Annotated in this window: 46 protein-coding genes and 1 pseudogene (1 of these 47 cut by a window edge); 26 read left to right on the top strand and 21 right to left on the bottom strand. The window is 72.1% G+C overall.

Features of this window, described 5'->3' with window-relative positions:
- Positions 1 to 91: 91 nt before the first annotated feature.
- Positions 92 to 1705 carry an MFS transporter gene (locus KV205_RS15865; protein WP_265865001.1) on the bottom strand — a complete coding sequence of 538 codons (1614 nt, stop codon included), beginning with the start codon at positions 1703 to 1705 and terminating at the stop codon, positions 92 to 94.
- A gap of 322 nt (positions 1706 to 2027) precedes the next feature.
- Here KV205_RS15865 and KV205_RS15870 point away from each other — a divergent pair, with 322 nt between their 5' ends.
- Positions 2028 to 2453, top strand: a complete 426-nt coding sequence (locus KV205_RS15870) for an LmeA family phospholipid-binding protein (RefSeq protein WP_265865002.1) — start codon at positions 2028 to 2030, stop codon at positions 2451 to 2453.
- Positions 2454 to 2464: 11 nt separating this feature from the next.
- Here KV205_RS15870 and KV205_RS15875 read toward each other — a convergent pair whose 3' ends face one another.
- The gene (locus tag KV205_RS15875; RefSeq protein WP_265865003.1) at positions 2465 to 3100 is read right to left on the bottom strand and encodes a TetR/AcrR family transcriptional regulator; all 636 of its coding nucleotides are present in this window, start codon (positions 3098 to 3100) and stop codon (positions 2465 to 2467) included.
- Positions 3101 to 3235: 135 nt separating this feature from the next.
- On the opposite strand from KV205_RS15875, the gene KV205_RS15880 reads away from it, so the two are divergent.
- The 5 genes from KV205_RS15880 to KV205_RS15900 are packed head-to-tail and all read left to right on the top strand — an operon-like array spanning position 3236 to position 9289.
- Complete coding sequence (locus KV205_RS15880; protein WP_265865004.1) at positions 3236 to 4381, top strand: VOC family protein; 1146 nt, start codon at positions 3236 to 3238, stop codon at positions 4379 to 4381.
- Positions 4382 to 4410: 29 nt separating this feature from the next.
- The gene (locus KV205_RS15885) at positions 4411 to 5388 is read left to right on the top strand and encodes a fumarylacetoacetate hydrolase family protein (RefSeq protein ID WP_265865005.1); all 978 of its coding nucleotides are present in this window, start codon (positions 4411 to 4413) and stop codon (positions 5386 to 5388) included.
- Between the two features lie 9 nt (positions 5389 to 5397).
- Positions 5398 to 6975: a bifunctional 3-(3-hydroxy-phenyl)propionate/3-hydroxycinnamic acid hydroxylase gene (locus KV205_RS15890; protein WP_265865006.1), complete on the top strand. Its 1578-nt coding sequence runs from the start codon at positions 5398 to 5400 to the stop codon at positions 6973 to 6975.
- Positions 6972 to 8939 (top strand): acetoacetate--CoA ligase, encoded by a 1968-nt coding sequence (locus tag KV205_RS15895; protein ID WP_265865007.1) that lies wholly within the window; start codon positions 6972 to 6974, stop codon positions 8937 to 8939. The genes KV205_RS15890 and KV205_RS15895 overlap by 4 nt, the downstream gene beginning before the upstream one ends.
- Positions 8936 to 9289, top strand: coding sequence for a DoxX family protein (locus KV205_RS15900; protein ID WP_265865008.1), 354 nt, complete (start codon positions 8936 to 8938; stop codon positions 9287 to 9289). The genes KV205_RS15895 and KV205_RS15900 overlap by 4 nt, the downstream gene beginning before the upstream one ends.
- 152 nt (positions 9290 to 9441) lie before the next feature.
- Here the strand turns inward: KV205_RS15900 and KV205_RS15905 are convergent, their stop codons facing one another.
- Positions 9442 to 10347, bottom strand: a complete 906-nt coding sequence (locus KV205_RS15905; protein ID WP_265865009.1) for a diiron oxygenase — start codon at positions 10345 to 10347, stop codon at positions 9442 to 9444.
- A 215-nt stretch (positions 10348 to 10562) separates the two neighbouring features.
- Between KV205_RS15905 and KV205_RS15910 the strand changes: the two genes are divergently transcribed.
- Positions 10563 to 11459 carry an SDR family oxidoreductase gene (locus tag KV205_RS15910; RefSeq protein ID WP_265865010.1) on the top strand — a complete coding sequence of 299 codons (897 nt, stop codon included), beginning with the start codon at positions 10563 to 10565 and terminating at the stop codon, positions 11457 to 11459.
- Positions 11460 to 11502: 43 nt separating this feature from the next.
- Here the strand turns inward: KV205_RS15910 and KV205_RS15915 are convergent, their stop codons facing one another.
- Positions 11503 to 12405: a diiron oxygenase gene (locus tag KV205_RS15915; protein WP_265865011.1), complete on the bottom strand. Its 903-nt coding sequence runs from the start codon at positions 12403 to 12405 to the stop codon at positions 11503 to 11505.
- 310 nt (positions 12406 to 12715) lie between these two features.
- Here KV205_RS15915 and KV205_RS15920 point away from each other — a divergent pair, with 310 nt between their 5' ends.
- The 5 genes from KV205_RS15920 to KV205_RS15940 all read left to right on the top strand — a co-directional run bounded on the left by KV205_RS15920 (position 12716) and on the right by KV205_RS15940 (position 20200).
- Complete coding sequence (locus KV205_RS15920; protein WP_265865012.1) at positions 12716 to 13756, top strand: 3-oxoacyl-[acyl-carrier-protein] synthase III C-terminal domain-containing protein; 1041 nt, start codon at positions 12716 to 12718, stop codon at positions 13754 to 13756.
- A gap of 40 nt (positions 13757 to 13796) precedes the next feature.
- Positions 13797 to 14084 (top strand): acyl carrier protein, encoded by a 288-nt coding sequence (locus tag KV205_RS15925; protein ID WP_265865013.1) that lies wholly within the window; start codon positions 13797 to 13799, stop codon positions 14082 to 14084.
- Positions 14081 to 15304, top strand: a complete 1224-nt coding sequence (locus tag KV205_RS15930) for a beta-ketoacyl synthase (protein ID WP_265865014.1) — start codon at positions 14081 to 14083, stop codon at positions 15302 to 15304. The genes KV205_RS15925 and KV205_RS15930 overlap by 4 nt, the downstream gene beginning before the upstream one ends.
- A gap of 222 nt (positions 15305 to 15526) precedes the next feature.
- Positions 15527 to 18175, top strand: a complete 2649-nt coding sequence (locus tag KV205_RS15935; protein WP_265865015.1) for an aminotransferase class III-fold pyridoxal phosphate-dependent enzyme — start codon at positions 15527 to 15529, stop codon at positions 18173 to 18175.
- A 237-nt stretch (positions 18176 to 18412) separates the two neighbouring features.
- Positions 18413 to 20200 (top strand): ABC transporter ATP-binding protein, encoded by a 1788-nt coding sequence (locus KV205_RS15940; RefSeq protein ID WP_265865016.1) that lies wholly within the window; start codon positions 18413 to 18415, stop codon positions 20198 to 20200.
- A gap of 95 nt (positions 20201 to 20295) precedes the next feature.
- Here the strand turns inward: KV205_RS15940 and KV205_RS15945 are convergent, their stop codons facing one another.
- The gene (locus KV205_RS15945; protein ID WP_265865017.1) at positions 20296 to 21447 is read right to left on the bottom strand and encodes a DUF418 domain-containing protein; all 1152 of its coding nucleotides are present in this window, start codon (positions 21445 to 21447) and stop codon (positions 20296 to 20298) included.
- Between the two features lie 627 nt (positions 21448 to 22074).
- On the opposite strand from KV205_RS15945, the gene KV205_RS15950 reads away from it, so the two are divergent.
- Both KV205_RS15950 and KV205_RS15955 read left to right on the top strand, forming a co-directional pair.
- Entirely contained in the window at positions 22075 to 22755 is a 681-nt protein-coding gene (locus KV205_RS15950; RefSeq protein WP_265865018.1) for a response regulator transcription factor, read from the top strand.
- Positions 22752 to 23876, top strand: a complete 1125-nt coding sequence (locus KV205_RS15955) for a sensor histidine kinase (RefSeq protein WP_265865019.1) — start codon at positions 22752 to 22754, stop codon at positions 23874 to 23876. The genes KV205_RS15950 and KV205_RS15955 overlap by 4 nt, the downstream gene beginning before the upstream one ends.
- Here the strand turns inward: KV205_RS15955 and KV205_RS15960 are convergent.
- From KV205_RS15960 to KV205_RS15985, 6 genes are all read right to left on the bottom strand, one after another.
- Positions 23837 to 26167, bottom strand: coding sequence for an FAD/NAD(P)-binding protein (locus KV205_RS15960; protein WP_265865020.1), 2331 nt, complete (start codon positions 26165 to 26167; stop codon positions 23837 to 23839). The two genes, KV205_RS15955 and KV205_RS15960, sit on opposite strands and share 40 nt — an antisense overlap.
- Entirely contained in the window at positions 26164 to 27321 is a 1158-nt protein-coding gene (locus KV205_RS15965) for a 2-aminoethylphosphonate aminotransferase (protein WP_265865021.1), read from the bottom strand. Before KV205_RS15965 ends, KV205_RS15960 begins: the two co-directional genes overlap by 4 nt.
- Complete coding sequence (aepY, locus tag KV205_RS15970) at positions 27318 to 28484, bottom strand: phosphonopyruvate decarboxylase (protein ID WP_265865022.1); 1167 nt, start codon at positions 28482 to 28484, stop codon at positions 27318 to 27320. The genes KV205_RS15965 and aepY overlap by 4 nt, the downstream gene beginning before the upstream one ends.
- A complete protein-coding gene (locus KV205_RS15975; protein ID WP_265865023.1) occupies positions 28481 to 29410 on the bottom strand; it encodes an isocitrate lyase/phosphoenolpyruvate mutase family protein in 930 nt (309 codons plus the stop codon). The genes aepY and KV205_RS15975 overlap by 4 nt, the downstream gene beginning before the upstream one ends.
- A 111-nt stretch (positions 29411 to 29521) precedes the next feature.
- Positions 29522 to 30421 (bottom strand): sterol desaturase family protein, encoded by a 900-nt coding sequence (locus KV205_RS15980; protein WP_265865024.1) that lies wholly within the window; start codon positions 30419 to 30421, stop codon positions 29522 to 29524.
- A gap of 28 nt (positions 30422 to 30449) precedes the next feature.
- On the bottom strand, positions 30450 to 31100 hold the full coding sequence (locus KV205_RS15985; RefSeq protein WP_265865025.1) for a 1-acyl-sn-glycerol-3-phosphate acyltransferase: 651 nt from the start codon (positions 31098 to 31100) through the stop codon (positions 30450 to 30452).
- Positions 31101 to 31319: 219 nt separating this feature from the next.
- Between KV205_RS15985 and KV205_RS15990 the strand changes: the two genes are divergently transcribed.
- Together KV205_RS15990 and KV205_RS15995 are read left to right on the top strand one after the other, a co-directional pair.
- Positions 31320 to 32585 carry a cytochrome P450 gene (locus tag KV205_RS15990; protein WP_265865026.1) on the top strand — a complete coding sequence of 422 codons (1266 nt, stop codon included), beginning with the start codon at positions 31320 to 31322 and terminating at the stop codon, positions 32583 to 32585.
- A 497-nt stretch (positions 32586 to 33082) separates the two neighbouring features.
- Complete coding sequence (locus tag KV205_RS15995; RefSeq protein WP_265865027.1) at positions 33083 to 33889, top strand: AfsR/SARP family transcriptional regulator; 807 nt, start codon at positions 33083 to 33085, stop codon at positions 33887 to 33889.
- 7 nt (positions 33890 to 33896) lie between these two features.
- Here the strand turns inward: KV205_RS15995 and KV205_RS16000 are convergent, their stop codons facing one another.
- The 3 genes from KV205_RS16000 to KV205_RS16010 are packed head-to-tail and all read right to left on the bottom strand — an operon-like array spanning position 33897 to position 35937.
- A complete protein-coding gene (locus KV205_RS16000; protein WP_265865028.1) occupies positions 33897 to 34583 on the bottom strand; it encodes a FadR/GntR family transcriptional regulator in 687 nt (228 codons plus the stop codon).
- Entirely contained in the window at positions 34580 to 35344 is a 765-nt protein-coding gene (locus KV205_RS16005; protein ID WP_265865029.1) for a thioesterase II family protein, read from the bottom strand. Before KV205_RS16005 ends, KV205_RS16000 begins: the two co-directional genes overlap by 4 nt.
- Positions 35345 to 35379: 35 nt before the next feature.
- Entirely contained in the window at positions 35380 to 35937 is a 558-nt protein-coding gene (locus KV205_RS16010) for a TIGR00730 family Rossman fold protein (RefSeq protein ID WP_265865030.1), read from the bottom strand.
- A gap of 219 nt (positions 35938 to 36156) precedes the next feature.
- On the opposite strand from KV205_RS16010, the pseudogene KV205_RS16015 reads away from it, so the two are divergent.
- Positions 36157 to 36588 (top strand): annotated as a pseudogene (locus KV205_RS16015) (4'-phosphopantetheinyl transferase superfamily protein); the annotation flags it as partial.
- A 152-nt stretch (positions 36589 to 36740) separates the two neighbouring features.
- Here KV205_RS16015 and KV205_RS16020 read toward each other — a convergent pair.
- The gene (locus KV205_RS16020; protein ID WP_265865031.1) at positions 36741 to 38495 is read right to left on the bottom strand and encodes a (2,3-dihydroxybenzoyl)adenylate synthase; all 1755 of its coding nucleotides are present in this window, start codon (positions 38493 to 38495) and stop codon (positions 36741 to 36743) included.
- Complete coding sequence (locus KV205_RS16025) at positions 38492 to 38782, bottom strand: acyl carrier protein (protein WP_265865032.1); 291 nt, start codon at positions 38780 to 38782, stop codon at positions 38492 to 38494. The genes KV205_RS16020 and KV205_RS16025 overlap by 4 nt, the downstream gene beginning before the upstream one ends.
- A 283-nt stretch (positions 38783 to 39065) precedes the next feature.
- Between KV205_RS16025 and nadA the strand changes: the two genes are divergently transcribed.
- From nadA to KV205_RS16075, 9 genes are all read left to right on the top strand, one after another.
- Positions 39066 to 40091 carry a quinolinate synthase NadA gene (gene nadA / locus KV205_RS16030; protein WP_265865033.1) on the top strand — a complete coding sequence of 342 codons (1026 nt, stop codon included), beginning with the start codon at positions 39066 to 39068 and terminating at the stop codon, positions 40089 to 40091.
- Positions 40088 to 41713, top strand: coding sequence for an L-aspartate oxidase (locus KV205_RS16035; protein ID WP_265865034.1), 1626 nt, complete (start codon positions 40088 to 40090; stop codon positions 41711 to 41713). Before nadA ends, KV205_RS16035 begins: the two co-directional genes overlap by 4 nt.
- Positions 41710 to 42636 carry a carboxylating nicotinate-nucleotide diphosphorylase gene (gene nadC / locus KV205_RS16040; protein WP_265865035.1) on the top strand — a complete coding sequence of 309 codons (927 nt, stop codon included), beginning with the start codon at positions 41710 to 41712 and terminating at the stop codon, positions 42634 to 42636. The genes KV205_RS16035 and nadC overlap by 4 nt, the downstream gene beginning before the upstream one ends.
- Positions 42633 to 48305: a type I polyketide synthase gene (locus KV205_RS16045; RefSeq protein WP_274710480.1), complete on the top strand. Its 5673-nt coding sequence runs from the start codon at positions 42633 to 42635 to the stop codon at positions 48303 to 48305. The genes nadC and KV205_RS16045 overlap by 4 nt, the downstream gene beginning before the upstream one ends.
- Positions 48302 to 49240: a 3-hydroxyacyl-CoA dehydrogenase family protein gene (locus KV205_RS16055; protein WP_265865036.1), complete on the top strand. Its 939-nt coding sequence runs from the start codon at positions 48302 to 48304 to the stop codon at positions 49238 to 49240. The genes KV205_RS16045 and KV205_RS16055 overlap by 4 nt, the downstream gene beginning before the upstream one ends.
- 74 nt (positions 49241 to 49314) lie before the next feature.
- Positions 49315 to 49569 carry a phosphopantetheine-binding protein gene (locus tag KV205_RS16060; RefSeq protein WP_265865037.1) on the top strand — a complete coding sequence of 85 codons (255 nt, stop codon included), beginning with the start codon at positions 49315 to 49317 and terminating at the stop codon, positions 49567 to 49569.
- 18 nt (positions 49570 to 49587) lie between these two features.
- Positions 49588 to 50724 (top strand): acyl-CoA dehydrogenase family protein, encoded by a 1137-nt coding sequence (locus tag KV205_RS16065; protein WP_265865038.1) that lies wholly within the window; start codon positions 49588 to 49590, stop codon positions 50722 to 50724.
- Positions 50721 to 51821: an HAD family hydrolase gene (locus KV205_RS16070; RefSeq protein ID WP_265865039.1), complete on the top strand. Its 1101-nt coding sequence runs from the start codon at positions 50721 to 50723 to the stop codon at positions 51819 to 51821. The genes KV205_RS16065 and KV205_RS16070 overlap by 4 nt, the downstream gene beginning before the upstream one ends.
- A gap of 142 nt (positions 51822 to 51963) precedes the next feature.
- Positions 51964 to 52704 (top strand): SDR family oxidoreductase, encoded by a 741-nt coding sequence (locus KV205_RS16075; RefSeq protein ID WP_265865040.1) that lies wholly within the window; start codon positions 51964 to 51966, stop codon positions 52702 to 52704.
- Between the two features lie 75 nt (positions 52705 to 52779).
- On the opposite strand, the gene KV205_RS16080 is transcribed toward KV205_RS16075, so the two are convergent.
- The 5 genes from KV205_RS16080 to KV205_RS16100 form a co-directional block, all read right to left on the bottom strand.
- On the bottom strand, positions 52780 to 53814 hold the full coding sequence (locus tag KV205_RS16080; RefSeq protein ID WP_265865041.1) for a hypothetical protein: 1035 nt from the start codon (positions 53812 to 53814) through the stop codon (positions 52780 to 52782).
- Positions 53802 to 54479 carry a DUF5819 family protein gene (locus tag KV205_RS16085; protein ID WP_265865042.1) on the bottom strand — a complete coding sequence of 226 codons (678 nt, stop codon included), beginning with the start codon at positions 54477 to 54479 and terminating at the stop codon, positions 53802 to 53804. The genes KV205_RS16080 and KV205_RS16085 overlap by 13 nt, the downstream gene beginning before the upstream one ends.
- A complete protein-coding gene (locus tag KV205_RS16090) occupies positions 54476 to 54706 on the bottom strand; it encodes a tautomerase family protein (RefSeq protein ID WP_265865043.1) in 231 nt (76 codons plus the stop codon). Before KV205_RS16090 ends, KV205_RS16085 begins: the two co-directional genes overlap by 4 nt.
- Positions 54707 to 54721: 15 nt before the next feature.
- On the bottom strand, positions 54722 to 55987 hold the full coding sequence (locus KV205_RS16095) for a DegT/DnrJ/EryC1/StrS aminotransferase family protein (RefSeq protein ID WP_265865044.1): 1266 nt from the start codon (positions 55985 to 55987) through the stop codon (positions 54722 to 54724).
- Positions 55988 to 56143: 156 nt separating this feature from the next.
- On the bottom strand, positions 56144 to 57671 hold the 3' portion of the coding sequence (locus KV205_RS16100) for a (2,3-dihydroxybenzoyl)adenylate synthase (protein WP_265865045.1). 104 nt of this gene lie beyond the right edge of the window; only the last 1528 of its 1632 coding nucleotides appear in the window; its start codon lies beyond the right edge, outside the window — the gene reads right to left on this strand; the stop codon is at positions 56144 to 56146.

Consider the following 57671-nt stretch of genomic DNA (forward strand, 5'->3'; position numbering starts at 1 on the left):
CCGCTCAGGCACGGCCCGTCCTTGGTGGAGGAGGCCGGAACGCTGTCCGGCCTCCGGTCGGCGGCCATGGGCCGCGGTCATGCCCTGGGGTTCAGGCGGCGCCCACGGTCTCGGTCTGCCTCGCCGTCCCGTCCGTCTGCTCCTGACGGTGCTTCGCGACGCGCTTGCGGCCGGGCAGGACGGCGATGACGATCAGCGTGCCGGCGGCCATGATGACGCCGCCGATGAGGCTGGTGTGGGCGATGGAGTGGGCGAAGGACTCGTGCACCGCGCCGAGCAGGGCCTGGGCCTGTTGGGCGCCGCCCTGGGGGTTCAGGGCGACCTGTTCGGCGACCGCGATGCCACCGCCCACCGAGTCCTTGGCGGTGTCCATCGCGGCGGCCGGGAGGTGGCCGCCGACGAGCTCGGTCAGCTTGTCCTTGTAGGACGTGGCCAGCAGCGAGCCGAGGACGGCGATGCCCAGGGCGCAGCCGAGCTCCAGCGCGGTGTCGTTGGCACCGCCGCCGACGCCGAGCTCCGATTCGGGGAAGGCGCCCATGATGGTGTCGGTGGCGGGGGACAGGCTCAGGCCGATCGCGAAGCCGAGCAGGAGCAGGGGCGTCAGGAAGTCTGAGTAGGTCGAGCCCGACTCGATCTGTGTGAGCAGGAGGACGCCTGCCGTTCCGATGGCCATGCCGGTGCCGACCATCAGCTTCACGCCCAGCTTCGGGGCCAGCTTGCCGGTCACCGCGGCACCGACGAAGACGGCTCCGGCGAGCGGCAGCAGTCGTATGCCGGTCTCCAGCGCGTCGTAGCCGAGGACGAACTGCAGGAACTGGGTGGAGTAGTAGATCGAGCCGAAGGTTCCGAAGAAGAAGAACAGCACCGCGAGCATCGAGCCGCTGAAGGGGCGCTCCTTGAACTTCCGCACGTTCAGCATGGGGTTGGGGTGGCGCAGCTCCCAGACGACGAAGGCCGCCAGACTCAGGCCGGCGAGCCCGGCGGCGGTGATCGGGCCGGTGCCCCAGCCGAAGTGCGGGCCTTCGATGGTGGCGTAGACGAGGCTGCCGACCGAGACGATCGACAGCAGACCGCCGCCGTAGTCGATGCGGCCCATGCCCTGCGCCTTGGACGGCGGCACCAGTACCAGCGCCCCGACGACGCCGAGGACGGCGATGGGCACGTTCATGAGGAAGGTGGAGCCCCAGGCGTGGTCCTGCAGCAGCCAGCCGGCGGCCAGCGGCCCGGCGGCGATGGCGAGGCCGGAGGTGGCGCTCCAGGCCGTGATGGCCTTGGCGCGCTCTGCCCTCGGGAAGATCGCGACCAGCAGGGAGAGGGTGGCCGGCATGACCACGGCGGCGCCGACGCCCATGATCGCGCGGGCGGTGATCACCAGGCCGGTCTCGTCGACCAGGCCGCCCATGACCGAACCGGCCGCGAAGATCAGCAGGCCCAGGACCAGCGCGCCGCGGCGGCTGTACTTGTCGCCGATCGCTCCCAGTACCAGCATCAGCGCCGCGTACGGGACGGTGTAGCCGTCGATGACCCACTGCAGGTCGCTGCTGGAGAGTCCCAGGTCCTGCGTCAGGTCCGGCGCGGCCACGACGAGCGACGTGTTGGCCATCACGACGATCAGCAGGCTGAGACAGAGCACGAGCAGGGCCCACCAGCGGCGTGGGTAGGGCTCGGTCATCTTCTCGGCGGGTGTGTTGGCAAAGAGCGGCATCGGGAGCTCCTCGGCGGGGGTGAAGCGGATGCTTCGGTGCGGGGGATCGGTGAGGGGGATCGGTGCGGGCGGGGCCGTCGGGGCCGTCGGGGCCTGCGAGGCGCGACCGGCAGTTAATTGCCCATCCATGTGCAGGTTAGTTAGTTGCTCATAGATGTGCAACTATTGACGTGCCGGCCCGCTGGAGGGGTGTCCGCTGGGCCTCCGGGAGTGCGGGAACGCCGGGACCCGGCCCCGAGGGGGCGGCGCCTGATCGTCGTCGCCGCTTCTATGGCGGCATTGCTGACCGGTGGCGTCGCGGTCGACCGGATCGCGGCGGCCCGTGCTTGACGGCCTGAAGGCCTCCGGATGTGCCGACAAGGCTCACGCCGGCCGTGTCGGGGCGACCGCGTTCCTCTCGTACGGTGATGTGTCGGGCGCGCTCGGCGTGCGGGTGTCACCGGGTGGCGAGCCGGGGCGGATCAGTGCGACGGCCGTTCTGCCGGTCGCCGGCGACGTCACCGTGAGTGCGGCCGTCTCGGCGGCGACGGGCGACCGCATCGCCTTCACGGACGTCCGCACCGTCCGGGGCGAGCTGCTTCCTCCGCCGAAAACCCTGCTGGACAGGGCCCTGGAAGATCCCATCCCGCTGGAGAACGTCCCCGAGGGGCTGCACTTGCGGTCCGTCACCATCACGCGGGACGGAATCGATGCCGCCTTCATCGGCCGTTCGGTCGCCTTTCGGCGAGGTTCGTCCGCCGCCGGGTAGGAGTGGTCGTCTCAGGCGGGGCCGGGGAGGGGGCGCCGGGCCACCTCGTGGGCGTCGTCCGGTGGTACGCCCAGCATGCGCAGGACCATCTCGGCCAGGTTCGCCGCGGCCTCGTCACCGTCCAGGTCGGGGCGCGCGAACCTCAGCTCCACCAGGGACAGCAGGGTGCCGCCCAGTGCGGACAGGGCCACGGTCGGGTCGACCACGGTGAAGCGGCCGGAGGCCGTGCCGACCTCGATGTCACGCAGCGCCCGCCGGGCCAGGCCGTTGTCCGAGTGGATGTGACCGAGGCCCCGGCGGCGCAGGACCTGCATCAGTTCGGGGTGGGAGTCGGCCATGCGTGCGCTGAGGCGGAAGCCCGCCGCGACGAGCTCCGCGGGGTCGTCGATCTCCGCCAGGCGCTGGTCGAAGTTCCGGCCGTACTCCTCCAGGGCGTCCACCACCGCCGCCTCGAACAGCTCGGCCTTCGACTCGAAGTGGTTGTAGAAGGAGCCGAAGCCCACGTCGGCGCGCTCGGCGATCGCCTGGATGCTGATGCCGGTGTCCCCGCTGTCGGCGAGTATCTGCCGGGCGGCGCGAACGAGCGCGCTACGGGTCTCGGCGCGACGTCGCTCGAATCGGTTGCTGGGCGGGGCTGACGTAGGCATGCGCCAAGTCTAACCGCGCAGACGATGACGACTGCAGTTCTGATGAATCCATCATTTCCCGCCGGGAACGCCTTGACGACGGAACTGTCAAAGTTGATGATTTCCTCATTACGGCAATGTTGCTCGGAGGGCACCATGTCTGAGACCCGCGTCCACGGGGCCGATGCCAAGACGGCCCACCAGGACCTGCACAGCGAACGGGGAGCCCTGCGGGGCGAGCATCCCGGCCGCTCCCGGAATCCCGTGATCAAGGTCGCGGACCTGGCCTGGCTGGAGTTCGAGAAGCCCGACCTGGGGCAGGCCGAGGTCTTCGCCCGGGACTTCGGCTTCCAGGTCGCCGCGCGCACCGCGAGTGAGCTGTGGCTGCGCGGCACGTTCGCCGGCTCGCCGTGCATGGTGATCCGGCGCGGGCGTGCGTCCCGCTTCATCGGCCCGGCGTTCCGCGCGGCGGAGCGTCCCGATCTGGACCGGCTGGCGCGGGCCACCGGGTCCGACGTGCGTGACGCGGACGTGCCCGGCGGCGGAAAGGCGGTCGACCTGCTCGATCCGTCCGGCTTCCCGGTGCGGGTGGTGCACTGCGGCGAGCAGCTGCCGGCCCTGCCCGAGCAGCGGCCGCTGCTGCTCAACTTCGGCACGGATCACCGTCGTACCAACGCCACGCAGCGCCCGCCGCGCGAGCCGTCCCGGATCCAGCGGCTGGGCCATGTCGTCCTGGAGACCCGTGTGTTCGGCCGGGCCCTGGACTGGTACCTGGACACGCTGGGGATGATCGTGTCCGACTTCCTCTTCCTGGACGGGCAGCGCGACCGCGGCCCGACCATGGCGTTCATCCGCTGCGACCTCGGCAGCGTGCCGGCCGACCATCACACGCTGGCCATGCACCTGGGGCCGGGGACCGGCTATGTCCACTCCGCCTACCAGGTCACCGACCTGGACGCGATCGCCGTCGGCGGCGAATACCTCAAAGAGCGCGGATACCAGCGCAGCTGGGGCGTCGGCCGGCACATCCAGGGCAGCCAGCTCTTCGACTACTGGCGTGACCCCGACCGCTTCATGCTGGAGCACTTCGCCGACGGCGACCTGTTCTCCCGCGACGTCGAGCCCGGGTGGGCGCCCATGTCGACCAGCGGTCTTGCCCAGTGGGGTCCACCGGCCACGCGCGACTTCCTCGGCGCGAGTCCCTCCCCGCAACGGGTCCGCGACGTCATCCAGGCCCTGCGCGGCGACAACGAGATGGACCCGGCGCGTCTGCTGGGCCTGCTCAGAGCCGCCAAGTCCTGAACCCTCAATCCCCTCACGAAGGTACTGACATGAGCACCAACGTCCTGCGCACCGCCGACGGATGGTGGGTCGTCCATCCCCAAGCTCTCGACTCCGCTCGAGCAGGGGAGACCCCAATCCACCGGGCCATCCCTGTCGACACCAAGGCCACCACCACCGCCGAGCTGATCGCCGACCGTGACGCCGTACGGGAGGCGGCACGCTCGACCGAGGCGGGCACGCCCGTTGCCGACCTGGCCGTCCTCTCGCCGGTCACCACCCCCTGCCGGGTGGTCGCCCAGATGGTCAACTACCGGAGCCACGCCCGTGATTCGGGCTTCACGGGCGACATCCCGCCCGCCTTCTTCCGCAAGGCGTCCGGCTCGGTCAGCGGACCCGGCGACACCGTCGTACGGCCCTCGCACGTGAAGTTCCTCGACTACGAGGTCGAACTCGGGCTCGTCATGGGCGCCACCCTGCCCATCGGCACCACGGTCGACGAGCGGGACCTGCCGTCGTACGTCGCCGGGCTCGTCGTCACCAACGACGTCAGCGCGCGCGACATCCAGCTGACCAGGACGCAGTTCTACGAGAGCAAGTCCTACCCGACCTTCACACCCACCGGCCCGTACCTCGCCCTGCTGGAGCCGGAGGACTTCGCCCATCTCCTCGACCTCAGGCTGAAGCTGTCCGTCAACGGCGAGCTGCGCCAGGACCGCACCCTCGCCGACATGATCGTCCGCCCGGCGCAGGCCCTCACCCTGCTGGCCCGTTTCCAGACCCTCGACCCTGGCGACCTGCTGCTGACCGGCACGCCCGGCGGCACGGCCCTCAAGGCCCCGCCGAAGCCGGTCGAGAAGATCGGCGCGCTGCTGCCGCCCGCCATGAAGTGGAAGGCGTTCTTCAAGTCCCAGGCGAAGAACCCGCACTACCTGCACGCGGGAGACGTGATCACAGCGACGATCGCGACCCCGGACGGCCGGATCGACCTCGGCGAGCAGCGAACCTCCGTCACGGACGCGAAGTAGGGACCTGAGGTGAGCCGCACCGAACAGCAGGTACCCGTGGTGATCATCGGCGCGGGACCGGTGGGCGTGACCGCCGCCCTTCTCCTCGCCCGGCGCGGAGTGCGCGCCGTCGTCCTGGAACGCCACCGGGACGTCTACCCGCTCCCGCGCGCCGTCGCCACCGACGACGAGGTCCGCAGGATCCTCCAGGCCGCGGGCGTGGGGGAGGAGTTCGCCGCGATCGCCCGCCCGGCGAACGGGCTGCGGCTGCTGGACGCCCGGCACCGGGTGATGGCCGAGTTCCGCCGTACCGAGCACGGCCGTCACGGTTACCCGCAGACCAGCATGTTCGACCAGCCCGAGCTGGAACGACTGCTGCGCGACGCCCTCGACCGGAACCCGCGGTGCGAACTGCGCGGCGGCGTGGAGGTCACCGGTGTCGCCCCGGACACCGCCGGCCCCGTGCGCGTGACCTACCGCGACGACGACGGCGAGCACGAGCTGTGGGCCGAGGCGGTCCTCGGCTGCGACGGGGCGAACAGCCTCACCCGCGACGCCATCGGCGCCGTATGGGAGGACCTGCGCTTCGAGGAACGCTGGACCGTCGTCGACGTCCGCACGAACGCCGACGTCCGCTGCTGGGAAGGCGTCGACCAGGTCTGCGACCCACACCGCCCGGCGACCTTCATGCGCGTCGGCGAGGACCGCTACCGCTGGGAGTTCCGCCTCCGGGACGGCGACGAGCCGGTCCGCGAGCTGGTCGCCCCATGGCTGCCACCCTCCTACGACGGGGACTTCGAGGTCGTCCGCGAGACCCAGTACACCTTCCGGGCGCGCATCGCCGACCGGTGGCGCAGCGGACGGGTCTTCCTCCTCGGCGACGCCGCCCACCTCACCCCGCCGTTCATCGGACAGGGGCTGTGCGCGGGACTGCGGGACGCCTACAACCTCACCTGGAAGCTCGCCCGCGTCCTGGGGCAGGGCGGCGACGAGCGGCTCCTGGAGACGTACGAGAGCGAACGCAAGCCGCACGCCCGCCACGTCATACGGCTCGCGGTCGCGATGGGCTGGGCCATGACCGGCGGCCAGGACAGCGCCGCGGCACTGCGCCGCAGATTCCTGGCCGCGGCCTGCCGCATACCCGGCCTGACGGAGCTGGCCGGCCGCGACCTCAGCCCGCCCCTGACCGCCGGACCCCTCGTCCGACGCCGCAACCGCAGGGGCCTCGCGGGCACCCACTGCCCGCAACCATGGATGACCACCGGCGGACGGCGGACCCGCCTCGACGAGTTGCTCGGTGACTCCTTCACCATCCTGACCGCCACCGAACCCTGGCCCGCACTGAACGCCCTCGCCCACGCGCTCGGCGCCCGGACGATCCCTGTCACCGGCCTCGGCGACGACGGCACCCTCGCTGCCTGGCTGCGCGGTGGCCGGGCGGATGCCGTACTGCTGCGCCCCGACCGCGTCGTCGCGGACGTCGTGCCGGCCGGGGGCGCGGACTTCACGGACACCGCCGCCTGGGCGTCGCTCCTGCACACCACGCGCAGCCCCGACCCTTCCCCACGGACCATCGAGAAAAGCCTGCTGAGGAGCTCCACACGATGACCAGGCCGGACCCCTTCACGACCCCTGACCCCAAGGCCGTCGCGAACAGCCGCATCATGGACTTCGCCCGCCACACCGGAAGGGACGGCACCGACTACACCGCCCTGCACCGCTGGTCGGTCACCGACCTGGAAGGCTTCTGGGGCGCGGTGTGGGAGTACTTCGACATCGACTCCGACACCCCGTACGAGCAGGTGCTGGCCGAGGAGCGGATGCCCGATGCCCGCTGGTTCACCGGATCGACCCTCAACTACGCCCACCACGCCCTGCGTAACCTCGCCGCCGACGACGTGGCGATCATCGCCCTCGACGAGACCGGCTCCTGCTACGAGGTGACCGGGGGCCGCCTGCGCGCCCAGGTCGCCTCGGTGGCCGCGACCCTGCGCGAGCTGGGTGTGGGCCAGGGCGACCGGGTCGTCGGCTATCTGCCCAACACCCCTCACGCGATCGTCGCGTTCCTCGCCGCCGCGAGCCTGGGCGCCGTGTGGTCGGTCTGCGGGCAGGACTACGCGCCCCAGGCGGCCGCCGACCGCTTCGCCCAGCTCGAACCCACCGTCCTGATCGCCGCCGACGGCTACCTCTTCAACGGCACCACCCACGACCGCCGCGAGGCCGCCGGTGAGCTGGCCGCGCACCTCCCGACGTTGAAGGCGACGCTGCTGGTGGACCACGTGGGCCTGCCGTGGCCTTCGCGAGCGTTCCCGTCGCCGGTGGTGCCGTGGGAGGACGCGTCCACCCGCACTGAGGAACTCACGTGTACGCCGGTGCCGTTCGACCACCCTCTGTGGGTCGTGTTCTCCTCCGGCACCACCGGTCTGCCCAAGGGCATCGTCCACGGTCACGGCGGCGTCCTGCTGGAGCACCTGAAGACCCTCGGCCTGCACTCCGACCTCGGACCCGGCGACCGTCTGCTCTGGTACACCACGACCCACTGGATGATGTGGAACCTGGTCGCTTCCACTCTGCTGACCGGCGCCACGACCTGTACGTACGACGGCAGCCCCGCACCTTTCGCCCGGCTCGACGTCCTGTGGGAGCTCGCCGCGCGCCACCGGGTGACCGTCTTCGGCACCAGCCCCCAGTACCTGCTGGGCATGGCCAAGTACGGCATCGACCCGTCCGGGCACGACCTGTCGTCGATCCGTGTGGTCGGCTGCACCGGCTCCGCCCTGCCGGCCTCCGCCTACCCCTGGGTCCGCGACCACGTCGGCGACCATGTCCTGCTCGCGTCCATCAGCGGCGGCACGGACGTGGTGTCCGGCTTCGCGGGCAGCGCGCCCAACACGCCGGTCTGGGCGGGGGAGTTGTCCGCGCCGCACCTGGGCGTGGCATTGGCCGCGTACGACGGCGAGGGCTTCCCGGTGGTGGACCAGGTGGGCGAGCTGGTCGTCACCCGCCCGATGCCGTCGATGCCGCTGTACTTCTGGAACGACCCCGACGGCACCCGCTACCGCGACGCGTACTTCTCCTCCTACCCCGGCGTCTGGCGGCACGGCGACTGGATCACGGTCACCGGTCACGGCTCGGTGATCGTCCACGGGCGCTCCGACAGCACCCTGAACCGCAACGGCGTACGCCTGGGCAGCGCCGACATCCACGACGTCGTCGAACGCCTCCCCGAGATCACCGAGGCCCTCGTCATCGGAGCGGAGGAACCCGACGGCGGCTACTGGATGCCCCTGTTCGTGGTCCTCGCCGCCGGGGTGACCCTGGATGACGCCCTCCGCGAGAAGATCAAGGAAGCGATCCGTACCGGCGCCTCACCCCGCCACGTCCCCGACGAGATCATCGAGGTGCCGGGCATCCCGCACACCCGCACCGGCAAGAAACTCGAAGTCCCCGTCAAGCGCCTCCTTCAGGGCGCTCCGGTCGAGCAGGTCGTCAACCCGGCAGCCGTGGACGCCCCCGACCTGATCGACCACTTCGCCCGCCTGAGCACCGAACGCCGGAGGCGGCCGGCGTGACCACCGCACAGATCACCCTCGCCGTCGCGCTGTCCCTCGTCTTCCTCCCGCTGGGACTGGGGAAGATCGCCGCGGTGCCGTTCATGCGGCAGGCGGCAGCGCACCTCGGCATGTCACCGGGCCTCTACCGCGTCGTCGGCGCCCTGGAGGCGGCCGGAGCCGTCGGACTGCTCCTCGGACCGGCCTCCGCCCCGCTCGGGGTGGCCGCCGGCATCGGGCTGGCGCTTCTGATGACCGCGGCCGCGGTTGTCCACCTGCGCCACGGCGACCCGCCCGTGCGGGCCCTACCGGCCGCCGTGCTTGCCCTGACGGCGGTGGCGTACGCCGGGGCGACGGTCGCAGCCGGCTGACATCCGAAATGTGCGCCGTCACGACGCATGAGGTGGTCGATCCGGAGGGCCCGCGTCACGCCACGGTTGCCGACCCGCTCACGGATCGCTTGCAGTGCGCCGGCCGTGAGGGAGACGCGTCAGAGATCGCACGTAGCGCCCATCGTGCGCGGTCACCGCATCAGCCCCGCGCGTCTCCACCATGGGTGCTGGGCTCGGCCGATCATGCCGGTCTCCACGAGGAAGGCGATGAGCTTTTCGCCGCTCCAGAGCATCGTCTCCTTGAAATGGGGGTTGGACCTGGCCTGCCGGCGGGCGTCGGCAGGGTCGAGGCCGACAGCGCGATAGAGGGCCGGGTCCAGCAGGCACGGTACGTCCAGGGACGCCGCCAGGGCGGTCAGGTGGCGGTGGAAGGCGCGGCGGGGCGGTGAGGCGTGTGCCACCGCGTGGCGTAGTTCGGTGCGGGCGAAGCTCACGTGGCGGGCCTCTTCGATCACGTGGATCTGGCAGATCCGCCGGATCAGGGGCTGAACGCGCTCGTCCCGAGCGATCTCCCGCTGGAACCGGTCCAGCAGCTCCTCGGTCACCAGCGTGAGGGCGAAGGTGGTGAGGTCCTGGAATGCCAGGCTGCCCGCGGTGAACACATGACGGAGGTACGCCGGCGGGCCGTACTCGGGGCAGTCCAGCTTGCGGTGCAGCATCCCGAACATGGTGACGTGCCGGGTTTCGTCGCCCATCTCCTTGAGGGCGTAGTGAGTTCGTGGATCTTTGAGATCTCGTGACGTGAGGTACCGGGCGAGCATTTGGATCAGGCACAGTTCGAGCCAGCTTCCCACTCCGGCGAGACTGGCGAATTCATGCCGTGACAGTTCGATCCTCTGCCGCTGGTCCATTTTCTCCCACAGCGGTGTCCCGTACAGGGACAGTCGCTCGGGTACGCAGAACCATGCGTCTTCCTCCAGCGGAGCTTCCCAGTCGATGTCCGTGGCGGGATCGAATGAGCGTGCGGCGGAGGTCTTCAGCAAGCGCCGTGCGACAGATTCCGGAGTCTGGGCCTGCGGCAGGGAATGGTGGGTCATGGGGCGTCACTCCTTCGGAGGTCCGTTGCTTCAGTGGTGGGGCATTGCAGGCGGGGAATCCATGGCTTGAGAGGGGGCGGGGTGTGGGATGCGCTGTGGCTGCTTTCGCCGACGCGCCGGTCCGCTGTCACGTCTGCATTCCGAATGCTTGGCAGAGTGAATGCCGCACGAAAACACGGTGATCACCGCCCATGAAGGTGTCGAGGAGGCCCGCTATGCAGCGCAGCGTCATGGTCACAGGGGCGACGAGCGGGCTTGGTCTGGCCACCGCGCTGCGACTGGCCTCCGCCGGATACGAGGTCATCGCCACCGCGCGCAGCGACCAGCAGGCGGACCGGTTGCGTGCTGCCGCTGCCGAGCGGGGCGTTCGCCTGAGCGTGGTGCTGTTGGACGTGGCCGACGCCTCGGCCTGTCGGCATGTGGTGGACCAGGTCGCCGAAGAAGGCGGTGGCGTTCCGTGGGCCCTCGTCAACAACGCGGGAATCCCGCTGGCCGGGGCGGTCGAGGACATCGACGACGAGGCGGTACGCCATCTGCTGGAGGTCAACGTGCTGGCTCCCGCGAGGCTTGCCAGACTCCTCCTCCCGGCCATGCGTCGCCGGGGCGGCGGTCGCATCGTCAACATCTCCTCTCTCGGGGGCCGGATCACCGCGCCGGGCATGGGGTGGTACTGCGCGGGCAAGGCTGCGCTGGGGGCTGTCAACGACGCGCTGCGGATGGAAGCTTCGCCCGCCGGCGTGCAGGTGGTGCTCATCGAGGGCGGCGGATACGCGAGCAACATCTGGAACAAGGCTGCCGACGGCCTGCGGGAGTTGGCGACGGACGGGCGGTCGCCGTTCGCCGGCATGTACCAGGCTGCCGAGGCACCGCTGCGTGCGGGTGGTGCCATGCTCCCGGCGCCCGAGCCGGTGGCTCGGGCGGTCGAGCGCGCTCTGGGAGCGGCCCGTCCCCGGGCCCGGTACGTGATCGGGGCGCGGACGCGGGTGCGTATGGTCGCCGATGCGCTGGTTCCGCATCGGGTGAGTGATCACGTCAAGCGGGTCGCGTTGGGAACGGTCGGTTCTCACGAGTGGGTGGAGTACGTCGCGCGCCGGTGGTGCCGGCCGTGGTGACGCCCGTCGGCGTACGCGACGGAGTGCTCGGCTCCCCTTGTGGTCACGGCAGAAGGCCCGTTCTGCGCCACCAGTGCCGCTGCAGGCGGCCGATCATCCCGGCCTGCGCCAGGAAGGCGGTGAGTTTCTCACCGCTCCAGCGGAGCGTCTGGCGGTAGTGCGGGTTGCCGCGGGCCTCACGGCGGGCGCGGGCGGGGTCGAGGCCGACTGCCGAATAGACGTCGGGGTGGATCCGCTGGGCCAGGGCGACGTAGGCGGACACGGCGGTGAGTTCCCTCTGAAGGGCCAGGTGCGGGCGGGAGGCGCGGGCCGCGGTGTGCAGTAGTTCGGTTCGGGCGAAGCTGACGTGGCGGGCCTCTTCGGTCACGTGCAGGCGGCATACCTCCCGAACCAGCGGTTGCACGCGCTCGTCCCGCACGATCTCGCGCTGCAAGCGGTCGTTGACTTCTTCGATCACCAGCGCCAGAGCGAAGACACTGAGTTCGCTGTACAGGGTGCCGGCGAAGGTGAACAGCCGTTGCACGACGGCGGAGGGTGTGTACGGGGAGCACCCCATGGCGTGGATCATCCGGCCGAACATCACGCAGTGCCGGGTCTCGTCCGCCACTTCGGTCAGGGCGTAGGTGCTGCGGCTGTCGCCGAAATTTCCGGACGAGGCCATGTGCCGTGCCAGCAGTTGCATCAGGCACAGTTCGGTCCAGATCCCCGCGCTCATGAAGCTGGCCATTTCGTGCCGGGACAGTTCGACCCGCTGCTGCTGGTCCATCTCCTCCCACAGCGGCGTCCCGTACAGCGACAGGCGTTCGGGGCGGCAGAACCAGACGTCGTCCGGCACCGGAGTGTCCCAGTCGATGGGGTCGGCGGGCGCCGGACCGGGCGAGGCGCGCAGCAGGCGCTGCGCGACGCCGGCGGGGTCCTGGGTCCGCGGCGGAGGGCGATGTGTCATGAGCGGCTCCGCTCCTTCGGTCGGTGGGCAGGGGATCGCCCGGGTGCCGCGGGCGGTCAGGCCGAGGCATCTGGCCGAGGGGCCTGTTGAAAGGTTTGCGGAACCTCGGGACGCTGGACGGCGGGGCGCGTCAGCGGCGTTGACCGGGGCCGCTGGGGACACCGGGTGATCCGGCAGCCGGGCAGCTCATATATACACGAATCAATCGCTTCGAAAAGATGTCTGCACCTTCCGGGTGAACTCATTCTCGCGACTTCCGTGCCGAGTGTCGCATTCCATCGGTTGACGACCAATTGCTAGCTTTTCGTGGGTGAGTGACCTCAGGGCATGCCTCGTCGGTGTGGCCGCATACCTGCCCGAACGGTGGGTCGCGATGGCCGAGCGAGAATCTCAGATCGCGGCCGCGAGCAATGGTTTCGTTCCGCCGCCCGGGCTGCTGTCGCAGTTGACGGGGGTTCAGGGCATCCATGTGATCGGTGACGACCAGCAGGCCTCCGACCTCGCGGCGAACGCGGCACGTAAACTGCTGGCCGACTGCGGTGCCGGGCCCGACGACGTCGATCTGATGATTTTCGCGGCGGCGAGCCAGGACCTGGCGGAGCCGGCGACATCCCACATTGTCGCCGCGGAACTGGGGCTCGGCTGCCCGGTGTTCGATGTGAAGAACGCCTGCAACAGTGTTCTCAACGCCATTGAAATCACTCATGGATTGATCTCCTCGCGGCAATACCGCAGGGTGCTGATCACGTGCGGGGAGGCGCCGTCCCTGTACGCGCGGCTGCGGGTCCCCGATGCCGCCGCCTTCGCTCGTTCCTTCCCTTCCTACGGGTTCTCCGACGCCGGTGCCGCCATGCTGTGGGAGGCCGGAGAAGTCACCGGAAGCCCCTCACGGGCCCGCGGCGTGCTCGGTGCGCGCTTCTCGGCCGAATCGGCCCTCTGGCCGTGTGCCACCGTCGTGCACGGCGGGACCCGTTCCGTGCGGTCGGCTGCCGCGGAGGACGCCTACTTCCAGATGGAGAGCACCCGCATGCGCGAGAGTCTGCGCCTGTTGTGCCGCTCCCACCTGCCACCGCTGCTCGACGAACTCGGCCTGGAAGTCGCCGACTTCGCCTTCATCGGTGTGCACCAGGTCTCCCTCGGCGACCTCGACGACTTGTGCGCCGCGGGCTTCGGAATCCCTCGGGAGAAGCTGGTCATCACTCTTCCCCGTCATGGCAATGTCGCCTCGGCGTCGTTGCCGCTGCAGCTCGCCACAGCCATGGACCGGGGACTCGCAGCGCCCGGGGACCTGGTGGCGCTGATCGGCCTGGCCGCGGGCAGCAGCGCCGGCCTGGTGGTGATCCGGCTGTGAAAGTCCTTCCCGCCCACGACCATCGATGGGGGAACAGTCGATGACTTCCCTGTACGAACCGATCAAGAGCGTCGTCGCGCGCCACTTCAACATTCCCGAGGACACCATCACGCCCGAAAGCACGCTCGAGGACCTGGGTATGGACTCGTTGGCAGTGGTGGAACTCATGTGCATCCTGCAGGACGACATGGGCCTGCGGGTACCGGAACCCGAGCATCTGAAGTCCCTCCAGGCCACTTTCCGCGAGGCCGTGGCCGCCGTCGAACGCGCGCAGCAGCCTGCGGCGGCACTGCCGGCGGCCACCGGCGCTCCGGTGCGTCCCGCATGAGTCGACGCGACATCGCTGTGACCGGCGTCGGACTCCTCACCTCGGCCGGGACCGACGCCGTCACGAGTTGGCGGGGAGTGTGCTCCGGTGAATCCCCGGCCGCCGTCGACCCGGATCTGGGCGACGTACCCGTTCCCCTCAGCTGTCGGGTCCCGGATTTCGACGCCGCAGCCTTGCTCGGCCGTGCTGTGTGGCGCACCGACCGCTTCGTCCACCTGGCGCTCGCCGCCGCGTACCAGGCGGTCACGGATGCGGGCCTGGACACCACCACCTGGGACGGTGCCCGCGTCGGAGTCGTCGTCGGAGTGGGTACGGAGAGCAAGGAAACCAGCGTTACGGCGCTGCGCAAGTACACCGAGCACCAATACGCGACGCTCTCCCCCCTCACCGTGCCCCGCTCGACGGTGAATGCCGCGGCCGCCGAGATCTGCATCGCGCTGGGAGCGCGGGGACCGAGCATGGCCGTCACCACGGCCTGTGCCTCCGGGGCCACAGCTCTGGGCACCGCCCGCGACCTGCTGCTGGCCGACCGGTGCGACATCGTCCTCGCCGGTGGCGCGGAGGCGCCCTGCCACCCGCTCACCTCGCTGTCCTTCTCCCAGATGGGCGCGTTGTCGACACGTGTGCACGACCCGCAAGGTGCCAGCCGCCCCTTCGAACGCGACCGTGACGGATTCGTCCTCGCCGAGGGCGCGGGCGTACTCGTACTCGAGCGGGCGAGCGACGCGCGGGCCCGCCGCGCCCGGCCGCACGCCTACTTCTGCGGATACGGCTCTTCCACCGACGCCCATCACTACGCCGCCGCCCATCCCGCGGGCGCCGGCTTCGAGCGGGCCTTCACCGCGGCGCTGGCCGACGCCGGTCTGCACGAGACCGACATCGGCCATGTCAACGCCCATGGCACGGCCACTCCCATGAACGACCAGATCGAAGCCGCCACGCTCCACCGCCTCTTCAACGGCCATCCGCCCCCCGTCACTTCCACCAAGGGCGTCACGGGCCACACCCTCGGCGCGGCAGGGGCCATCGAAGCGGTGCTCGCCACCCTGACCCTGCGGCACCAGACGATTCCGCCCACGGCCAACCTCGACGTACTCGACCCGGCGATCGACCTCGACGTCGTCGCCAAGGAACCTCGTCCGCACCGTATGCAGGCAGTGATCAGCAACTCGTTCGGCTTCGGCGGGCACAACGCCGTACTCGTCCTTCGCCAGGCGTAGGCCGTCCCGAGCCCACCTGCTCCCACACGGCAGTGCGCCGACCGCGGAGCCCGTACCGGAGTAGGAACCGTCGTGGCCTACCGGACTTCCCCCGCACTGTCGCCCGCCGTGGAGACGCCCAGCGGCCCGGCCGACACACCCGCCCCGGGGACACCGGGCACGGCTGGCCTCGGACCGGCCGGCGGCCTTGCGCCCCGGCCCGACGCACGTCGCTGGACCCGCGTGTCCAGCCTGCGCCTGGCCACCGGTGCGGGTGTGGAGGCGGGACGGCTCTTGTGGTGGACGTCCTGTTTCATGCTGCGATGGGTCCTGGACCGTGCCCTCCACCCCGGCCGCCCGGATGCGCGCCGACGTCTCGCCGCCCTGCTGCGCAGTTACCTGCTGCGTATGGGGCCTCTGTACATGAAGGCGGGGCAGATCCTGGGCACGCAGTCCGGGATCCTTTCCGCTGCGGCGGCCGGGGAGTTCCGGGCCTTCTTCTCCGACCTTCCGCCCATGCCGGATGCGGCTCTGCGCAAAGCGATCGACCGCGGGCTTCCCGTTCCCGTCGCAGCGGCTTTCGAGTCCTTCGACTGGCAACCGGTCGCCGTCGGATGTGTCGCCCAGGTGCACCGCGCCGTACTCGACTGCGGTACCGACGTCGCCGTGAAGGTCGTCAAGAGCGGCGTCAGGCAACGGCTGGAGGCCGGCACGCGAGCCCTGAACGTGCTTCTCGTCGTCGCGCACGCACTGTGCCCCCCGGTGCGTCGATACGACCTTCCCGGTCATTTCGCCGAGTTGCGGCCCCTCCTGGCGGGCCAGTGCGACATGCGTCAGGAAGCCGCCCGGCAGAAGGAGGTGGCATGGAACTTCCGTGACCATCCGTTCCTGCACATTCCCAGCATTTTCGACGAGTTGTGCACGGGCGATGTCCTGGTCATGGAATACGTCGACGGCGTCCCCGGGATGAACCCGTCCCAGGTCGGCCACTCCCGGTCGTCCCTGGCACGCCGTCTCCAGGACGTCTTCTACAGCATGGTGTTCTTCCACGGACGGTTCCACGTCGACCCGCACCCCGGAAACATCCTGTTCCGCCCCGACGGCCGGATCGTCCTGCTCGATTTCGGTCTGGTGGGAACCCTGTCCGCAGACGACAAGTGGAGCCTGTCTGCCTTCTACTACGCGTGCATCCGCGGGCAGTGGGAGGCGGCTACGGAGCGCTTCGTCCGCACCTTCGTGGCCAACCCCGACGTGCTGCTGCCGCGCCATGAGGAGTACGCGGAGGCCCTGGCCGCCATTCTGCGTCACCATTTCCAAGCGGAGACATCACGCTGGTCCACCATGGCGTTCTTCGACGACGCCACCCGCCTGCTGTACGGCTACGGCGCCCGTGCCTCCACCCGGTTCTCGCTGCTGTCACTGTCCCTGCTCACGGGCGAGGGGTTCGTGACGCAGACCGATCCGGACATCGACCTCTACCGGAACGCCCGGCGCTTCACCGACCTCTTCTCGCCCTATATGAGCGATGACGTGCGCGAAAGGTTCGAGCGCGAGATCGGCGGCCTGAGCCCCCGTTCCCTGGCGGCCCGGCACGACGCGGCCGGCTACCTGGTCGCCCCCACTCACCTGGATCGCTACGGCCTGCCCAGCGCCTTCCCCCTCGTCGTCGCGAAGGCGTCAGGCGCCCGCATTCACGACCTCGACGGAAACGAGTACATCGACCTCTCGTGCGGGTACGGGCCGCACATCCTCGGTTACGGCCATCACGGCACGGTCCAGGCCGTCCAGGAAGCCGTCGCCCGGGGCGCGGTCAATGCTCTGGGGAACCCGGCGGAGTTGCGGCTGGCGGAGCTCATCGCCCAGGCGTTCGGCACAGGCACGAAAGTCATCCTGGGCAATTCGGGAACAGAGGCCGTCCAGATGGCGCTGCGCATGGCCCGCGCGTACACGGGCCGGCAACGCGTGGCCAAGTTCGAAGGTCACTACCACGGATTCTCCGACCAGAGCCTGGTGAGTTCCCTGTTCCGCTACAGCGGCGACGCCCGGTGCCCGAACCCGGTCGCGAACTCGGCCGGCATGCAACGCACGCTGGTGCAGGACACACTCGTCCTGCAATACGGCGACCCGGCCTCGCTCGACCGAATCGCCGCCCATGCGAAGACGCTGGCCTGCGTCATCCTCGAACCCATGCCCGTGACGACGGCAGCGTTCGACCGCTCCTTCCTGCGGCAACTCCGGGATGTCTGCGCGCGCGAGAACGTCCTGGTGATCTACGACGAGGTGATCACCGGCTTCCGCGTGCACTACGGAGGCGCCCAGCGCCTCGCCGGCGTCCGTCCGGACCTGACCTGTCTCGGCAAGATCATCGGCGGTGGCCTGCCGTGCGGAGCCGTCGCCGGACGACCCGACGTCATCGACATCGCGCGCACCACCGGCGACCCTTATGTCGACATCGAGACCCGGGCCTTCGTCGGCGGAACGATGAGCGGAAACTCCGTCACCGCCGCAGCGGGTGCCGCCGTACTCGCTCACCTGAGCACGCACCCCGGTATCTACGGCGATCTCCAGCGCAAGACGGAGTGGCTGGCACAGAACCTGACCGCACATGCAGCCGACATCGGAATCCCCTGCAAGGTCACAGCCGCACACTCGATCTTCTCCATCACCTTCGACCACGCCACCCCTCAACTCATCAGAGACCGGCTGACCGGGTCGAACTTCAAAGCGAATCTCGCGCTCTCCTACTACATGCGCAAGCAGGGGGTCTACGTGCCCGAACTGCACACGATGATGCTCAGCGCCGCCCATACGATGGACGACCTCCAGCAGGTTTCCCGCGCATTCGCGCGCAGCATCGAGGAAATGAACGACGACGGTTTCTTCACCACTTGAGGAACGAGACGTTGTCCCCGGCAGAGCCTCGTGCTCGCAGACCGGGCATATCAGGGCGTCGGCGCCACCGGGCCGGCTTCTTCAGTCACTTGGCGGGGGTCCACCCGCCGATCGCCGGATGGCCCACGGAGCGCCCGAGGTTCCAGGCTGGGGGCATGACCCGTCGTACTCAAGCGGGCCGACGCCGCCCCCACCGCTGACCATGTGCGGGGCAGACCACATGGGAAAAGGAATCTTGTGAACACCGCATCCGCCTCGGAGGCGACGGGTGCCGAGTCCCTGCGCGTCCGCGAGACGCTCCAGGCGCTGTACGGACATGTCCGCCCGCATCGCTGGACCGTCGTACTCGGTCTGCTGCTGGCGCTGGCGGGGGCCGCCGGCGGACTGCTCCAGCCGCTGGCCACGAAGGCGCTGGTCGACCGGCTCTCTTCCGGTGGCACGATCGCCGCCGTTCTGCTGGCCCTGACCGTACTGGTGCTGCTGAGCACGGTGGCCGAGGCCTTCGGCGCCTACGTCCTGGAGCGGACGGCCGAGTCGGTGGTCCTGGCCGCCCGCCGCGGCCTCATCGGCCGGCTGCTGCGACTGCGGCTCTCGGCGGTGGACCGGATGCAGCCGGGAGATCTGATGTCACGGGTCACCTCCGACACCACGCTCCTGCGCGCCGTCAGCACCCAGGCGGTGGTCAACGCCGCGACCGGGGCGCTCACGCTGATCGCGGCGGTCGTGGTGATGGCCTTCCTGGACGCCGTCCTGCTCGGCGTGACCCTCGTCGTGGTCCTGGTCGTCGGCGCGGGCGCCGCCCTGGTGATGCCGAAGATCGGGCAGGCCGCCGAGCGCTCCCAGGCCGCGGTCGGGGAGATGTCCACCGGCCTGGAGCGGGTCTTCGGCGCGTTCCGCACGGTGAAGGCGTCCGGTGCCGAGGAGCGGGAGACCGCCCGCGTCGAGGCGTCGGCCAGACGGGCGTGGCGCCACGGCGTGCGCGGCGCGAAATGGGAGGCCCTGCTGGGAACGGCGGACAACCTCGCTGTCGAGTTGGCGTTCCTCGTGGTGCTCGCGGTCGGCGGGGCGCGGGTGGCCGCCGGGGACATCCCCGTCTCCACGCTCATCGCCTTCCTGCTGTACCTGTTCTACCTGATGGAGCCGGTGTACAAGCTGGTCGAGGCCGCCTCCGCGTACCAGGAGGGCGCGGCCGCGATCTCCCGGATCAAGGAGGTGGACCGTCTTGTTGCGGAGCCGCCGGCCACGTACAAGCCGGTGCGGACAGCGGTGCGTCCGGCGTCGGTCCGCTTCGAGGACGTGTCCTTCCGCTACGGGCCCGGGCTGCCGTACATCCACCAGCGGGTGGACTTCGACGTGCCGGGCGCCGGGATGACCGCGTTCGTCGGCCCCTCGGGTGCGGGCAAGTCGACGGTCTTCTCGCTCATCGAGCGGTTCTACGAGACGACCGGCGGGCGCATCCTGGTCGACGGCACGGACATACGGCAGTGGCCGCTGTCCGAACTGCGGTCCGTCATCGGGTACGTGGAGCAGGACGCTCCGGTCCTGGCCGGCACGCTGCGGGAGAACCTGGTCCACAGCGCGCCCGGCGCGACGGACGAAGACGTCCGCGACGTCCTCGCGCGGACGCGCCTCGACACCCTCGTCGACCGTCTCCCGTACGGCCTGGACACCCTGGTCGGGCACCGCGGCTCGAAGCTGTCCGGCGGCGAACGCCAGCGCGTCGCGATCGCCCGCGCAGTGCTGCGCAGACCTCGGCTGCTGCTCCTGGACGAGGCGACCTCGCAACTCGACGCCGTCAACGAGCTGGCACTGCGGGACGTCATCGCCGAGACGGCACGCGAGACCACCGTCCTGGTGGTGGCACACCGCCTGTCCACGGTGACGGGCGCCGACCGCATCGTGGTCATGGACGCCGGCCGGGTCCGCGCGATCGGTACCCACGAGGAACTGGTGGACCGGGACGAGCTGTACGCACAGCTCGCCGCGACCCAGCTTCTGCTCCCGGCCGGGCCTTCCGGCAGGTGAGGGGAGTCCCCCAGGGCTGCTGCACGACCGCGGCCGGTTCACGCCCACGGCCAGGGCCTTCGCGGCGCACGGCACGGCTGTGCCCAGTGCCGGCGTCAACGGACGTACTTCGCCGGCTTGGTGGCGGCGTTGAGCAACGCCTCCAGCGGTCCGCGGTGGAAGAAGCGGGACCAGACCGCGGCGAACACGATCGCCCCGAGGATGAACGTGAGCACGGGGAGCCAGGACGTCTGGGTCCTCTCGCCGGCCGATACGCCGAGCATGGACTGGGCGAGGAAGTGGCCGACGTACGCCGTCAGGGACATGGTGCCCACGGCGATGACGGGTTTCGCCAGGCTGCGCAGGCGCGGCAGACGGTCCATGAGCACCGTCGCACCGACGATCACGAGGATGGCGACGCCGACGCTGCCGATGATGTCGAAGGTGGTGCCGCTGTGCGGCCCGACGGACAGCAGTTCCGAGGCCGCCCGCTGGGGGGCCTCGAAGGATCCGCCGCCGAGCGAGGACGCCTTCTCGAACCCGGCGGACGACGACTTCCCGTCCTCCGCCATGCTGCGCAGCGCGTTCGGGCCCGCCAGCAGCAGGGACAGGCCGTACGCGCCGGCGGTCAGGGCGGCGCCGAGCGCGGCCAGCCGCCGCTGGACGGAGGCGGCCGACAGGTCGAGGCGGGCCAGCGCCATGCCGGCGACGACGAACGACATCCAGGTGATCGTCGGGTAGAAGCCGGTGAGCAGCAGGTCGAGGACGCCGACCTCGCTGAGCTTCTTGAGCGGGTCGTAGGCGTTGACGGTCTGCTGGACGGACTCGCCGAGCTGCGAGTTCAGGACGAACGCCAGCTGCGGTGTGACGAGCGCGAGGCCGGCCGCGGTGATCGCCAGGGCTTTGGCCGACAGCCGCAGCAGGGGCAGGGCGAGGAGGAAGTAGACACCGTAGAAGCCGAGGATGATCACGCCCCCGTACTCCATCGCCAGCACGGTGCCCAGGGCCAGCAGGACCACGGCGCGGATCGCGATCCGGGCCTTCGCCTGGCGGCCCGCGAGGCCGGTCTTCGGCTCGCGGCGGCCGGCGATCAGCATCAGCGAGAACCCGGCGAGGGTGGCGAACAGGACCGAGGAGTGCCCGTCGGCCAGATACCGGACCCAGGTGCCGACGCCGTGCGTGGACGAGAGCACCGGGCCGATGTGGACGATGTACATGCCGAACACCGCCAGCGCGCGGGCCAGGTCCACCCCGACCAGGCGTCCCATCGAGGGCTTCCCTGCGGTCTCGGACGCGGTACGGAGTCGTGGAGGCGAGTTCTCCTGCGGAGACGACGTCGCCTGCGGCGGCTGTATCTGTGTCATACGAGGAATCTCCCGGTGCGGTACGGACGCGGACCATCCGGCAGGCTTCGGTGGCACCCCCGCCGACCGGCCGGGACCACCCCGCCGACCGGCGGGCCGGGACGGACGGATCAGAGGTGGCGGTCGATGGCGGGCAGGAGATCTCGGCCATGATCTGGGCGGTGTGGGAGCCGCCGCCGGACCTGGCAACGAGAGGTCGCACCCACACCGGAGCGGCCACTCGGACAGCAGCATCCGCACCCCGGCGCGTACGATCGATCCCACGGTACGAGCACGGCGGGCGCCATCCGCCGAGACTCGCCCGCCCGCCGGCCTGCCGACCGGCCGGAGCGCACCCCCCGAACGGCTGGAGCCGACCCGCCGGGTGTCCACAGTCCGTAGGTGATCACGTCACCGCGTACCCTGCCCGGCGTACGGTCGACGCCAGGCGAACCCGTACGAGCGCGCGGGACCTCCGAATGCACGGGCGATTGCACGGGCCGGTCGCCGAGCAGCGGGACAGCGCAGACGAGAGTGTGAGGCGGGACGCCGGTGATCCGGGTAGTGGTGGTGGACGACGAGGCCCTGGTGCGGTCCGGTTTCCGGATGATCCTGAACGCCTCCGACGGCATCGAGGTCGTGGCGACCGCGGAAGGGGCGCAGGCCGCCGACGTGGTCCGGCGCGAGTCGCCGGACGTCGTGCTCCTCGACATCCGCATGCCGGACGTGGACGGCCTGACCGTGCTGCGGCAGATCCAGGAACTGCCCGCACCACCGCACGTGGCCATGCTGACCACTTTCGACACCGACGAGTACATCCTGACCGCGCTCCGCTCGGGAGCCTCCGGCTTCCTCCTCAAGGACACCGAGCCCGAACAGCTCGCCCAGCTGGTCCGCACCCTGGCCGCGGGCGGCGTCGTGATGTCGCCGAAGGCATCACGCGCGCTGCTCCGCGGCCACCCGGGGGCCGGCGCACCCCAGGACGCGGACGTCGCACGCGTCGGCCTGCTCAGCGACCGGGAACGCGACGTCCTCGTCCTGGTCGCCGAAGGACTCTCCAACGCCGACATCGGCACCCGTATCCACCTGAGCGCGGGCACCGTCAAGGACCACGTCAGCTCGATCCTGACCAAACTGCGCGTCACCAGCCGCGTCCAGGCGGCACTGCTCGCCGAGCGGGCCGGACTGCTCGCTCACGACGACGGCAACACGGCCCGGGACAACGGACGATGAGCACGGGCCGGGCACTGTGGCGGCGCCTTCCGCCCTGGGCGGTCGACACGGGCCTCGTCGCGCTGGCCCTGCTCGACGCATGGATCAACCTCCTCGGCGAGGGCACCCCGGTGATGTGGGCCTGCGCCGCCGGGGGCTCCGCCGGCCTGTTCCTCCGCCGGCGCTTCCCGCTGGCAGTCTTCCTGCTGACGCTGCCCATGACCCTGTTCATGGACGTCGCGATCGCGCCGATCGCCGCCCTGTACACACTCGCCGCGTCCACCCGCAACCGCCCGCTGCTGGCCGGCTGCGCCCTGCTGAACGCGGCGGCGGGCACGCTCGCCTGGCCGCTGTCCGACGGGTTCCCCGGCGACGACCGGACCTGGACGCTCGTCCAGTTCGTCTACACGCTCGCCACGGCCTTCGCCCCCGTCCTGTTCGGCCAACTCGTGCAGGCCAGGCACGACGTGGCCCGCCGGCTCGTCGAGGTCAAGGAGGCACGGGAACACGAACGCGCCCTCTACGCCCAGACCGTCCTCGCCCGCGAACGCGCCCAGCTCGCCCGCGAGATGCACGACGTCGTCTCCCACCAGGTCAGCCTCATCGCCGTCCAGGCCGGAGCCCTGCAGGTCGCCGCGAAGGACTCCGACGCCCGCGAGGCCGCCCGCACCATCCGCACCCTGAGCGCCAACACCCTCGACGAACTCCGCCACATGGTGACGCTGCTCCGTGCCTCCGGCGGCAGGACAACCGAACTCACCCCCCAGCCCACCCTCGCCGACCTCCGGCAGCTCCTCGCCAACAGCGGCATCGAGACCACCCTGACCGGACAGCTCCCGGCCGACATCAGCACCACCGCCCAGCGCACCGTCTACCGCACGGTCCAGGAAGCCCTCACCAACGTGCGCAAACACGCCCCCGGAGCCCGTGCCGAGGTGCGCCTGTGGCACAACCCGCACCACTTCGGCGTCACCGTCACCAACACGGCCCCCACCCGTCCGACCGTCGCCCTCCCCAGCGCCCGCCACGGCCTCATCGGCCTGAAGGAACGCGCCGAACTCCTCGACGGCACCCTCACCGCCGAACCCACCCCAGAAGGCGGTTACACGATCGAACTACGAGCCCCCGCCCGGTCCGACTGAAGGCAATGCGTACGAGTGGCTTCGGGGCGGGGGGTTTCCAGGAGCTGCCAGAAGTCGGTCAGCCAGGTGACGGTGTCGCGCATCACGTAGTGGTCGGCGGTGGGGCGCAGGGCCGAGAGGAGGAAGGACTTCTGGCCCTCGGCCGGGGGGCCCAGGATGGTGAGGCGGGGGTCGGGGGTGCCGTCGGGGCGGAGGGGGTGGAAGCGGGGGGTGAGGTCGAGGCCGCCCGGTGCGAAGGCGTCGCCGGTCGCCGAGACGTTGCGCCAGAGGCGGGCCAGGCCGTGGTTCAGCAGGTTGCGGAAGAGGGGCGAGGCGTCCCGGTGCGGGGCGAAGGGGTGGACCCGGGCGTCGGCCAGGGTGTCCACCTGGCAGGAGGCGCCCGTGGCCGGGCCGTCCACGCGGAACCGTGACGTCGCCTCGTCGGGGCGCAGTCGGGCGCCGGGGCCGGTGCCGATGTCGAGCAGGCCGTGCCGGACGAGGGTGCGGATCCGCTCCATCACCTCGGGGGCGGCCCCGTTGGCGAGGCGGTTGTGCAGCCGGACGTAGCGGGCGAGGAAGACGCGGTGGGAGGCGGGGGTCAGGCCGCCGTCGTCCACCGCACGGGAGATCACCGAGCGCAGGTCGCGCCAGACGCCGTCGGCCGCGGCCTTGTGGGGGTTGTCCAGGTTTCCCTGCTCGGCCCACCGCAGGTCGCGGTCCATGAAGGCGAGCACCGCCTCCCGGTAGCGTTCGGGAGTGTCGAGGCCGGTGGCGTCCAGGGGCCTGATGGTGCGCTGCCAGTCGAAGCGGTTGCCGGTCGGCCGTTCGTCGAGACACCACGGCGAGGTCCACGAGGACACGGCTCGGCGCAGGGCGTCCGGGCCCTGCCGCCACGCCTTGCGGGCCAGGGCGCACGGTTCGGTGCCGAAGACGACCTCGATCCAGCGGAGCATCGCCTCCTCGGCCGACCAGCCAGAGGCGCGCGCCTCCGTCCCCGTCCCCGTCTCCGCCGGCGGCCGGTCACGGCCGTCCAGGAGCGCTTCGAGCGTGTCGGTGATCTCGTCCACCGCCGCTTCGAGCGGGCCGAGGAGCCGTGTGGGGTCGCCGGGCCGGTCGCCGTGCGGCGCTCCGCCGGCGAGGAAGGCCTGGTACGCCGCACCCGCCCGCTCGCGCAGGAGGGCGGCCGCCTGCGGCCCGAGCAGCGTGGCGTAGTGCAGCCAGGCCATCTCCAGGACGACCAGGGGCAGCACGTCCCGCTCGAAGTCGAGCCGGCCGGGCCCTCCGTCGCCGCGCGGGGTGCCGACGCTCGACCGCAGCCGGTCGACCGCCTCGCCGGTGAGGAACACGCCGCGGTGCTCCAGGCGTTCGGGATCGGCGTCCTTGTGGTTGTCGGGGCGGGCGAAGGTGAAGACGCCCGTCTCGCTGAAGGCCAGGAGTTTCGCCGGCTCGGCACCGCTGGGCTCGTAGCGCAGCCCGCCGTCCGGGCCGGGGACGAAGGTCCCGCCCCGCCCCTCGGTCAGGTGGAGGATCTCGTCGATCGCCGTCAGCCCCATGCCGGCGATGCCGACGACCCGGCCGGGCCCGGTGATCCGCGGCGGCAGCGCCCGGTCCAGGGGGTAGGCGTACGGGACGTAGGCGCACCCGGTGCGGTCGGCGAAGTCCGCCAGGCCGCGCGTGCCCGCCGCGCGCCGCGGGTCGTGGTGGGTGTGCCCCGTCACGAGGAGGACCTGGTCGGCGGGGTGGGCGCCGCCGTCGGCGGTGCGCACCGTGAGCCCGTGGGCGTGCGGCGCGATGTCGACGACCTCGGTGTGGTGCAGGTGTACGGAGACGCCGGGGTGGGCGCGCAGCTCGCGCACGAAGGTGCCGAACATGTCCTGCAACGCCAGCCCGTGCACGTAACGCTTCGGCCAGTCCCCGGGGGCGAGGTCGAGGTCGGCGTCGCCGGTCTCGGCGAAGCGCTGCCGGCACCACGCGTGGAGGGTGGGCCGTTGCGGGGCGGGCCGCAGCGGCCCGGCGTCCCGCACGGACTCGTCCGCGGCGAAGGAGACCTGGCTGCTGATGCGGTTCAGATAACTGGTCCTGGGCTGCGTCGGGCTGTGGGCCTCGCCGGAGCCGAACTCCCCGGAGCGTTCGAAGATCCGTACCTCCAGACGCCGGTCGCGGCCCAGCCGGGCGATCTCCGCCGACAGGCGTTCCACCGCGTATGTGGCCCGGGGGCCGCCGCCCACGATCGCGAGCCGGTGGACGGCCGGCTTGTCGTCCATCGTGTCGTCCATCGTGTCGTTCGCCGTGTCCTCCGCCGCCGGGTTCACGCGGCCTCCCCGCCCGCCGTGAGTTCCCGGAGCCCCGGCAGGATCCGGCTGAGGACGGAGAGGAACCGGTCGATGTCCCGCGCGTCCATGGTGCCCATGGTGGAGAGCCGGAAGAAGCCGGCCGACAGCTCCTCCTGGGCCGCGTAGACCACGAACCCCTCGTCCTTCAGGGCCCGGTGCAGATGCGCGTAACGGACGCCCTCCGGGAGGCGGACCACCGTGAGGCTCACGGCCCGGTGCCGCGGGTCGAGCGGGATGTGCAGCCCGAGCGCGGCGAGACCGGTCCGCAGTCGGCCGGCGAGTGCGCCGTAGCGGCGGCCGCGGGCCGCCACGCCCTCGGCGAGGGCCAGGTCAAGGGCCGTCTCGAAGGCGTAGAAGAGAGGGACCGCCGGGGTGAAGGCGGGCGCCTGGGCCTTCTCCTGCGCCGCGTAGTGCCGGTGCAGATCGAGGTAGTAGCTCCGCCGCGGGTGAGTCGCCAGGTCCTCGAAGGCCTGCCGGGAGGCGCAGACGAACGCGAGGCCCGGCATGCCCTCCAGACACTTGTTGGCGGTGCCGACGAGCCAGTCGATGCCGTCGCGCGCGAGATCGAGGGACTCCGCGCCCACGCTGCTGACGGCGTCGACGATGATCCGGCGGCCGTGGGCGCGGGCCACCTTGGCGAGGGCCGCCACGTCGTTGAGCATGCCGGTGCTCGTCTCGTGGTGTACCACCGCGAGGTGGGTGAGGCCGGGATCCGCGGCCAGCTCCCGGTCGACGCGGTCCGCGTCGACCGGGGTGCCCCAGCCGAGTTCGAGGCGTACGCAGCGGATGCCGTGGGCCCGGGCGATGTCGTGGAGCCGCTGCCCGTAGTGGCCGTTGTCCACGACGAGCAGCGCGCCGCCGGCGGGCACGGCGCAGGCGACGGCGGCCTCCAGCGCCGAGGTGCCCGAGCCGGTCAGGACGACCGAGGTGTGGTCGTCGCCGCCCCCGCACACGGCGGTGATCTTCCGGCGCACCCGGGTCATCAGCGCGCCGAACTCCGGCTCGCGATGGCACAGGTCGGGCCCGCCGAGCGCGGCCCGGACGGTCTCGTCGGTGTTCACCGGTCCCGGGTTCATCAGGACGGTCCGGGCGACGGCGGAGCCGCCCGGGCGGGTGGTGCTGCGGGCCGTCATGCGGTGACCTCCGCGGAGAAGCGCGCGGCCGAGGCCGGCGGGGGCAGGGCGGGCCGGCCGAGGCCCGGGTCGGAGTAGGGCGCGACGCGCACCCGCAGCAGCGCCGGTCCGCCGCCGGCGGGCAGCCGCGACAGGGCCTCGCCAAGGCCCTCGGCGGTCGTCACGTCGGCGGCGTGGCGGTAGCCGCAGGCCGTGGCCACCCCGGCGAAGTCCACATGGGCCGAGCCCGTCGGCTGGCCGCCGGTCGACTCGTAGGCGCCGTTGTCGAAGACGATGTGCAGCAGGTTCGGCGGGGCCGTCCGCCCGATCGTCGCCATCGCCTCCAGGCGCATCAGCGCCGCGCCGTCGCCGTCCAGCACCACGACCTGCTTCGACGGCGCGTGCAGCGCGACGCCGAGCGCCACGCTCGACGCGCAGCCCATCGAGCCGACGACGTACAGATTCCCGGCCCGGTCCCGGTCCCGCTCCAGCTCGCGGGCGGTCTTGCCGGTGGTGGCGACGACCAGCGCCCGGTCGCCGACGAGCCGCATGACGTGGCCGATCGCCTCGCTGCGCAGCAGCGGACCGCCGGCGCCGGACGGCTCCTGGGGCGTACGGGGGACGGGGGCGACGGCACCCTTGGGGACGACGAAGGCGAAGGGCAGACCGGTGGCGTCCATGTGGGAGGCGGCGACCCGCAGCCGCTCGGCGAGCAACTCCCCGGTGTCCGGCAGGAGTTCGTGCCGGATGCCCATGGCGGTGAGGATGCCGGGGGTGATCTGCCCAATGAGCTCGTGCTGGGGCTCGTCCGGAGTGCCGGGTTCGCCCCGCCAGGTGACGAGGAGCAGAACGGGCAGCCGCAGCGTGTGGCAGAGCGAGGTCAGCGGGTTGACGGCGTTGCCGAGGCCCGAGTTCTGCAGGATGACGACGGGGCGCCGCCCGGCCAGCCGGGCGCCGGCGGCGATGGCCACGGCCTCGCCCTCGTTGGCCGCGATGACGTAGTCGTCCGGGTGCCGGCGCTCCAGGCAGCTGATCACCGGGCCGAGGAAGGAGCAGGGCACTCCGGTGAACGGCCCGAACCCCGCCGTACGGAAGGCCGCGACGACCTCCTCGGCGTCAAGCGCGGTCGTAGCGGCGGTCGTAGCGGCGGTCGCAGGGGCGATCGCAGGGGCGGCGCTCGTCATGACGCCACCTGCCCCGCCACGGGCACACCGCCGCGGACGAAACGCTCCTCGTCCTGCTTCAGTTCGGCGAGACCCTGCAGGGAGAAGACCGTGGAGAGCGGCGCGATCCGCTCCTCGATCGCCGTGCTGCGGCCGTCCCGGAGGATCGCGTCGAAGGCCTGGGTGACCGCGCTGATCGCCGCCCGCAGGCCGTGGTTGGCGTAGATGACCATCTTCGCGCCGGCCGCGCCCAGTTCGTCTGCGGTGATCGTGTGGTACGTGGTGGGCACCACGACCACCGGGACGTCCGGGCGCCAGTGGCGCAGGAATTCGAGGACGGGCCCGGGCGCGTCGCCCTTGGCGTGGATGAGGACCGCGTCCGCCCCGGCCTCCGCGTACGCCTCGCCCCGCGCCAGCGCCTCGTCCATGCCGCGACCGGCGATGAGGGCCTCGATGCGGGCGATGACCATGAGGTCGCCGTCGCGCCGGGCGCTCCGCGCCGCTTCGATCTTCCCGCAGAACTCGTCCACCGGGGTGAGGTCCTGGCGCCCGGGGACGAAGCTGTTCACCTTGGGGAACACCTTGTCCTCGATGCTGACGGCGGCGATGCCCGCCCGCTCGTACCGCCGGATCATGTGCATGACGTTGAGCGCGTTGCCGTATCCCGTGTCGCAGTCCGCGACCAGGGGGACGTCCACGGCGGCCGCCATCGCGCCGGCCACCGCGAGCAGTTCCGACATGGTGAGCAGATCGCAGTCGGGCAGCCCCTGCGAGGCCGAGATCTCCAGTCCGCTCGACCACACGCCGTCGAACCCCGCCCGCTCCGCCAGGCGCGCCCCGAGCGGATTGTGGGCGCCGGCCAGGCGGACGACCCCGGGCCGTGCGAAGAGCTCCCGCAGCCGGGCGGCCCCGGAGTTCGTGCGGCCGGTGGTGGTGTCGGGCGTCATGAAGTTCCCCCTGTCGTCGGAATTCTCGAAGGTGCCGGATCCGGTCACGGCCGGAGCCCCGGGTGTCTTACGCCGGAGCCCCGGGTGTCTCACGCCGGAACTCCGCGTCTCTTACGCCGGGATGTGGTCCGTCGCCGGTGCCGCACCGGCGTTCCCGAGGTCCCGGGCGGGCCGCCAGCCGGGCGGACCGAAGACGTAGCCGGCCCGGTCGCGCCAGCTGCGCGCCCGGCGGATGTCCTGGATCATCCGGGCGAACTCGTGCCACTGGATGCGCCAGACGCTGTGGGTCTCCAGCTGCTTCGTCAGGCCGTAGGTGGGACGGTGGAGTTCGGGCTGGAACGTGCCGAACATGCGGTCCCAGATGATGAGGATGCTGCCGTAGTTCTTGTCGAGGTACTCCGGGTCGCTGCCGTGGTGCACCCGGTGGTGGGAGGGCGTGACGAGGACGGCCTCGAAGGGCCGGGGCAGCTTGCCGATCTTCTCGGTGTGGGCGAAGAGCCCGTAGATGAGATGGACCGAGTGCATCGTGAAGACGAGCACGGGCGGCACGCCCATCAGGGGGAGGGGCAGCCACATCAGCTTCTCGAACCACTGGGCCCATTTGCGGCGCAGCGCGACCGACACATTGAGGTACTGGCTGGAGTGATGGACCTGGTGGCCGGCCCAGAGGAGCCGGATCCGGTGCGTCATCCGGTGGTAGACGTAGATCGTGAGGTCGACCGCGAAGAACAGGACGACCCACGTGTACCAGGCGTCCGCGGACAGCCGGAACGGCGCCACGGAGGTGTAGAGCCAGGCGTAGAACACCAGGGCGGCGGTGCGCAGCACGCTGGAGATGACCAGGGCGCCGAGTCCGGTGACGATGTTCGCCCGGGTGTCCCGGAGGTCGTAGCGGCGGTGTTCGTCGCGGTCGAGGCGGAGGGCCACGAACTCGACGAGGATGATCAGGGCGACCACGGGCAGCGCGTAGACCACCGGGTCGTGCAGTCGTTCCGAGAGCTGAGAGAACAAGGGATTCCCCGTGGAGGCGTCGGGCCGCTCAGCGGCTGGTGTTCCCGGCCGGCGCCTTGTCCTTCGAGGCGAACCGGCCGACGTATTCGAGTCCCGACAGTTCCTGGATCTGCCGCATGATCTCGTCGGTGACAGAGCGGCGCAGCTTCGGGTCGCGCTCGGATCCGACGTGCTCGGGGAAGAGCATGGGCTTCCCGAAGTGCATGTCGAACCGGACCGGCCGGGGTACGAGGCTGCCGAGCGGCTGTACGTCCGCGGTGCCGGCCAGGCCGCACGGCACCACCGGCGCGCCGGTCGCCATGGCCAGCCAGCCCACCCCCGTCTTGCCCCGGTGGACGCGCCCGTCCGGGGAGCGGGTGCCTTCGGGGTGAATGCCGAAGACGCGTCCCTCCTCGATGACTTCGCGCGCCTGCTCCAGCGCGGCGACGCCGCCCGGGCCGCCGTCCCGGTCCACCGGGACGATGCCCACGGCGCTGAAGAAGACCTTGCTGACGAGCCCCTTCAGTCCGGTGCCGGTGAGCCGCTCGGCCTTTCCGATGAAGCAGACCGGCCGTTTGGTGGCCAGCGAGATGAAGACGTGGTCCGAGAACGACAGATGATTGGCCGCGATGATGCACGGCCCGGATTCCGGAATGTTCTCGATTCCGGTGATGCGGGGCCGGAAGAATATGCGCATCATAACGGCCAGAATTGCCCTGAGTGATGACCGGAGCATGGTCCGCCTAGCTGTGTCGGCAGGTACGTGGGAATGCGGCGACTGTAGCAACGGGGGGCGGGAATTCCGCTAAAGGATGACTAACCGGTGGGGTAAGCGGGGCCGGGCATGGCGCCCGCTGCGGTGAATAATTCGGCCCGGGTCCCGTTTGCCGGCCGGGGGATTACCGGCATGGTGGATCGCATGACGAACCACGCCTTACGCCCGGTCGACGCATTGTTCACGTCCGGGGTCCGGGAGGACCCCGTCCCGGTCTACCGTGCCTTGCACGCGGGCGGGCCGGTGCACCGGCTGAACGACGAGTGGGTGGTCGTCTGCGGGTACGCGGAGGCGGACGAGGTGCTGCGCAGTCCCGTCTTCCAGGTCAAGGACAGCGCGTTCCGCGAGCGGACCCGGCCGGGGTGGATCGCCGCACACCCCTCGGCGGCCATGATCGGCGACTCGGTCATACGGGCCCGGGCACCGCACCACGAACGCGTCCGGCGGCTGCTGAGCCGGCCGCTGACCTCCCGGCGGGTGGCCGGCCTGCGGGAGGCCGCGCTCGGTCACACCCGCCGCCTCCTGGACGGCCTGGCCGAACAGGCGGCAGGCGGCGGGCCCGTGGACTTCGTGGACGGCTTCGCCTATCCGCTGCCCATCGCGCTGATCTGCGAGCTGCTCGGCGTGCCCGCCGGGGACCGCGGCTGGTTCCGCGACCGGGCCACGGACCTCTCGTACGTGCTCGAACCCGCGGGCCGGGAACGGGACCTGAGCAGGGCCGACGCCGCGGCGAGCGAACTGATGGAGTACTTCGCGGGCCTCGTCGGCGAGCGGCGCGAGCGGCCGGAGCAGGACCTGATCAGTTCCCTGGTCCAGGTGAGCGACGCCGACGCCGACGCCGACGCCGGCACCGGCACCGACACCGGCGCCGACGGCGCACTGCTCGGCGAGCGTGAACTGGTGGTGAACCTGGTGCTGATGCTCGCCGCGGGCTTCGAGACCACCGCGAGCCTGCTGGCCAACGGGCTCGGTGTGCTGCTCGACCGGCCGGCCGACCGGGACCGGATCGCCCGGGATCCCGCCGCGGCGGCCGCCTGCGTGCAGGAGGTCCTGCGCCACGACCCGCCCGCGCAGGTCACCGACCGGTGGGCGACCGAGGACACGGTGCTCGGCGGCCTGCGGATCGCCGAGGGCACCCAGGTGCTTGTCCTCCTCGGCGCGGCGAACCGGGATCCCCGCCGCTTCCCCGACCCCGACGTCTTCGACCCCGGCCGCCCCGCCGGCCCGTCGCTCTCCTTCGGGGCCGGACCCCATTTCTGCCTGGGCTCCGCGCTCGCCCGCATGGAGGCGGAAGTCGCTTTCCACGAGCTGTTCGCGCGATTTCCCGCGATGGCGCTCGCGGGGACACCCGTGCGCACCGACCGGCTGGCTCTGCGCGGATATGCGTCCCTGCCGGTGACCCTCGGCTGACGCGCGACCGGCGCGAAGCGAACCCGCCGGGCGGTGTGTGCAAGATCACTTCCGCTTCGGCTCCGCTTCGTCTTTGCTCCGGCAGACGCCGCGCAGGTCCAGACCGTACCCAAGGGATATGGCCCGGCTCCGGTTGTGCTCCGCTAAAGCGGCAGAAAAACCAGACCGCGCGGTACGGTTGAACTTGGCGAAGAGTTTACCCGGCTGGATCAGTGTGTCACTTTCCGCTGCTCCCGAGCGGTGTCGCATGCGGGTGGAGAAGCGGCCCCTGTGAGGCTCGGAGGGCTGAGATCGGTAGCAAATGTCCTGATTGGTGCCTCGCGGCGCGGTCATTGTACGAGAATGGTCCCGCGTAAGGGCAATTCGCGTCCGAGGCCGAAACTTGACGGCCCAGGTTCCTTCTGCTGAAGATCAAACCGGCCGCGCGGTTCGTGCGGCCGGCGTCACGTGTGTGCACCGTTCAGTTGCGCAACTGTGCACACATGGCAAGTAGGGGGATGTTCGTGAAGATACAAATTCTTGGACCACTCGAAGTGAAGAACGATGAGGGAGAGCGGGTTACTCCTCGCCCTCTGAAGCTCCGTTCTCTTCTCGCGGCTCTGTGTGTCAGTTCCGACCGTCCTGTCACCGCGCCGCACCTGATCGACGTGCTGTGGTCGGACGAGCCGCCGCGCACGGCGTCCACCGCCCTGCAGGTCTATGTCTCCAAATTGCGCAAGCATTTCCAGGGCGTCGGAATCGACCCGGGCGTGCTCGCGACCACGCCGTCCGGCTATGTGTTCCGCCCTGGCGCCCAGGTGATGGACTGCGACGGCTTCGACTCACTGGTGGCGAAGGCCCGTTCCGCGGCCGCGGCCGGCCGTGCGGAGGAAGCGGCGAGCGTGTTCTCGGAGGCCTTGGCCCTCTGGAACGGACCGGCGCTCGCCGACCTCCGGGACGTGCCGGCCCTGCGGGACTACGCCCAGCAGATGGACGAGCGGCGCAACGCGGTGTACGAGCAGTGGCTCGAGCTCGAGATCGGCCTTGGCCGCCACTCGATGCTGACCAGCGAGCTGTACGGGCTCATCGCCGAGAAGCCGATCTGGGAGAACCTCTACTTCTTCCTGATGATCGCCCTCTACCGCAGCGGCCGCATCTCCGAATGCCTGGACGTCTACAACCGCATCCGGCGCATCCTCATCGAGGAACTGGGCATGGAGCCCGGCCCGCGGCTGCAGAATCTGCATCACGCCGTGCTGTCCAGGGAGCCGTGGCTGGAGCCGTCCGCCGCGCCGCTCGCGGCCGTGGGCGCGCGGGCATCGTGACGGTCCGTCAGCCCGCCGCCGCGGGAACCGCGTTCCGCTGTCGCAGCAGCGCGGACAGATGGGCACCCGCCTCGGCCGCCGCCCGCTCGGCGTCGCCGGCCCGCACCGCTTCCAGAAGCCTGCGGTGGAAGGCGAGTCCGGGCTCGGCGCCGCACGGATCCACGCAGGTGAGCACGCTGGCCAGCACCGCCTCGTAGAAACCGCGGTACAGGCCGGCCAGGACGCTGTTCCCCGTGAACTCCACGAGCGCCATGTGGAACGCGGTGTCCAGCTGCGCCAGCCTCTCCCACCGGCCCGCCCGCGCCACCGCCTCGCACTCCGCGAGCCGGGCCTCAAGGGCCCGCAGACCGTCCTCGTCCCGCACGTCGGCCGCGAGCCGCGCCGCCTCGACCTCCAGGCCGCGCCGCACCTGGAGCACGTCGCGCAGCTCGGCCGTGCGCAGGCGGCGCAGGGCGCCGGACAGTTCGCTGGTGGCCCGTACGTACGTGCCGCTGCCCTGCCGCACCTGGAGGAGGCCGGAGTGCGAGAGCGCCCGGACCGCTTCGCGGACGGTGTTGCGGGCCACCTGGAGTTCGTCGGCGAGCACCGGTTCGGTGGGGATGCGGTGGCCCACCGGCCAGGCGCCTGCGGTGATCCGCTGCCGCATGTGCTCGATCACCTGGTCGACCAGGAGGGCGCGGCGGACCGCCGTCACGACGAGAGCCTCGCCTCGAGTTCGGAATTCAGCACGGAGAGGAACGTCTCCGCATTGTCCCGGAGGAAGAAATGCCCGCCCTCGATCTCATGACAGCGGAAGCCCGCCGTGGTCTGCTCGGCCCAGGCATGCACGTGCTCGATCGGCGCGAGCCGGTCGCCGGGGCTGGTGAAGGCCGTGATCGGGTACGGCAGCGGAGCCTCGTTGCGGTACCGGTAGGTGTCCACCACCGCCAGGTCGGCCCGCAGGGTCCGTACCACCATCGCGCGCAGCTGCTGGTCCTCGAAGACCCAGGCCGGCGTGCCGTGCATCTCCATCACCCGCTGGACGAACTCCTCCTCCGGAAGGTGGTGGATGGCGGGCCACGGCGGCGTGATCTGCGCCGCTCCGCGGCCCGACACGATGACGAACTCGGGCGCCGGGCAGCCCTCGGCGCGCAGCCACCGCGCGGTCTCGAAGGCCAGCAGGCTGCCCATGCTGTGCCCGAAGAGGGCGTAGGGCCGGTCGGTGCGCCCGGCCAGTACGGAGCCGAGCCGGGCCACCACGTCGTCGAGCCGCCGCGCCGGCTCCTCGCGGAAGCGCTCCTCGCGGCCGGGCAGTTGTACGGCGTTGACCTCCACCCCGGCCGGCAGCCGGTGCGCCCAGCCGCGGTACATGGACGCGCCGCCGCCCGCGTACGGCACGCAGAAGAGCCGCAGCCGGGCGTCGGCGTCGGGCCGGGGGGTGATCAGCCACGGGCTCGTGCGGTTCGTGGTTTCCATGGGGTTCTCCGGGACCTTTCCGTGGGTGGGCGAGCTCAGCGCGTCGTGGCGGCGGGCAGCCGGCCGGCGCAGGTGTCCAGGGCGTCGGCGACGGTGCGCACGTGCCGTACCGCCGCCAGCGAGCGCTCCGTCACGAACCCGCGCGCCCGGGCGTCGGCGACCCAGTCGAGCAGGCCGCCGAAGTGGTTGTCGGGGTCGAGCAGGACGAGGGGTTTGGCGTGCGCCCCGACCATGCGTTCCGTCCAGGCCGTGAAGATCTCGTCGCAGGTGCCGAGGCCGCCCGGCAGCGCGAGCAGGGCGTCGGCCTCGTCGCACATCCGCTGCTTGCGGGCGCTCATGCCCCGGGCGACGACCAGCCGGTCGCTGTCCCGGTCGGCGCGGTGCAGGAGCGAGTCCGAGACGATCCCGACCGTCTGCCCGCCGGCCGCCCGCGCGGCGGCGGCCACCGCGCCCATCATCGAGACGTGCTCGCCGCCGGAGACCAGCGTCCAGCCGCGGGCGGCGACCGCCGTGCCCACCTCTTCGGCCAGCCGGACGTACCGGGCGTCGACCGCGTCCGAGGAGCTGCAGAAGACACACACCGAAAGAGCCATGGAAACCGTCCCGTCCGATCCGTTGTGCACAGGAGTCAAAGGAGTGGTGCTCGCGTGAGGGCCGTCGTCGAGAAGAGTGCGGAACTGCCGCACGGCACCGTCCACGTGTGGTGGGGGACGGTGGGCGAGCTGCGTCCGCACCACCGCGACCTGCTCGGCGCGCAGGAGCGGGAACGCCTCGCGCAGCTGGTCAGGCCCGATGCGGCGGCCCGGTTCGTGATGGGCTGCGCCCTGATCAGACGGGCCGTGGGCGGCTACACGGGCCTCGCGCCCCGTGCCGTACCGGTCGTCCGGGCCTGCGACGGATGCGGCGGACCGCACGGCAAGCCCCGGGTGGCCCTGGACGAGTCCTTCGAACTGTCCCTGTCCCACTCGGGCGACCACATCGCCCTCGCCGTGGCCCGGGAGACCCCCGTGGGGATCGACGTCGAGAGCGACGACGGAACCGTCGACCTGCCGGGACTCGCGCCCCGCATGCTGGCGCCCGCGGAGACGGCCGCCTACCGGGAGCTGCCGGAATCCGCACGCCGGCGCCGGCTGCTCTCGGTGTGGACGTGCAAGGAGGCGGCACTGAAGGCGACCGGTGACGGACTGCGGTTCCCCATGAACCGGCTGGGCGTCGACGATCCGGAGGGCGCGCCGCGGCTCACGCACTGGGAGGGCCGGCCCCGGCTCGCCGAGGAGATGCGGCTGACCCGGCTCGACGCGCCGCCCGGCTACGCCGCGGTGCTCGCCGTCCTCGGACCGCCCGGATTCGGCGTCCGGCACGGGGAGTTCGCGGAGCTCGCCGGGGCCGAGGCGCTTCATGAGCGGGCGGCCCGGTCGGCCGCCACCAGCCGCGCGGCCTCGGCCCGCAGTGCCACCTTGTTCACCTTGCCGACGCCGGCCAGCGGCAGCGCCTCCACCGGTACGAGCCGCTCCGGCAGCTTGTAGCGGGCCAGGCCCTTGTCCTCCAGGTGGCGCCGCAGCACGCGCAGGGCCGGCAGGCCGTCCTCGGTGCCCACGGCGAAGAGGCACACGGCCTCCCCGTACAGCGGATGCGGCATCGCGACCGCCGCGGCGGCGCGGACGCCCGGATGGGTCAGGACGACCGCCTCCAGCTCGTCCGCGGGGATCTTCTCGCCGCCCCGGTTGATGACGTCCTTGACCCGCCCCGCGACCACCAGGTTGCCGCTGGGGTGCAGCCGCACCAGGTCGCCGGTGCGGTAGTAGCCGTCCGCGGTGAACGCGCGGGCGTTGCCCTCGTCCTCGCCGTAGTAGCCAGAGAGCACGCTCGGGCCCCGGGTGAGGAGTTCGCCGGTCTCCCCGGGGCCGACCTCGCGGCCGGACTCGTCGACGACGAGGAGGGTGTCGCCGGGGGCGGAGGGGCGGCCCTGGGTCTCGTCGACCACCGCGTCCGGGTCGTCGAGCCGGGTGAAGTTCAGCAGGCCCTCGCTCATGCCGTAGACCTGCTGGACCCGACAGCCCAGCCGCTCGCGGACCCGGCGGGCGGTGGTGGCGTCGAGGCGCGCGCCGCCGATCTGCAGCACCTGAAGGCTCGTCAGATCGTAGGAGCCCTCCTCGGTGCCCTCCTCGGCGGCGGCGAGCCACTGGAGCAGGACCGCGGGGGCGAGTGCGCAGTGCGTCACCCCTTCGCGCTCGACGAGCGCCAGGGTCCGCCGGGGGTCGTCGGGGGAGTCGAGGACGATCCGGCCGCCGCGCGAGAGCGTGCCGAGGATCCCCGGGTGGCCGAGGACGAAGCTGTGCGAGGCCGGCATCACCGCCAGGTAGACGGACGACTCGGTGAGCCCGGACACCTCGGCCGCGGAGTCGATGACATGCCCGAACGCCTCGTGGGGACGGGGGATCGCCTTCGGCGGGCCGGTGGTCCCGCTGGAGAGCAGGAACAGCGCGTTGTCCCGCGGAGAGGGCGGCTCCGGGGTGTCGCCCGCGGCGTCGTCCGAGGCGGGGTGCGGCCCGTGGTCCGGGGCCTCGACGCCGGGCAGTACGCCGCCCAGGGCAAGGGCCGTGAGGTCGGCCAGGCCTGCCGGGGTCGGCGCGTCCGTACGGACCGGCACGTCCGGCTCCGCCGTGCTCCGGTCCTCGCGGGTGACGAGCAGCGTGCGGATGCCCGGGTGCCGCTCCCGCAGGCGCTCGGCCATGGCCAGATGGTCGAAGCGGCGCGAGCGGCGCGGCACGGCCAGCGCGACCGGCTTGGTGACGCTCAGGACGTGGTCGAGTTCGTGCTCGCGCAGCGCCGGCAGGGCCACCACCGGAGGCGCGCCCAGCCGGATCAGGGCGAGGGTGGTGACCACGTACTCCAGGCCGTTGGGCAGCTGGACGAGCACATGGTCGCCGCGGCCGATGCCGAGGCCGCGCAGCCGGGCCGCCGCCGTGTCGACGGCCGTGGCGAGTTCGCCGTACGTGAGGCGGTCGCCGCCGTCGACGACGGCGCAGCGGTCCGGGTGGGCCGCCGACGCGGCGAGCGCCACGTCGGTGACGAGCTCGGGTCGCCACCAGCCGCGCCGGCGGTACTCCTCGGCGCGCTCGGCGGGGACGCGCACGATGCCGTCGGTCATCGGGCGCCCTCTCCGGCGGTACCGGTCCCGGCCCCGTCCTCGCTTCCGGCCGCCGCGTTCCCCGCCTCCCGGTCGATCGCTCCGGCCAGTTCGGCCAGGGAGTAGTCGTGCCGGTCCCAGAGGTCGACCCGGGCCCGCAGCCGCTCCTCGATCTCCAGCTCCAGCTGCGCGGTCTCGGTGGAGTCCAGGGCGAGACCGGACCGCAGCCGGCAGCCGGGCGTCAGCTCGTCCTCCGCCACGCCCAGCTCCATGAGAATGCTGCGCAGTTCATCGAGAGTCGCGTTCACAGAACCTCCTGGAGAAGGGCTTTCTCCGCGCGGGCTTTTGACGGTAAACCGGATGCCGGGCGGCCTTAATTCACGTGATGTGCCGTCATGCTAGCGCCCCGCCTGTTGCGATATTCCTCCGCTGCGCGGGAGTTCCGCACTTCTTTAGCGTCCGATATCCGGCCGACTGGCGAACTTTAAGTTCGGTTTTAGGCCGCTCGATTACGTTGTTTCTCTCGGACAAATTGGATCGCCAGGCTTTCGGTTGGAAGGGCTTGAACAGATGACGGCGGAAGCGAATCCCGTGCCGGCCACGTCCGGAACGGAGCGCGCGGAGGATGACCTGACCCCGTACGGCGGGGTGGTGGCCGATGCGGCCTGGCGCGATGAGGTGCTGCGGCTCGCCGAACAGCACAACGCGGTGATCCTCGCGCACAACTACCAACTCCCGGAGATCCAGGAGATCGCCCACCACGTGGGCGACTCCCTCGGACTGAGCCGGATCGCCGCCGAGTGCGACGCCGACACGATCGTGTTCTGCGGCGTCCACTTCATGGCGGAGACGGCGAAGATGCTGGCCCCCGAGAAGCGGGTCATCATTCCGGACGCCCGGGCCGGCTGCTCGCTGGCCGACTCCATCACCGCCGCGGAGCTGCGGGAGTGGAAAGCCGAGCACCCGGGCGCCGTGGTGGTCTCGTACGTGAACACCACCGCCGAGGTGAAGGCGGAGACCGATATCTGCTGCACCTCCTCCAACGCGGTCGAGGTGGTCGAGTCGATCCCGGCCGACCGCGAGGTCCTCTTCTGCCCGGACCAGTTCCTCGGCGCCCACGTCAAGCGGGAGACAGGCCGGCAGAACATGCACATCTGGGCCGGCGAATGCCATGTGCACGCCGGTATCAACGGGCCCGAGCTGGCCGACCAGGCGGCCGCCAACCCCGACGCCGACCTCTTCGTCCACCCGGAGTGCGGCTGCGCCACCTCCGCGCTGTACCTCGCGGGCGAGGGCATCGTGCCCGAGGAGCGGGTGCGGATCCTCTCCACCGGCGGGATGCTCGACGCGGCCCGCGAGACCGGGGCCCGCTCCGTGCTCGTCGCCACCGAGATCGGGATGCTGCACCAACTGCGCAAGGCCGCGCCGGAGATCGACTTCCGGGCCGTCAACGAGCGCGCCTCCTGCCGCTACATGAAGATGATCACGCCGGCCGCGCTGCTGCGCGCGCTGCGCGAGGGCGCCGACGAGGTGCACGTGGACCCGGAGGTCGCCGCGCGCGGCCGGGAGTCCGTGCGGCGGATGATCGCCATCGGCCGGCCGGGCGGTGGCGAATGACCGATCCGCGCTGGGCGGCCCGCGCGGACCTCGTGGTGGTGGGGACCGGCGTCGCCGGCCTCACCGCCGCGCTCACCGCCGCCGAACTCGGGCTGCGGGTCCTGGTGGTGACCAAGGGCGGTCCCGGCGACGGCAACACCCGGCACGCCCAGGGCGGCGTGGCCGTCGTGCTGCCGGCCGCGCACGAGCCCGGGGACACGGTCGGCCGGCACGCCCGGGACACCCACGTGGCCGGAGCCGGACTCTGCGAGCAGGACGCCGTCGAACGGATCGTCACGGACGGTCCTGACGCGGTCGAGCGACTGCGCCGGACCGGCGCCCGGTTCGACACCGGCGACGACGGCGCCCTCGCCCGCACCCGCGAGGGCGGTCACAGCGCCTTCCGCATCCTGCGCGCCGGCGGCGACGCCACCGGCGCGGAGGTCGAGCGGGCCCTGCTCGCCGCCGCCCGTGACCGACGCGTCGCCGTGCTGACCGGACACACCGCCCTGGACGTGCTGCGCACGCCCGGCGGCGCGGTCGCGGGCCTCGCGGTGCTCGACTCGGCCGCCGTGCCGGGCCTGATCAGCGCCCCGGCCGTGCTCCTCGCCACCGGCGGCCTCGGCCAGCTCTACCGGGCGACGTCCAACGCGGAGGGCGCCACCGGCGACGGACTCGCCCTCGCGCTGCGCGCCGGAGCGAGCCTCGCGGACCTGGAATTCGTCCAGTTCCACCCGACCGTGCTGTTCACCGGCCCCGGCGCGCACGGCCGCCGGCCGCTGGTCACCGAGGCCGTACGGGGCGAGGGCGGCATCCTGGTGGACACCCGCGGCGAGCGGGTGATGGCCGGCGTGCATCCGCTCGCCGACCTCGCCCCGCGCGACGTGGTGGCCGCCGCCATCACCCGCCGCATGGCGGAGACGGGCAGCGACCACGTCCTGCTCGACGCCACCCACCTCGGGCCGGAGGCCTTCCGGCGCCGGTTCCCGACCGTCCACGCCGTGTGCGCCGCCGCCGGCGTCGACCCGTCGCGCGAGCCCATACCGGTCGCGCCCGCCGCCCACTTCGCCTGCGGCGGAGTCGTCGCGACCGTCGACGGCCGCACCGAGGTGCCCGGCCTGTACGCGGCCGGCGAGGTCGCCCGTACCGGACTGCACGGAGCCAACCGGCTCGCCTCCAACAGCCTGCTCGAAGGGCTCGTGGTGGGGGAGCGGGCGGCGCGGGCGGCCGCGGCCGATCTGCGCGACAGCGCCCCGGTGGATCCGGACGCCGCCGGATGGCCGGACCGCACCGCGGCCGCGGCCGTGGCGGACCGCGCCGTCCTGCAGCGGACGATGACCCGCCACGCGGGCATCGGCCGCACCGCGGCCGGCCTGGCGGAGGCCGCCGGCACCGTCGCCGCCGTCTCCCACCGCCGCCCGCTCGACTCGGCCCGCGCGGTCGAGGACGCGGCCCTCACCCTGGTGGCCGACGCCCTCCTCGCCGCCGCGGCCGAGCGCCGCGAGACCCGAGGCTGCCACGTCCGCACCGACTTCCCCGGCACCGACGACACCGTCTGGGGCCGCTCGACGACCGTGCGCCTGGACGCGTCCACCGGCCGGCCGGTCGTCAACCGTCCCGTTCCCGTGGGAGGAGCAGCATGATCGCCGAGGACTGGTCGCCCGCGACCGACGAGCGGCTGCGCGCCGCCGGCGTCGACGTCGAGGACGCGCGGCGCGTGGTCGTCACCGCGCTGGAGGAGGACCTCCGTTACGGCGCCGACGCCACCACCGACGCCACCGTGCCCGCCGACGCCGTCACCGAGGCGGTCGTCGGCTCGCGGCAGTCGGGAGTGCTCGCCGGGCTGCCGGTGGCGCTCGCCGTGCTCGACCTCGTCACCGGGGGACGGTACGAGGTCGCCGAGTGTCGGGCGGACGGGGACCGGCTCGGCGCCGGTGACGTGGCGCTCCGGGTGACCGCGCCCACCCGTGAACTGCTGCTCGCCGAGCGCACCATGCTCAACCTGCTGTGCCATCTCTCCGGCATCGCCACCCTCACGGCCCGGTGGACCGACGAGCTGGCGGGCACGCGGTGCACGGTCCGGGACAGCCGGAAGACCCTGCCGGGCCTGCGCCTGCTCGAGAAGTACGCGGTGCGCCGCGGCGGCGGCGAGAACCACCGCCTCGGCCTCGGCGACTCGATCCTGATCAAGGACAACCACATCGTCGCCGCCGGCTCGGCGGGCGCCGCGCTGCGCGCCGCCCGCGCCCACGCCGGGCAGCTGCCCTGCGAGATCGAGGTGACCACCCTCGACGAGCTCGACGAGGTGCTGGCCCTCGGCGCCGACGAGGTGATGCTGGACAACTTCACCGTCGAGCAGTGCGCCGAGGCGGTCCGCCGCCGCGCCGCCGCGGGCGCCCGTACCCGTCTGGAGGCCTCCGGCGGGCTCACCCTCGACGTGGCCGCCGCGTACGCCCGCACCGGCGTCGACCTGCTCGCCGTCGGCGCGCTGACCCACTCGGCGCCCGCCCTGGACCTGGGGCTGGACTTCGCCCCGCACACCGAAGGAGGAGAGGGGCAGCGATGAGCCGACGAGAGACGGCCACCGCCGACACCGCCACCGCCGACCGCCCCGCCGACGTCCCCGACGGCCGCATCGCGGTGGTCGGCATCGGCTGCCGGTTCCCCGGCGCCGACGGACCCGGGGCGTTCTGGCGCAATCTGCGGGACGGAACCGAGAGCGTCACCTTCTTCGACGACCGGCAACTGGCCGCCGCGGGCGTGCCGGAGGCGCTGCGCGCCGACCCGGCCTTCGTCGGCGCCCAGGCCGTGCTCGACGACGAGTTCGGCTTCGACGCGGGCCACTTCGGCATCAACCCCCGGGAAGCGGACATCATGGATCCGCAGCACCGGCTGATGCTGATGTGCGCCTGGGAAGCCCTCGAGGACAGCGGCCGCCGCCCCGACCGGCTCGGCGGCAAGGTCGGCGTCTTCGCTGGCGGCTACCGCAGCGACTACCTCCGGCACGTGCCCACCGACGGCGACGCGGCCGCGGAGTTCGCCCGCGACGTCGCCAACGACAGCGACTACCTGGCGACCCGCGTCTCGTACAAACTCAATCTGACCGGCCCGTCGGTGACCGTGCAGACCGCCTGCTCCACCTCCCTGGTCGCCGTGCACCTCGCCTGCCAGAGCCTGCTCCTCGGCGAGTCCGACACGGCGCTCGCCGGCGGTGCCACGGTCCGCTCGGGCCATCAGCGCGGATACGTCTTCCAGCGCGGCGGCATCCTCTCCTCCGACGGGCACTGCCGCGCCTTCGACGCCGCCGCCGAGGGCACCGTCATCGGCGACGGCGTGGGCGTCGTCGTGCTGCGCCGGCTGGCCGACGCCCTGGCCGACGGCGACCCGATCCGGGCCGTGATCCTCGGCTCCGCCGTCGGCAACGACGGCGCCGACCGGGTCGGCTTCACCGCCCCGGGCGTACAGGGCCAGTCCGAGGTGATCCGCACCGCCCTGGAACGCGCCGGAGCCCATCCCCACACCATCGGCTACGTCGAGACGCACGGCAGCGGCACCCCGCTCGGCGACCGCATCGAGGTCGACGCGCTCGACCGCGCCTTCCGCGCGGCCGGCTGGCGCGACGGCGACTGCGCCCTCGGCTCGGTCAAGACGAACATCGGGCACACGCACGCCGCCGCCGGCATCGCCGGCCTGATCAAGACGGTCCTCTCGCTCCAGCACCGGATGCTGCCGCCGACCCTGCACTTCGAACGGCCCAACCCGCGCATCCGGTTCGCCCGCACCCCCTTCCGGGTCAACGCCGAACTCACCGCCTGGCCGGCCGGCGCCGGCCCGCTGCGGGCCGGGGTCAGCTCCTTCGGCCTGGGCGGTACGGGCGCGCACGTCGTCCTGGAGCAGGCACCGGAGCCGGTCCGCGCCCAGGAGGACGGGCCGGACCGCGCCGGGCACCGTGCCGACTGGCAGCTCCTTCCGGTCTCCGCCCGCACCCCGGAGGGCGCCGAGCAGGCGGCCGAGCGGCTGGCCGCCCACCTCGCGGACCGGCCCGGCCTGCGGCTCGCCGACGTGGCCCGGACCCTCCAGGACGGCCGCAGCCACTTCCCGCACCGGCGGATCGCCCTCGCCCGCGACCTGGACGGGGCCGTCGCCGCGCTGCGTGGCGGGTCCGCCGACTCCCTCTTCGCCGGCCGGGCGGCGGACGACGTTCCGCCGGTCGCCTTCCTGCTGACCGGTCTCGGCGACCAGTACCCCCAGATGGGGCGTCAGCTCTACGAGACCGAACCGGTCTTCCGCGCCGAGGTGGACCGCTGCGCGGCCCTGCTGAAGGAGCGGTCCGGCATCGATCTGCCCGCCGCGCTCTACCCCGGGCCCGCCCCCGCCCCCGCCGACGAGCCGGACCAGGGCCCCGACCTGCGCAGGCTGCTCGGCCGCGGGACGGACCCGGTCGACGGTCTGAGCGAGACCGAACAGGCCCAGCCGGCCCTGTTCGTCGTGGAGTACGCGCTGGCCAGGCTGCTCGAACACTGGGGGGTCCGGCCGGACGCCCTCATCGGCTACAGCCTCGGCGAGTACGTCGCGGCCTGCCTGTCGGGCGTGCTCACCCTGGAGGACGCGCTGACCCTGGTGGCCGCGCGGGCCGAACTGATCGGCCGGCTCGCCCCCGGCCGGATGCTCGCGGTGCCGCTGCCCGAGTCGCGGGTCCGCCCGCTGCTCGGCGACCGGCTCTCCCTGGCCGCGGTCAACGGCCCTGAGCTGTGCGTGCTTTCCGGAGAGCCGGACGCGATCGCCGCCGTCGAGGCCGACCTGGCCGCCGAGGGCGTGGCCGCCCGCCGGCTCAACGCCACGCACGCCTTCCACTCCGTCATGATGGAACCGCTCGTCGAGGAGTTCACCCGGCTGGTCGCCGGCTTCGCGCTCAAGCCGCCGTCCGTCCCGTACCTCTCCAACGTGACGGGTGACTGGATCACGGACGAGCAGGCCACCAACCCTGGCTACTGGGCCCGGCACCTGCGCGAGCCGGTCCGGTTCGCCGACGGCGTCCGCAAGCTGTGGGACGAGCCGGACCGGGTCCTCCTCGAAGTCGGCCCCGGCTCCACGCTCGGCGGCATCGCCCTGCGCAACCGCCCCGCCGAGGACGCCGCGGCCCAGCTGGTGCTCGCCACGCTGCCCCCGTCCTTCGACCGGCGCCCGGCGGCCGCCTTCCTGCGCGGCACGCTCGGCAAGCTCTGGCTCGCCGGGGTCCCGGTGCGGTGGCCCGCCCTCGACGGCGGCCCGGTCCGGCTCGCCCTCCCGACCACTCCGTTCGACCTGCGCGAGCACCGCGTCACGCCCCGCTGGGAGACCGAGCAGGCGCCGCCGGCGGCCCCCGCGCTGGTCCGCAAGGAGAACCTCGCCGAGTGGTTCTCCGTACCGGCCTGGGAACCGCTGCCGCCGCTGCTCGCCGGGGCCGGCGCCGCCGGAGAGCCCACCGACGAACCCGCCGACTGGCTGGTGTTCCTCGACGACCACGCGGTCGGCGACCACGTCGTCGCCCGGCTGACCGGGCGCGGACACCGGGTGGTGACGGTCCGGGCCGGCGACGCCTGGCAGGAGCTTGGCGACGGGCGCTACACCGTACGGCCCGACCGCGCCGAGGACTACACCGCACTGCTGCGCGAGCTCGACCGGGCCGGCGCACTGCCGCGGCACATCGTGCACTGCTGGACCGTGACCGGCCCCGACGACGTCCCGGACCCCGGCGAGCTCCGCCGGCGGGCCTTCGACAGCCTGCTGTTCCTGGCCCAGGCGCTCGGCGCGACCGGCGCCGCCGGCGAGGTCGACGTCACGGTCGTCTCCAGCGACCTGCACCCGCTGCACGGCAGCGGCTCGCAGCCGGGCAAGGCCCTGCTGCTCGGCCCCACCCAGGTCTGGCCGCGCGAGTCGGCCGGCATCGCATGCCGCAGCGTGGACATCAGCCTCACCGCCCCCGCGAGCCGCCGTGACGTGCCCCGGGCCCTGGACGCCCTCGTGGCGCAGCTGCACCAGCCCGTCACCGACCACCAGATCGCGCTGCGCGGCACCGGCCGCTGGCGGCGGGTGTTCCTGCCCGCCCCGGTCGACCGCACCGAGCAGCCCCATCCCCGGCTGCGCCCGGGCGGCACCTACCTGATCACCGGCGGTCTGGGCGGCATGGCCCTGGAGCTGGCCGGGCACCTGGCCCGGACGGCCGGTGCCAACCTGGTGCTGGTCGGCCGGCACGGACTGCCGCCCCGCGAGGAGTGGGACGCCCTGACCGCCGGGACGGGCACGGACGCCACGCTCGTCCGGCGGATCGAGCGGGTACGGAGCCTCGAGGAGTCCGGCGCCCGCGTCGAGGTCGTCCGCGCCGACATCACCGACGGCCCGGCCGTGGCCGCGGCGATGCGGCACGCCGTGGAGCGCTTCGGTGCCGTGCACGGCGTCGTGCACGCCGCGGGAGTGCCCGGCGGCGGCCTGATGCAGCTCAAGGACCCGGCGGCGGCCGCCGAGGTGCTCGCCCCGAAGGTGGAGGGCACGCTCGCGCTCCTCGACGCCTGCCGCCAGGTCGCGGCGGACCTGGACTTCGTCGTCCTGTGCTCCTCCCTGCTCTCCGTCACCGGCGGGCTCGGGCAGGTGGACTACTGCGCGGCCAACGCCTTCCTGGACGCCGTCGCCCACCACCACGACGCCCTCGGCGACCTGCCGGTCACGGCGATCGACTGGGACGCCTGGCGCGAGGTCGGCATGGCCGAGCGCACGGTCGGCGGGTCCGCCGGGGCGAACCCCGGCGCCGGCGCCGCCGCGGAGACCGGCCATCCGCTGCTCACGCGCCGGCTCACCGCCACCGAGCGGCACGCGGTCTACGCGGCCGACTTCAGCGCGGACCGCAGCTGGCTCGTCGACGAGCACCGCATGCTGGGCCACCCGGTCGTCCCCGGCACCGGTCACCTGGAACTGGTCCGGGCGGCGGTGGCCGAGCACTCCGGCCGGGAGCCGCGGGAGCTGTCGGACATCACCTTCCTCTCCCCGATCGTGGTGGACGAGAACCGGCCCCGCGAGGTCCGGGTGGTGCTCGACCGCAGCGGAGACGCCTACACGTTCTCCGTGGTCAGCCGGTACGACGGCAAGGCCGCCTGGCAGCTCAACTCGACCGGCCGGGCGACCGTCGGCGACCGGGGGGACCGGCCGGACACCGAGCGCCCGCACGCCGAGCGCCTGGACATCGCGGCCCTGACCGGGCCGGACGGCCTGCGCCCGGTGGAACGTCCCGTGCACGAGGGCCCGATGGGCTTCGCGGGCCGCTCGCTGTGCCTGGAGCGGATGTACGCCGGCGACCGGGAGTACCTGGCCCTGCTCGCGCTCCCGGAGCGGTACGCCCACGAGGTCCCGGAGCTGGCCCTCCACCCGTCGCTGATGGACCTCGCGACCGCCTTCGTCGGGGTGCACGCGGCGAAGGAGTTCCGCATTCCCATCTCGTACGGCCGGGTCACCCAGTACGCCCCGCTCACCGCCCGCGTCTACAGCCACCACCGCTATGCCGTGGCCGACGACCCGGCGCTCGAGACCCTCTCCGCCGACGTGACGATCACCGACGAGGACGGGCGTGTGCTGGTCGTCGTCGAGGGATTCGTCCTGAAGCGGACCGGTGACCTCACCGAACGCCTCGCGGGCCTGCGCAGCGGTACGTCCGAGGAGATCGTCGGCTACCGCTTCGCCGAGGCCGAGGCCGAGGACGGGCCGGGGCGCGAGGCCCCGGGCGTCGCCTTCCTGCGGCAGCAGCTGGCGCAGGGCATCCGGCCGGACGAGGGCGTGGCCGCCTTCGACCGGATCCTGGCGGCGGCCCCGGGCCCCCAGGTCGCCGTGTGCACCCAGGACCTGGACGCGGTCATGGCCCAGGTGATCGCCGAGGGCGCGGGCGCGGGCCCGCGGGAGGACGCCGCCGGCGCTGCTCCGGCCGGCCCCGCCCACCCCCGGCCGCATCTGATGACCCCGTACACCGCCCCGCGCGGGGACACCGAGAGCGCGCTGGCCGCGCTCTGGCAGGACCTGCTCGGCCTGGACCGGGTCGGCACGCACGACGACTTCTTCGAGCTCGGCGGGCACTCCCTGCTCGGCATCCAGCTCGCTGCGCGGCTGCGCGCGGAGCTGGGCGTCGACGTGGCCGTCGGCACCGTCTTCAACGCGCTCACGGTGGCCGGTCTCGCCGCCGTCGTGGACCGGCTGAAGGAGGAGGCGCGGTGACGGCCGCCCCGGCGAAAGCCCGCCCGGAGGACGAACGGAACGACAACGGCATGGAGGAGAACATGGAAGCGCTGCGCGCGGTGGGTGTGGCCGGCGCCGGAGTGATGGGCCGCGAGGTGGCCCAGGTGCTGTCCCAGCACGGACTGCGGGTCGTCCTCGTCGACGTCTCCGAGGAGGCGCTGGACGGGGCCCGCAGGGCCATCGAGCAGAAGGTCCGCTTCCAGCGGCTGCTGGGCGCCGGCGGACCGGAGGTCCCCGTCGCCGAGGTGCTGGAGCGGATCACCTTCGCCACCGACTACAGCGGGTTCACCGAGGTCGACTTCGTCATCGAGAACGTCACCGAGGACTGGGAGACCAAGCGCCGGGTGTACGAGGAGATCGACCGGCTCTGCCCGGAGCACGCCGTCTTCGCGGTGAACACCTCCTGCATCCCGATCACCAAGGTGGGCGGCGCGGTGTCGCGCCCGGACCGGGTCATCGGCACCCACTTCATGAACCCGGTCACGCAGAAGCCGGTCGTCGAGGTCATCCGGGGGCACCACACCTCCGAGGCGACCATCGCCACCACACAGCGGCTGCTCGCGGCCATGGGCAAGGAGGGCATCGTCGTCAACGACGCCCCCGGCTTCGTGTCCAACCGCGTGCTCATGCTGACCATCAACGAGGCGGCCTTCCTCCTCCAGGACGGCGTCAGCACCGTCGAGGACGTCGACCGGATCTTCAAGACCTGTTTCGGCCACACGATGGGGCCGCTGGAGACGGCCGACCTCATCGGCCTCGACACCATCCTGCTCTCGATCGAGGGCCTGTACGAGAGCTTCGCCGACAGCAAGTACCGGCCCTGCCCGCTGCTGCAGCGGATGGTCCACGCCGGTCTGCACGGCCGCAAGAGCGGCCACGGCTTCTACGACTACGGCGGGCGGCCCGCCGCCTGACGCGGCCCGCACCCCCTCTCCCTCACCCGAACACCCTCACCCGCACACCCGCACCCACTCACAGAGAGGTCCCGATGGACGCCATCAAGTCCGCCACCAGGGAATTCATCGGCAAGTACGTACGCAACCGGGAACTCGGCGACAGCGACGACCTGTTCGCCTCCGGCTTCGTGAACTCGCTCTTCATCATGCAGCTGGTGATGTTCGTGGAGAGCGAGCTGGCGACCCCGGTCGCCGACGAGGACCTCCGGATGGACAACTTCCGCAGCGTGGACGCCGTGGCCGCCTTCGTGGCGCGCAAGGCCGCGGCCGCCACGCCGACCGCCTGACGACCACGGGGTAGCACGATGCAGTTGACGGCGCGGCAGGAGAGCCTGTTCGCGGAAGCCCGGTCCTACGCGGCGGCGGAGATCGCCCCGTACGCCGGTGCGTGGGACGAGAACGAGGCCGTGCCCGAATCGGCCGTCGCCGGCTTCGCCGCGCGCGGCCACCTCGGCGCCCTGGTGCCTCGCGAGTACGGAGGCGCCGGGCTCGACGCGGTCTCCTTCGGGCTGCTGAACGAGGCGGTCGGGCAGGCCTGTTCGTCGATGCGCAGTCTGCTGACCGTGCACAGCATGGTGGTGCACGCGGTGACCCGCTGGGGGAGCGAGGGGCAGCGCGCCCACTGGCTGCCCCGCCTCGCCGCCGGCGAGAGCGCCGCCGCCTTCGGGCTCTCCGAGGCCGAGGCCGGCAGCGACGCCGGGCGGCTGAGCACCACCGCGGAACGCCTGCCGGACGGCGGCTACACCCTCACCGGCGCCAAGAAGTGGACCACCTTCGGACAACGGGCCGACGTCTTCCTGGTGTTCGCCCGGCTCGACGGGCAGATCACCGCGTTCCTCGTCGGACGCGACGCACCTGGCCTCGACGTCGTACCCGTCACCGGCATGCTCGGCACCCGGGCCTCGCTCCTGGCCGAACTCCGCATGGTCGACTGCCGGGTGCCGGCCGACGCCCTCGTGGGGCGGCCGGGCTTCGGCCTGTCGGCGGTGGCCACCAGCGCGCTGGACATCGGCCGCTACAGCGTGGCGTGGGGGTGCGTCGGCCTGCTCGCCGCGTGCGCCGACGCCGCCACGGCACACGCGGACCGGCGCGTCCAGTTCGGCCGGCCGCTGGGCGAGCACCAGCTGGTGCGCCGCATGATCGCCGACATGGCCACCGACGCGACCGCGGCCCGGCTGCTGTGCCTGCGGGCGGGGCGGCTGAAGGACGCGGGCGACCCGGCGACCGTGGACGCGACCTGGATGGCCAAGTACTTCGCCTCCGTCAAGGCGTTCCGCGCGGCGGCCGACACCGTACAGATCTTCGGGGCCGCGGGCTGCGCGGAGGGCCACCCGGCCCAGCGCATGCTCCGGGACGCGAAGATCATGGAAATCATCGAGGGAAGCACCCAAGTGCAGCAGGACTACCTGGCGCAGGCCGCCCTGCGGGAGCGTGCCGCATGAGCGAGACCGGGACGACCGTGAAGACCGGCACGACCGGCAAGATCGACGAGACCGACGAGACCGGCGAGGCCGGCAAGACCGTGAAGTGCGTGGTGTGGGACCTGGACCACACCGTCTGGGACGGAGTCCTCCTGGAGGACGGGCGGGTCACCCTCCGGCCCGGCGTCGCCGACGCCATCCGGACCCTGGACGAGCGCGGCATCCTCCACTCGATCGCCAGCCGCAACGACCACGCCGCCGCCATGGCCCGGCTCGAAGAGCTCGGCCTGGCCGAGTACTTCCTGCACCCGCAGATCAACTGGGGTGCCAAGTCCGCGTCCGTGCGGTCCGTGGCCGAGGCGCTGAACATCGGCCTGGACACGATCGCGTTCATCGACGACCAGCCCTTCGAGCGGGACGAGGTCTCCTTCGCACTCCCTCAGGTGCGCTGCCTGGACGCGGCCGAGCTGCCCGGACTGACCCGGCTGCCGGAGCTGATGCCGCGCTTCGCGACGGACGACTCCCGCCGCCGCCGCGAGATGTACCGGGCGGACCAGGTCCGCAAGGACGCCGAGGAGCGGTTCGACGGAGCCCAGGACGAGTTCCTGGCCCGTCTGGGCATGCGGTTCGAGATCGCCCCCGCGGGCGAGCCGGACCTGCAGCGTGCCGAGGAACTGACCGTCCGCACCAACCAGTTGAACACGACCGGCGTCACCTACTCGTACGAGGAGCTCGACGCCTTCCGCACCTCGGACCGGCATCTGCTGCTCACCGCCTCGCTCACCGACCGGTACGGGCCGTACGGCACCATCGGGCTCGCCCTGGTGGAGAAGGGGGAGGAGGACTGGCACCTCCGGCTGCTGCTGATGTCCTGCCGGGTGATGTCACGCGGCGTGGGCACCGTGCTGATCAACCACGTCAAGCGGCTGGCCCGGGACGCCGGCGCCCGGCTGATCGCGGACTTCGTGCCGACCGACCGCAACCGGATGATGTACGTCTCCTTCAAGTTCAACGGCTTCGAGGAGATCTCCCGCGAGGACGGCCGGGTGCGGTTCGCCGCCGACCTGTCGTCCATCCCGCCGGACCCGGCCTACCTCGACGTCCGGGCAGCCGGCTGACCGCCCGACCGCCCGACCGCTTGCGGGGGCCGGCCGCCGGGCCGGCCCCCGCTTCGTCGTATCCGCTCCCGCATACCCGTTCGCGTACCCGTTTTCGCGTACCCGCTTTCGCATATCCGTTTCCGCACACCGAGGACACATGATGACTCTTTCCCAGAAGAAGGCCCTGGTCACCGGAGGCTCGCGCGGCATCGGCCGCGGGGTCGTCGAGCGGCTCGCCGCCGAGGGAGCCGACGTGGCCTTCACCTACCGCGAGCGCGAGGCCGAGGCCAAGGAGGTCGTGGCGGCGGTCGAGGCCGCCGGGCGCACCGCGTACGCCCTCCGCGTGGACCTGACCGAGGTCGCCGAGGTGCGCCGCACCATGGCGGAGGCGCACCGCCTGCTCGGCGGTCTCGACATCCTGGTGAACAACGCCGCCGCGGCGGCCACCGCGACGCGCATCGACGCCGTGACGGAGGAGGAGTTCGACGGGGCGATGGCGGTCAACGCCCGCGCCGTGTTCTTCGCCCTCCAGGAGGCCTCGCGGCTGATGAACGACGGCGGCCGCATCATCAACCTGTCGACCGCCAACACCGCGCTGCCGGTGCCCGGTGTGTCGCTGCACGCCGGCAGCAAGGCCGCCGTCGAGCAGTACACCCGCGTGGCGGCCCAGGAGTTCGGCCCCCGGGGCATCACCGTCAACGCGATCTCGCCGGGCGCCACCGACACCGAGCTGCTGCGGGCCAACATCACCCAGGAGGGCATGGAGCTGGCCGTCCGGATGACCCCGCTGGGCCGGATCGGCGAGCCCGCCGACATCGCCGGTGTGGTGGCCTTCCTCTGCGGCCCGGACGGCGGCTTCGTCAGCGGCCAGAACCTGCGCGTGACCGGCGGCATGGTCTGACCCCCGCCCCGTACGACGAGAGCCCGACCGGTCCGCGGACCGGTCGGGCTCTTCGCTGCCCCGGGGGACGCGGCCTCAGGCCGCGCTCAGCTCCTCGGCCGCGGGCTCCCCGGAGCCCGGTTGGCCGGAGGCCGGTTCGCCGGAGGCCGTCGTGCGTTCCGCGCGCCGGGCCGCCACCCGCTCCCGCAGCAGCCGCACCCGGCGGAAGAGCGCCTGGTAGTCCGCGTCACGGACGAGCACGGCGTCGATGGCCATCATGGCGAAGCCGAACGTCATCAGGCCCATCCCGGCCATGATGCCGATGTGCATCCCGGCGATGCCCAGGACGACCGCCTCGCGGAACCACCGGCGCGAGGTGAGCGCCGCCGGGAGGACGAGCAGCTGCACCACGATCGCGAAGTAGGTGACGAGCGTCGTCAGGACCAGACTGTCCATCAGCTGGGGGAAGGCGGAGCTGTAGGTGTACTGCCAGACATGGCTGATGTAGTAGAGCGCCGTACCCTCCTGCCACTGCGGCGCGGCCACCTTCCACAGCGCGGAGACGACATAGACCACGCACGCCTGGAAGACGATCAGCACGGCCGCCGTGTTGTGCAGCGAGGTCCGCAGATGCGGCTCGCCGGCGCGCCGCTCAAGGCGTGCGCGGACGCCCTTGGCCAGCGGGCTGAAGTGGGCGTTGACCGTGGCGCCCATCAGCAGGATCAGCACGATGCCGGTGAGCGCGTCGCCGCCCTCCCACATCGTGTAGTTGCGGTGGTAGATCGAGGTCATGAACACCGCGTGGACCACCGTCAGGCTCCGCGAGCCGAACACCGTCCAGGCGAGCGAGACCAGCAGCCCGGCGAAGTACACGAGGTCGAACCAGGCGCGGCCGTCGCTGAGCGCGTACAGCGAGAAGATGTGCTGGTCCCCGGTGAGCGCCTTGAAGGCGGCGAAGCCGGAGTAGCTGTCCGGCCCCCACAGGAACGCGCGGTAGGGGATGTTGGAGACGTAGTACAGCGTGGTGCTCACGCCCAGCAGGATGCGGCAGAGCGAGAGTCCGACGAGGTACTTCGGGTGGCTGGACACACCGCGCAGCGCACGCGCGGCGGCGGTCTTCAGTCGGTCCATGGCTGGGCTCCAGGCCGGTAGTCGAACCAGCCGAGGTCGGTGAACACCTCGGAGCGGGGGTCCTCGGGCGAGTGGCGCACGTCGAAGCGCTTGACGGGCGTGTACGTGTAGTAGGCGCGCAGCCGGGTGACCCGGCCGTCCAGGTGCAGCTCGTCCACCAGCGGCGAAAGCACGGTGGCGGTGTCCGTCTTGGCCGCCTCCTGCAGGGCCGTCAGCTCGCTCTGCTGCCCGGAGAAGTCGGAGAGCGCCTTCTTCCGGGCCTCGTCGACGGCCGCCTCCTTGTCGTGCAGGCTGCCGAGTTCGACGCCGAGGTAGAGGCCGACCGCGCCCATGCGGTTCGGGGCGATGCGGATCTCCCGGGCGGTGCCGGCCATCTCGCGGGACAGCGACACCGGCTCGGTGGTGTGCCGGCCGCTCGCGTTCTCGTACTCGACCTGGTAGAAGACCTCGCCGTTGTAGTCCACCGAGTACGGGGCGAGGAGCATCCAGCTCTGCCGGAAGTAGGTGTCGGCGACCGGCGCGACCGCCTGGTACGCCTGGGTCCGCGCGGGCGAGACCGGCGCGTTGACGATCAGCGTCATGGCGACGAAGGCCAGGCCGAGCAGCGGCGGCAGCCCCATGCCGAGCAGTCTCCACCGGCCGGTGCCGGTGCGTGGTTCCGTCATGACCGGGACTCCTGCTCCTGGGCCTGCTCCTGGGTGGCGGGGCGCGGGCCGGTGCTGCCGGCGATGCCCCAGCGGTGGGCCGGGACGGGGGTGAGGACGATCCAGGTCTGGTCCCGGATCTCCTCGCCGAACACGTTCACCGTCGCCTGGGTGAGCTGTTCGACCAGCTCCCGCTCGGTCTGCTCGGTCAGACGCTGTTCGAAGATCTTGACCTCGATGAAAGGCATGGTGGCTCCTGTCTGTCAGACGGCGGCGGCCGTGCCGCCGCGGAGGTTCGCGGCCGTGCCGGTGACGGCGGTGACGGCGGTGAGGGCGGCGGTCAGGGCGTCGACGAGATGGTCGACCTGGGAGTCGGTCAGCCCCGGGTGGCAGGGCAGGTTCATGTGCTGCTCGAACCAGAGCCGTTCGGCGACGGGGCACTCGCCGGGGCCGTGCCCGCGGAACCGCCACTCCGGCGTCAGGTGCAGCGGGAAGTAGCGCAGCTGGGCCTCCACACCGCGTGCGTCGAGCTCGCGCAGCAGGGCGTCGCGCGTGTCCCGGTCGCGTACGAGGAAGGTGTAGAGGTGGTAGGCGTGGCCGACGCCCTCCGGCGCGGAGACCGGCCGGGTGCCGGGGAACGCCGCGAGGACCTCGTCGAGCCTGCGGGCGATCAGCCGGCGGCGTGCCACCAGCTCGTCGAGCCGGTCCAGTTGGGCCAGGCCCACCGCGGCCGCCGCCTCGGACATCGTGGCGTTCGTGCCGGCGTTGCGGATGCCGGTGCAGGCGCGGTCGTAGATCTCGTCGGCGAACATCATCCAGGGCAGTGCGGCGGGCGCCTCCGCCGCGTCCGTACCGTGCTCGACGTAGAGGCCGTCGACCGCGTTGTCCCGGTGGCGGCGCACCCGCTCCGCCCAGTCGTCGCGGTCCAGGGTGATCATGCCGCCCTCGCCGAGACTGGTGATGTTCTTGGTGGAGTGGAAGCTGAAGGTCGCGATGTCGGCCAGCGCACCGGGCCGGCGGCCGTGGTAGGTGGCGCCGAGCGCGTGGGCGCTGTCCTCGATCACCGTGATGCCGCGGGGCCGGGTGAGCGCCATGACGGCGTCCATGTCCGCCGGACAGCCGCCGTAGTGGACCAGGATCACGGCCCGGGTCCGGTCGGTGATCAGCGGTTCGAGGGCGGCCGGGTCCATGTTCAGGGTGAGCGGGTCGATGTCGCAGAACCTGACCGTGACGTCCAGGTCGAGCAGCGGCTGGATGCTGGCCTGGAAGGTCTGCGGCGTCACCACGACCTCGTCGCCCGGTGCCAGGTCGAGCAGCCGGATGGCGATCTCCAGGGCCACCGTCCCGCTGGTCACCGACAGGGCGTGCCGGGCGCCGACGTGGCGGGCGAAGGCCTGCTCGAACGCCTCCCGCCACCCCCCGGCGGAGAGCGGGGCGTCGGAGGAGACGAGCCGCCCCAGGACGTCCAGTTCGCGATCGCCGATGACGCTGCCTCGGCGGCCGCCCGGCACGACGTAGCGTTGCTGCATACGGAGGTACCCCCATGACGGAATGGCGTCCCGCGCCGTGCGGGACGTGGGCTGATGGGTGCCCGCGTGCCGGGGCCGGCGGAGCCGGGGCACGCGGGCGCGCCCCGGCGGCGTGGATCGCCGGGGCGGCGGTCCCCGCCGGCCGGGGCGGAAGCGTCAGGCCGAGGCCATGCGCTGCGCGAGTTCCGCGGAGAGGGCCTTCTTGTCGACCTTGCCGAGCCCGGTCAGCGGGAAGGCGTCGATCACTTCGAGGCGGTCCGGCAGCTTGTACTCGGCAAGGCCGCGGGCGCGCAGCAGGCGCTTGAGCTCGGGGAGCCGCGGCGGTTCGCCGGCCGGGACGACGAAGGCGCAGACCCGTTCGCCCATGACCTCGTCGGGCATGGCGACCACGGCGGCCTGCTGGATCCCGTCGTGCACGGCGGTGACGTGCCGCTCCACCTCGGTGGCCGAGACCTTGTCGCCGCCGCGGATGACGACGTCCTTGACCCGGCCCTGGACGACCATGTCCCCCTCCTCGGTGAAGCGCACGAGGTCACCGCTGCGGTAGAAGCCGTCCTCGGTGAACGCCCCGGCGTTGTGCTCCTCGGCGCGGTAGTAGCCGCGCAGCGTGTACGGGCCGCGGGTCAGCAGCTCACCGGTCTCGCCCGGGGCCACGGGCCGGTCCTCCAGGTCCACCACGCGGACCTCGTCGGCGGGGGAGATGGGGCGGCCCTGGGTGGTGAGCACCCGGTCGAGCGGGTCGTCGTAGCGGGTGAAGGTGAGGAGGCCCTCGGCCATGCCGAACACCTGCTGGAGCCGGCAGCCCAGGGCCGGGGTGACCCGGGCGGCCACCTCGGGGTGGAGCTTGGCGCTGCCGATCTGCAGCACCGAGAGGCTGCTCAGATCCCGCTCGGTCCACTCGGCCGCGTCCAGCCACATGTGGGCGATGGTCGGCACGCAGGAGGTCATGGTGACCCGCTCCCGCTCGATGAGCGCGAAGCACTCGTCGGGGTTCGGCGTCCTGGCGAGCACGACCGTGCCGCCCTTGCTCAGGGTGCCGAGCACGCCCGGGCAGCCCCAGGTGAAGTTGAACTCGATCGGCAGGACGGCCAAGTAGACGGTGTCGCCGTCGAGTTCGCAGATCTCCGAGGCGGCGCGGATCTGGTACGCGTAGTCCTCGTGGGTCCGCGGGATGAGCTTGGGCAGCGCGGTCGTGCCGCCGGACAGCAGGAAGAACGCGGCGTCCGCCGGGTCCGCCCCGGCCGGCTCGTCCTGTGCCGGGACCGCGGCCGGAGTCGCCGACAGCTCCTCCAGGGAGCTGTGCGGGCCGGGGTCGCCGAGGACGAACACCTCGCGCAGGGACGGGACCGAGGCGAGGACCTCCGAGGCCAGTTCGCGGTGGTCGAAGCCCTGATGGACGTCCGGCACCACATAGGCGACGGCACCGGAGTGCGCGCACAGATGGCTGATCTCGTGGCGCCGGTGCGCCGGCAGCGCGAAGACGGGCAGCGCGCCGAGCCGGAAGAGACCGAAGCAGACGGCGACGAACTCCGGGGTGTTGGGGAGCTGGACCACGACCCGGTCGCCCGGCCCGACGCCGCGCGCGGCGAAGCCCGCCGCCAGCCGGTCCGCCCAGGCGTCGAGTTCGGCGTACGTCACGCGCCGGTCACCGCCGACGAGGGCGGTCCGGTCGCCGTACGCGGCC

Origin of the sequence: Streptomyces sp. SKN60, assembly GCF_026236535.1 — a bacterium.
Classification (GTDB): domain Bacteria; phylum Actinomycetota; class Actinomycetes; order Streptomycetales; family Streptomycetaceae; genus Streptomyces.

Excerpts from the sequence above, each read along its gene's own strand:
- KV205_RS15915 (WP_265865011.1), bottom strand. The coding sequence starts at position 12,405 with ATGACACATCGCCCTCCGCCGCGGACCCAGGACCCCGCCGGCGTCGCG.
- KV205_RS15975 (WP_265865023.1), bottom strand. The coding sequence starts at position 29,410 with ATGACGCCCGACACCACCACCGGCCGCACGAACTCCGGGGCCGCCCGG.
- KV205_RS16075 (WP_265865040.1), top strand. The coding sequence starts at position 51,964 with ATGACTCTTTCCCAGAAGAAGGCCCTGGTCACCGGAGGCTCGCGCGGC.
- KV205_RS16010 (WP_265865030.1), bottom strand. The coding sequence starts at position 35,937 with ATGGCTCTTTCGGTGTGTGTCTTCTGCAGCTCCTCGGACGCGGTCGAC.
- KV205_RS15990 (WP_265865026.1), top strand. The coding sequence starts at position 31,320 with ATGACGAACCACGCCTTACGCCCGGTCGACGCATTGTTCACGTCCGGG.
- KV205_RS15885 (WP_265865005.1), top strand. The coding sequence starts at position 4,411 with ATGAGCACCAACGTCCTGCGCACCGCCGACGGATGGTGGGTCGTCCAT.
- KV205_RS16020 (WP_265865031.1), bottom strand. The coding sequence starts at position 38,495 with ATGACCGACGGCATCGTGCGCGTCCCCGCCGAGCGCGCCGAGGAGTAC.
- KV205_RS16070 (WP_265865039.1), top strand. The coding sequence starts at position 50,721 with ATGAGCGAGACCGGGACGACCGTGAAGACCGGCACGACCGGCAAGATC.
- KV205_RS15905 (WP_265865009.1), bottom strand. The coding sequence starts at position 10,347 with ATGACCCACCATTCCCTGCCGCAGGCCCAGACTCCGGAATCTGTCGCA.
- KV205_RS15965 (WP_265865021.1), bottom strand. The coding sequence starts at position 27,321 with ATGACGGCCCGCAGCACCACCCGCCCGGGCGGCTCCGCCGTCGCCCGG.
- KV205_RS16060 (WP_265865037.1), top strand. The coding sequence starts at position 49,315 with ATGGACGCCATCAAGTCCGCCACCAGGGAATTCATCGGCAAGTACGTA.
- KV205_RS15875 (WP_265865003.1), bottom strand. The coding sequence starts at position 3,100 with ATGCCTACGTCAGCCCCGCCCAGCAACCGATTCGAGCGACGTCGCGCC.
- KV205_RS15985 (WP_265865025.1), bottom strand. The coding sequence starts at position 31,100 with ATGATGCGCATATTCTTCCGGCCCCGCATCACCGGAATCGAGAACATT.
- KV205_RS16045 (WP_274710480.1), top strand. The coding sequence starts at position 42,633 with ATGAGCCGACGAGAGACGGCCACCGCCGACACCGCCACCGCCGACCGC.
- KV205_RS16085 (WP_265865042.1), bottom strand. The coding sequence starts at position 54,479 with ATGACGGAACCACGCACCGGCACCGGCCGGTGGAGACTGCTCGGCATG.
- KV205_RS16005 (WP_265865029.1), bottom strand. The coding sequence starts at position 35,344 with ATGGAAACCACGAACCGCACGAGCCCGTGGCTGATCACCCCCCGGCCC.
- KV205_RS15995 (WP_265865027.1), top strand. The coding sequence starts at position 33,083 with ATGTTCGTGAAGATACAAATTCTTGGACCACTCGAAGTGAAGAACGAT.
- aepY (WP_265865022.1), bottom strand. The coding sequence starts at position 28,484 with ATGACGAGCGCCGCCCCTGCGATCGCCCCTGCGACCGCCGCTACGACC.
- KV205_RS15955 (WP_265865019.1), top strand. The coding sequence starts at position 22,752 with ATGAGCACGGGCCGGGCACTGTGGCGGCGCCTTCCGCCCTGGGCGGTC.
- KV205_RS15925 (WP_265865013.1), top strand. The coding sequence starts at position 13,797 with ATGACTTCCCTGTACGAACCGATCAAGAGCGTCGTCGCGCGCCACTTC.
- KV205_RS15945 (WP_265865017.1), bottom strand. The coding sequence starts at position 21,447 with ATGGGACGCCTGGTCGGGGTGGACCTGGCCCGCGCGCTGGCGGTGTTC.
- KV205_RS15865 (WP_265865001.1), bottom strand. The coding sequence starts at position 1,705 with ATGCCGCTCTTTGCCAACACACCCGCCGAGAAGATGACCGAGCCCTAC.
- KV205_RS16090 (WP_265865043.1), bottom strand. The coding sequence starts at position 54,706 with ATGCCTTTCATCGAGGTCAAGATCTTCGAACAGCGTCTGACCGAGCAG.
- nadC (WP_265865035.1), top strand. The coding sequence starts at position 41,710 with ATGATCGCCGAGGACTGGTCGCCCGCGACCGACGAGCGGCTGCGCGCC.
- KV205_RS15880 (WP_265865004.1), top strand. The coding sequence starts at position 3,236 with ATGTCTGAGACCCGCGTCCACGGGGCCGATGCCAAGACGGCCCACCAG.
- KV205_RS15930 (WP_265865014.1), top strand. The coding sequence starts at position 14,081 with ATGAGTCGACGCGACATCGCTGTGACCGGCGTCGGACTCCTCACCTCG.
- KV205_RS16095 (WP_265865044.1), bottom strand. The coding sequence starts at position 55,987 with ATGCAGCAACGCTACGTCGTGCCGGGCGGCCGCCGAGGCAGCGTCATC.
- KV205_RS15895 (WP_265865007.1), top strand. The coding sequence starts at position 6,972 with ATGACCAGGCCGGACCCCTTCACGACCCCTGACCCCAAGGCCGTCGCG.
- KV205_RS15910 (WP_265865010.1), top strand. The coding sequence starts at position 10,563 with ATGCAGCGCAGCGTCATGGTCACAGGGGCGACGAGCGGGCTTGGTCTG.
- KV205_RS16065 (WP_265865038.1), top strand. The coding sequence starts at position 49,588 with ATGCAGTTGACGGCGCGGCAGGAGAGCCTGTTCGCGGAAGCCCGGTCC.
- KV205_RS16080 (WP_265865041.1), bottom strand. The coding sequence starts at position 53,814 with ATGGACCGACTGAAGACCGCCGCCGCGCGTGCGCTGCGCGGTGTGTCC.
- KV205_RS16035 (WP_265865034.1), top strand. The coding sequence starts at position 40,088 with ATGACCGATCCGCGCTGGGCGGCCCGCGCGGACCTCGTGGTGGTGGGG.